The 56,994-nt window shown below is 58.3% G+C and carries 52 protein-coding genes (1 of these 52 cut by a window edge); 22 read left to right on the top strand and 30 right to left on the bottom strand.

What is annotated here, in order from left to right; genetic code table 11:
* Together B3797_RS15615 and panD are read left to right on the top strand one after the other, a co-directional pair.
* Positions 1–146: pantoate--beta-alanine ligase (locus B3797_RS15615; protein WP_311791547.1), on the top strand; the 146-nt coding region annotated here is incomplete at its 5' end.
* 40 nt (positions 147–186) lie between these two features.
* Positions 187–567, top strand: a complete 381-nt coding sequence (gene panD / locus B3797_RS15610) for an aspartate 1-decarboxylase (RefSeq protein ID WP_033793535.1) — start codon at positions 187–189, stop codon at positions 565–567.
* 205 nt (positions 568–772) lie between these two features.
* Here panD and B3797_RS15605 read toward each other — a convergent pair whose 3' ends face one another.
* From B3797_RS15605 to hpt, 3 genes are all read right to left on the bottom strand, one after another.
* Positions 773–1,543, bottom strand: coding sequence for an ABC transporter permease (locus B3797_RS15605; RefSeq protein WP_311783059.1), 771 nt, complete (start codon positions 1,541–1,543; stop codon positions 773–775).
* Positions 1,540–2,463, bottom strand: coding sequence for an ABC transporter ATP-binding protein (locus tag B3797_RS15600; RefSeq protein WP_311783060.1), 924 nt, complete (start codon positions 2,461–2,463; stop codon positions 1,540–1,542). The genes B3797_RS15605 and B3797_RS15600 overlap by 4 nt, the downstream gene beginning before the upstream one ends.
* Positions 2,464–2,686: 223 nt before the next feature.
* A complete protein-coding gene (gene hpt / locus B3797_RS15595; RefSeq protein ID WP_120455789.1) occupies positions 2,687–3,223 on the bottom strand; it encodes a hypoxanthine phosphoribosyltransferase in 537 nt (178 codons plus the stop codon).
* Between the two features lie 271 nt (positions 3,224–3,494).
* Here hpt and B3797_RS15590 point away from each other — a divergent pair, with 271 nt between their 5' ends.
* The gene (locus tag B3797_RS15590; protein WP_311791545.1) at positions 3,495–4,778 is read left to right on the top strand and encodes a cystathionine gamma-synthase family protein; all 1,284 of its coding nucleotides are present in this window, start codon (positions 3,495–3,497) and stop codon (positions 4,776–4,778) included.
* Here the strand turns inward: B3797_RS15590 and cueO are convergent, their stop codons facing one another.
* Positions 4,779–6,395, bottom strand: a complete 1,617-nt coding sequence (gene cueO, locus B3797_RS15585; protein WP_311791544.1) for a multicopper oxidase CueO — start codon at positions 6,393–6,395, stop codon at positions 4,779–4,781.
* 180 nt (positions 6,396–6,575) lie between these two features.
* Here cueO and B3797_RS15580 point away from each other — a divergent pair, with 180 nt between their 5' ends.
* The 3 genes from B3797_RS15580 to speD all read left to right on the top strand — a co-directional run bounded on the left by B3797_RS15580 (position 6,576) and on the right by speD (position 8,721).
* Complete coding sequence (locus B3797_RS15580; protein ID WP_081138496.1) at positions 6,576–6,923, top strand: YacC family pilotin-like protein; 348 nt, start codon at positions 6,576–6,578, stop codon at positions 6,921–6,923.
* A 104-nt stretch (positions 6,924–7,027) separates the two neighbouring features.
* Positions 7,028–7,897, top strand: coding sequence for a polyamine aminopropyltransferase (gene speE / locus B3797_RS15575; protein WP_311791543.1), 870 nt, complete (start codon positions 7,028–7,030; stop codon positions 7,895–7,897).
* 14 nt (positions 7,898–7,911) lie between these two features.
* The gene (speD, locus tag B3797_RS15570) at positions 7,912–8,721 is read left to right on the top strand and encodes an adenosylmethionine decarboxylase (RefSeq protein WP_126688998.1); all 810 of its coding nucleotides are present in this window, start codon (positions 7,912–7,914) and stop codon (positions 8,719–8,721) included.
* A gap of 42 nt (positions 8,722–8,763) precedes the next feature.
* On the opposite strand, the gene B3797_RS15565 is transcribed toward speD, so the two are convergent.
* Genes B3797_RS15565 through dtnK form a run of 3 tightly spaced genes read right to left on the bottom strand, consistent with a single transcriptional unit; the run spans position 8,764 to position 11,764 of the window.
* Positions 8,764–9,525 (bottom strand): DeoR/GlpR family DNA-binding transcription regulator, encoded by a 762-nt coding sequence (locus B3797_RS15565; RefSeq protein WP_120455779.1) that lies wholly within the window; start codon positions 9,523–9,525, stop codon positions 8,764–8,766.
* A 6-nt stretch (positions 9,526–9,531) separates the two neighbouring features.
* A complete protein-coding gene (locus B3797_RS15560) occupies positions 9,532–10,512 on the bottom strand; it encodes a D-threonate 4-phosphate dehydrogenase (RefSeq protein WP_311783064.1) in 981 nt (326 codons plus the stop codon).
* On the bottom strand, positions 10,505–11,764 hold the full coding sequence (gene dtnK, locus B3797_RS15555; protein WP_311791542.1) for a D-threonate kinase: 1,260 nt from the start codon (positions 11,762–11,764) through the stop codon (positions 10,505–10,507). The genes B3797_RS15560 and dtnK overlap by 8 nt, the downstream gene beginning before the upstream one ends.
* A gap of 189 nt (positions 11,765–11,953) precedes the next feature.
* On the opposite strand from dtnK, the gene B3797_RS15550 reads away from it, so the two are divergent.
* Genes B3797_RS15550 through B3797_RS15535 form a run of 4 tightly spaced genes read left to right on the top strand, consistent with a single transcriptional unit; the run spans position 11,954 to position 16,371 of the window.
* Positions 11,954–13,102: an iron-containing alcohol dehydrogenase gene (locus B3797_RS15550; protein ID WP_311791541.1), complete on the top strand. Its 1,149-nt coding sequence runs from the start codon at positions 11,954–11,956 to the stop codon at positions 13,100–13,102.
* Positions 13,103–13,112: 10 nt separating this feature from the next.
* The gene (locus tag B3797_RS15545; protein WP_311791540.1) at positions 13,113–13,997 is read left to right on the top strand and encodes a dihydrodipicolinate synthase family protein; all 885 of its coding nucleotides are present in this window, start codon (positions 13,113–13,115) and stop codon (positions 13,995–13,997) included.
* 58 nt (positions 13,998–14,055) lie between these two features.
* Positions 14,056–15,009: a phosphoglycerate dehydrogenase gene (locus tag B3797_RS15540; protein ID WP_311791539.1), complete on the top strand. Its 954-nt coding sequence runs from the start codon at positions 14,056–14,058 to the stop codon at positions 15,007–15,009.
* 42 nt (positions 15,010–15,051) lie between these two features.
* Complete coding sequence (locus B3797_RS15535) at positions 15,052–16,371, top strand: MFS transporter (protein ID WP_311783069.1); 1,320 nt, start codon at positions 15,052–15,054, stop codon at positions 16,369–16,371.
* A gap of 59 nt (positions 16,372–16,430) precedes the next feature.
* Here the strand turns inward: B3797_RS15535 and bla are convergent, their stop codons facing one another.
* Positions 16,431–17,300 carry a class A beta-lactamase gene (gene bla / locus B3797_RS15530; protein WP_311791538.1) on the bottom strand — a complete coding sequence of 290 codons (870 nt, stop codon included), beginning with the start codon at positions 17,298–17,300 and terminating at the stop codon, positions 16,431–16,433.
* A 180-nt stretch (positions 17,301–17,480) separates the two neighbouring features.
* Between bla and B3797_RS15525 the strand changes: the two genes are divergently transcribed.
* Together B3797_RS15525 and B3797_RS15520 are read left to right on the top strand one after the other, a co-directional pair.
* Positions 17,481–17,735: a type II toxin-antitoxin system Phd/YefM family antitoxin gene (locus tag B3797_RS15525; RefSeq protein WP_311791537.1), complete on the top strand. Its 255-nt coding sequence runs from the start codon at positions 17,481–17,483 to the stop codon at positions 17,733–17,735.
* The gene (locus tag B3797_RS15520) at positions 17,732–18,160 is read left to right on the top strand and encodes a type II toxin-antitoxin system VapC family toxin (RefSeq protein ID WP_311791536.1); all 429 of its coding nucleotides are present in this window, start codon (positions 17,732–17,734) and stop codon (positions 18,158–18,160) included. Before B3797_RS15525 ends, B3797_RS15520 begins: the two co-directional genes overlap by 4 nt.
* Position 18,161: 1 nt before the next feature.
* Here B3797_RS15520 and yacL read toward each other — a convergent pair whose 3' ends face one another.
* From yacL to pdhR, 6 genes are all read right to left on the bottom strand, one after another.
* Positions 18,162–18,524 (bottom strand): protein YacL, encoded by a 363-nt coding sequence (yacL, locus tag B3797_RS15515; RefSeq protein ID WP_311783073.1) that lies wholly within the window; start codon positions 18,522–18,524, stop codon positions 18,162–18,164.
* A gap of 152 nt (positions 18,525–18,676) precedes the next feature.
* Positions 18,677–21,274: a bifunctional aconitate hydratase 2/2-methylisocitrate dehydratase gene (gene acnB, locus B3797_RS15510; RefSeq protein WP_311783074.1), complete on the bottom strand. Its 2,598-nt coding sequence runs from the start codon at positions 21,272–21,274 to the stop codon at positions 18,677–18,679.
* A gap of 435 nt (positions 21,275–21,709) precedes the next feature.
* On the bottom strand, positions 21,710–23,134 hold the full coding sequence (gene lpdA / locus B3797_RS15505) for a dihydrolipoyl dehydrogenase (protein ID WP_120455910.1): 1,425 nt from the start codon (positions 23,132–23,134) through the stop codon (positions 21,710–21,712).
* A gap of 298 nt (positions 23,135–23,432) precedes the next feature.
* Entirely contained in the window at positions 23,433–25,328 is a 1,896-nt protein-coding gene (gene aceF, locus B3797_RS15500; RefSeq protein WP_311791535.1) for a pyruvate dehydrogenase complex dihydrolipoyllysine-residue acetyltransferase, read from the bottom strand.
* A gap of 14 nt (positions 25,329–25,342) precedes the next feature.
* Positions 25,343–28,009, bottom strand: a complete 2,667-nt coding sequence (gene aceE / locus B3797_RS15495; protein WP_311783076.1) for a pyruvate dehydrogenase (acetyl-transferring), homodimeric type — start codon at positions 28,007–28,009, stop codon at positions 25,343–25,345.
* A 131-nt stretch (positions 28,010–28,140) separates the two neighbouring features.
* Complete coding sequence (gene pdhR, locus B3797_RS15490) at positions 28,141–28,905, bottom strand: pyruvate dehydrogenase complex transcriptional repressor PdhR (protein WP_120455757.1); 765 nt, start codon at positions 28,903–28,905, stop codon at positions 28,141–28,143.
* Between the two features lie 514 nt (positions 28,906–29,419).
* On the opposite strand from pdhR, the gene aroP reads away from it, so the two are divergent.
* The 3 genes from aroP (at position 29,420) to B3797_RS15475 (ending at position 33,318) form a co-directional block, all read left to right on the top strand.
* Entirely contained in the window at positions 29,420–30,778 is a 1,359-nt protein-coding gene (aroP, locus tag B3797_RS15485; protein WP_311783077.1) for an aromatic amino acid transporter AroP, read from the top strand.
* 171 nt (positions 30,779–30,949) lie between these two features.
* Positions 30,950–32,362: a glycoside-pentoside-hexuronide (GPH):cation symporter gene (locus tag B3797_RS15480; protein WP_120455753.1), complete on the top strand. Its 1,413-nt coding sequence runs from the start codon at positions 30,950–30,952 to the stop codon at positions 32,360–32,362.
* The gene (locus B3797_RS15475; protein WP_311783079.1) at positions 32,359–33,318 is read left to right on the top strand and encodes a family 43 glycosylhydrolase; all 960 of its coding nucleotides are present in this window, start codon (positions 32,359–32,361) and stop codon (positions 33,316–33,318) included. Before B3797_RS15480 ends, B3797_RS15475 begins: the two co-directional genes overlap by 4 nt.
* Here the strand turns inward: B3797_RS15475 and ampE are convergent.
* Positions 33,300–34,154: a beta-lactamase regulator AmpE gene (gene ampE, locus B3797_RS15470; RefSeq protein WP_311783080.1), complete on the bottom strand. Its 855-nt coding sequence runs from the start codon at positions 34,152–34,154 to the stop codon at positions 33,300–33,302. The two genes, B3797_RS15475 and ampE, sit on opposite strands and share 19 nt — an antisense overlap.
* A 16-nt stretch (positions 34,155–34,170) precedes the next feature.
* Entirely contained in the window at positions 34,171–34,722 is a 552-nt protein-coding gene (gene ampD, locus B3797_RS15465) for a 1,6-anhydro-N-acetylmuramyl-L-alanine amidase AmpD (RefSeq protein ID WP_311791534.1), read from the bottom strand.
* 195 nt (positions 34,723–34,917) lie between these two features.
* Between ampD and nadC the strand changes: the two genes are divergently transcribed.
* The 4 genes from nadC to hofC all read left to right on the top strand — a co-directional run bounded on the left by nadC (position 34,918) and on the right by hofC (position 39,014).
* Positions 34,918–35,814, top strand: coding sequence for a carboxylating nicotinate-nucleotide diphosphorylase (gene nadC, locus B3797_RS15460; protein ID WP_311783082.1), 897 nt, complete (start codon positions 34,918–34,920; stop codon positions 35,812–35,814).
* Positions 35,815–35,994: 180 nt separating this feature from the next.
* The gene (gene ppdD, locus B3797_RS15455) at positions 35,995–36,450 is read left to right on the top strand and encodes a prepilin peptidase-dependent pilin (RefSeq protein ID WP_311791533.1); all 456 of its coding nucleotides are present in this window, start codon (positions 35,995–35,997) and stop codon (positions 36,448–36,450) included.
* On the top strand, positions 36,437–37,828 hold the full coding sequence (gene gspE / locus B3797_RS15450) for a type II secretion system protein GspE (RefSeq protein WP_311791532.1): 1,392 nt from the start codon (positions 36,437–36,439) through the stop codon (positions 37,826–37,828). Before ppdD ends, gspE begins: the two co-directional genes overlap by 14 nt.
* Positions 37,815–39,014, top strand: coding sequence for a protein transport protein HofC (gene hofC / locus B3797_RS15445; RefSeq protein ID WP_311791531.1), 1,200 nt, complete (start codon positions 37,815–37,817; stop codon positions 39,012–39,014). The genes gspE and hofC overlap by 14 nt, the downstream gene beginning before the upstream one ends.
* Before the next feature lie 32 nt (positions 39,015–39,046).
* Here the strand turns inward: hofC and B3797_RS15440 are convergent, their stop codons facing one another.
* The gene (locus B3797_RS15440) at positions 39,047–40,087 is read right to left on the bottom strand and encodes a GMP reductase (protein ID WP_311791530.1); all 1,041 of its coding nucleotides are present in this window, start codon (positions 40,085–40,087) and stop codon (positions 39,047–39,049) included.
* 217 nt (positions 40,088–40,304) lie between these two features.
* On the opposite strand from B3797_RS15440, the gene coaE reads away from it, so the two are divergent.
* Genes coaE through yacG form a run of 3 tightly spaced genes read left to right on the top strand, consistent with a single transcriptional unit; the run spans position 40,305 to position 41,867 of the window.
* A complete protein-coding gene (gene coaE / locus B3797_RS15435; protein WP_311791529.1) occupies positions 40,305–40,913 on the top strand; it encodes a dephospho-CoA kinase in 609 nt (202 codons plus the stop codon).
* A 4-nt stretch (positions 40,914–40,917) separates the two neighbouring features.
* A complete protein-coding gene (gene zapD, locus B3797_RS15430; RefSeq protein ID WP_311783087.1) occupies positions 40,918–41,661 on the top strand; it encodes a cell division protein ZapD in 744 nt (247 codons plus the stop codon).
* 8 nt (positions 41,662–41,669) lie between these two features.
* The gene (gene yacG / locus B3797_RS15425; protein WP_311783088.1) at positions 41,670–41,867 is read left to right on the top strand and encodes a DNA gyrase inhibitor YacG; all 198 of its coding nucleotides are present in this window, start codon (positions 41,670–41,672) and stop codon (positions 41,865–41,867) included.
* A 23-nt stretch (positions 41,868–41,890) separates the two neighbouring features.
* Here yacG and mutT read toward each other — a convergent pair whose 3' ends face one another.
* The 13 genes from mutT to mraY form a co-directional block, all read right to left on the bottom strand.
* On the bottom strand, positions 41,891–42,286 hold the full coding sequence (gene mutT, locus B3797_RS15420; protein WP_311783089.1) for an 8-oxo-dGTP diphosphatase MutT: 396 nt from the start codon (positions 42,284–42,286) through the stop codon (positions 41,891–41,893).
* Between the two features lie 119 nt (positions 42,287–42,405).
* Positions 42,406–45,111 (bottom strand): preprotein translocase subunit SecA, encoded by a 2,706-nt coding sequence (gene secA, locus B3797_RS15415; RefSeq protein WP_311783090.1) that lies wholly within the window; start codon positions 45,109–45,111, stop codon positions 42,406–42,408.
* A gap of 70 nt (positions 45,112–45,181) precedes the next feature.
* Entirely contained in the window at positions 45,182–45,688 is a 507-nt protein-coding gene (gene secM, locus B3797_RS15410; protein ID WP_311791528.1) for a secA translation cis-regulator SecM, read from the bottom strand.
* A 300-nt stretch (positions 45,689–45,988) separates the two neighbouring features.
* Positions 45,989–46,906 (bottom strand): UDP-3-O-acyl-N-acetylglucosamine deacetylase, encoded by a 918-nt coding sequence (gene lpxC / locus B3797_RS15405; RefSeq protein WP_120455727.1) that lies wholly within the window; start codon positions 46,904–46,906, stop codon positions 45,989–45,991.
* A gap of 101 nt (positions 46,907–47,007) precedes the next feature.
* Complete coding sequence (gene ftsZ / locus B3797_RS15400; RefSeq protein WP_120455726.1) at positions 47,008–48,162, bottom strand: cell division protein FtsZ; 1,155 nt, start codon at positions 48,160–48,162, stop codon at positions 47,008–47,010.
* 69 nt (positions 48,163–48,231) lie between these two features.
* Complete coding sequence (ftsA, locus tag B3797_RS15395) at positions 48,232–49,488, bottom strand: cell division protein FtsA (RefSeq protein WP_033749492.1); 1,257 nt, start codon at positions 49,486–49,488, stop codon at positions 48,232–48,234.
* Positions 49,485–50,321 (bottom strand): cell division protein FtsQ, encoded by an 837-nt coding sequence (gene ftsQ / locus B3797_RS15390; protein WP_120455724.1) that lies wholly within the window; start codon positions 50,319–50,321, stop codon positions 49,485–49,487. The genes ftsA and ftsQ overlap by 4 nt, the downstream gene beginning before the upstream one ends.
* A 1-nt stretch (position 50,322) precedes the next feature.
* A complete protein-coding gene (locus B3797_RS15385; RefSeq protein WP_311783092.1) occupies positions 50,323–51,243 on the bottom strand; it encodes a D-alanine--D-alanine ligase in 921 nt (306 codons plus the stop codon).
* Positions 51,236–52,711, bottom strand: a complete 1,476-nt coding sequence (gene murC, locus B3797_RS15380; RefSeq protein WP_311783093.1) for a UDP-N-acetylmuramate--L-alanine ligase — start codon at positions 52,709–52,711, stop codon at positions 51,236–51,238. Before murC ends, B3797_RS15385 begins: the two co-directional genes overlap by 8 nt.
* A gap of 69 nt (positions 52,712–52,780) precedes the next feature.
* Positions 52,781–53,839 (bottom strand): undecaprenyldiphospho-muramoylpentapeptide beta-N-acetylglucosaminyltransferase, encoded by a 1,059-nt coding sequence (gene murG, locus B3797_RS15375; RefSeq protein ID WP_311791527.1) that lies wholly within the window; start codon positions 53,837–53,839, stop codon positions 52,781–52,783.
* Positions 53,836–55,062 (bottom strand): cell division protein FtsW, encoded by a 1,227-nt coding sequence (gene ftsW, locus B3797_RS15370; RefSeq protein ID WP_311783095.1) that lies wholly within the window; start codon positions 55,060–55,062, stop codon positions 53,836–53,838. Before ftsW ends, murG begins: the two co-directional genes overlap by 4 nt.
* The gene (murD, locus tag B3797_RS15365) at positions 55,062–56,378 is read right to left on the bottom strand and encodes a UDP-N-acetylmuramoyl-L-alanine--D-glutamate ligase (RefSeq protein WP_120455716.1); all 1,317 of its coding nucleotides are present in this window, start codon (positions 56,376–56,378) and stop codon (positions 55,062–55,064) included. Before murD ends, ftsW begins: the two co-directional genes overlap by 1 nt.
* 2 nt (positions 56,379–56,380) lie before the next feature.
* Positions 56,381–56,994, bottom strand: partial view of a phospho-N-acetylmuramoyl-pentapeptide-transferase gene (mraY, locus tag B3797_RS15360; protein WP_033749483.1) — the 3' portion only. Its footprint extends 469 nt past the window's final position; the window shows 614 of its 1,083 coding nt (coding positions 470–1,083); its start codon lies off the right edge, out of view — the gene reads right to left on this strand; its stop codon occupies positions 56,381–56,383.

Below are 56,994 nucleotides of genomic sequence, written 5' to 3'. Positions count from 1 at the left end.
GGTTGCGCCCGGACGGGCTTGCGATTTGCGACGCCGACACGCTGGAGCCGCTGACGGTAGAGAGCCGACGCGCGGTGATCCTGATGGCGGCATGGCTGGGCAAAGCGCGTCTTATTGATAATCAACAGGTCGACCTTACGCAGTAAGCGAGGTCGTTTTCAGGCAGAACAATAAGGTGTTTCGGTTATGATTCGTACCGTTTTACAGGGCAAGCTGCACCGCGTGAAAGTGACCCAGGCGGATTTGCACTATGAAGGTTCCTGCGCCATCGATCAGGATTTCCTCGACGCGTCTGGCATCCTGCAATATGAAGCCATTGATATCTATAACGTCACCAACGGGCAGCGTTTTTCCACCTACGCTATCGCCGCCGAACGCGGTTCGAAAATTATTTCGGTGAACGGCGCGGCAGCGCGCTGCGCCTGCGAAGGCGATATCCTGATTATCTGTTCTTACGTGCAGGTTGAGGATGCGGAAGCGCGCCAGTGGCAACCGAAAGTTGCCTATTTCGAAGGCGATAATGAGATGAAGCGTCTGGCGAAAGCGCTGCCGGTGCAGGTTGCCTGAGGTTAACGCGCGCAGCGGAAAGCGCGTTGGAGGATGGCGCCTGCGCGGGCGACATAACCCGCTATTCCAGACGGCTCGATGCTGAAGCCTGGGTAACAGGAGCCGAGCGAGCAAAGATGCCTTGAGCGACTTTGCGATCGATCCTGTTACCCGCGCCCTCTCTCAGCGCTAAACGGAAGCAGCCATCTGGCTGCTTCTTTGCTTATCAGGTGCGCAGGCCGCGTCCGCGCTGGATCAGCCTGTAAACCAGAATATAAAACACCAGGATAAAGGCGATCAGCACCGACAGGGTAAACACCAGCGGCACATCATTAATGCCGAGGAAGCCGAAGCGGAAACCGCTGATCATATAGACCACAGGGTTGAGCTTCGATACCGCCTGCCAGAAGGGCGGCAGCAGCGTCAGCGAATAGAACACCCCGCCCAGATAGGTCAGCGGCGTCAGCACGAAAGTCGGGATCAGGCTGATATCGTCAAAGGTACGCGCAAACACCGCATTCAGCAGACCAGCCAGCGAAAAAAGAATCGCCGTCAGCAGCAGCGTCAGCGCCACCATTGGCCAGGAGTGGACGTGGAACGGCACGAAGAAGAGCGAAATCGCCGTGACCAGTACCCCAACGCAGAGACCGCGCGCCACGCCGCCGCCGACATAACCGGCGATGATAATATGCGTCGGCACCGGCGCCACCAGCAGCTCTTCAATATTGCGCTGAAACTTGGCGCTGAAGAACGACGAGGCGACGTTAGCGTAGGCGTTGGTGATCACCGCCATCATAATCAGACCCGGCACGATAAACTGCATATAGCTGAAGCCATGCATATCGCCGATGCGTGAACCGATCAGGTTGCCGAAAATAATAAAATAGAGCGTCATGGTGATCACCGGCGGCACCAGCGTCTGGATCCAGATGCGTGCGAAACGGTTGATCTCCTTGGCCCAGATACTCTTCAGCGCCACCCAGTACAAATGTGTCATGCTTTCACTCCTTTGCCCTGCACCAGGCTGACAAACAGTTCTTCCAGACGGTTCGCTTTATTACGCATGCTCAGTACCTGCACGCCCTGCGCGCTGAGCTGGCCGAAAACGCTGTTCAGGCCCTGCTCGCGCATCACTTCGACTTCCAGCGTCGAGGCATCCACAAGGCGATACTGAAACCCTTCCAGCGTCGGCGGCGCGCTGCCCGGCGCGAGATCGAGAATAAAGGTTTCCGACTGCAACTTGGCCAGCAGCCCCTTCATTGAGGTGTTCTCTACCAGCTCGCCGCTCTGGATAATGCCGATGTTGCGACACAGCATTTCCGCTTCTTCAAGATAGTGCGTCGTCAGAATGATAGTGGTGCCCTTTTCATTCAGCTCCTTGAGGAAGGTCCACATAGAGCGACGAAGCTCAATATCCACACCCGCCGTCGGTTCGTCGAGGATCAGCAGTTTCGGCTCGTGCATCAGCGCGCGTGCGATCATCAGACGACGCTTCATCCCGCCGGAGAGCATCCGCGCACGCTCGTTGCGTTTACCCCAGAGATCGAGCTGGGTCAGATACTTCTCCGCGCGCTGCTGCGCCTCGCGGCGCTCAACGCCGTAATAGCCCGCCTGGTTGACCACAATCTGCATCACGGTCTCAAAGGGGTTGAAGTTAAACTCCTGCGGCACCAGGCCGAGCTGGCGTTTGGCGTTGACGACATCTTTCTCAAGGTCGTAACCGAACACGCGCACGCTGCCGCCTGATTTGTTTACCAGCGAACTGATAATGCCGATGGTGGTGGATTTACCTGCGCCGTTTGGCCCCAGCAGCGCATAAAAATCGCCGGCTTCGACGTTAAGATCTATGCCTTTCAGCGCCTGTACGCCGCCGGAATAGGTCTTGGTCAGCCGGGAAAGTTCCAGTGCATAAGTCATTCCGAATCCATATCCTGTTTTAATGTCGGTGTGTCGCGATGGACATAGCGAGTCGCTGGCTGACGCGATGTCGCCGCAACGTTGCTACTTATGATGAGCCACCCTGAGCGTAAAATCTTCCTGGATGGACACTTTTTTGCGGAGGTGAAGGCTGAACTCCTGAACCGGAGCACAGCCTACACCAGGCCGACGCAGTCAGCCTTGGAAGATTGTGCGGTCAGGCTCAGGATTCGAGCGGTACCACTTTGCCGATATAGGGCAGATGACGATAGCGCTGGGCGTAGTCGATGCCGAAGCCGACCACGAACTCGTCAGGAATGGCGAAGCCGACATATTCTACCTTCACGTCGACTTCACGACGCTCGGGCTTATCCAGCAGCGTGCAGATGGCGAGGGATTTCGGCTCGCGCAGACGCAGGATCTCGCGCACCTTGCTCAGCGTATTGCCGGAGTCGATGATATCCTCCACAATCAGCACATCTTTGCCGCGAATATCTTCATCGAGATCCTTCAGGATTTTCACGTCACGCGAGCTGGACATGCCGCTGCCGTAGCTGGAGGCGGTCATAAAATCGACTTCATGGGGCACCTCGACGGCGCGGCAGAGATCGGCCATAAACATAAAGGAGCCGCGCAGCAGCCCGACCAGCACCATCTCGCTGCCGCTGTCGCGATAGCGCTCGGAAATCTCTTTACCCAGTTCGGCAATGCGCGTTGCGATCGCCTCTTCGGAAATCATCACTTCAACAGTATGTTTCAAAACCTGTACTTCTCGTTGATTTTAAAGGGATCGTCCATCCTCAGCAGCGGATGAACAGAGAGAACCCGCTCAGACCTGAGCAGGTAGCGATTCGCAGGAGAGTATCACAGCTTGTCAGACGCGGCGAGATGCAGCGCCGCACCGCTGGCGGCTTCCTGATGAGCGGAAGCTATAAACTTAGAACTTTCCGGCCTTTAACAGAACAAATCGCTACATGATAGCCTGTGGTCAACATATCGTTATCTTACCTCTGCGCTGAGCAGGAGATCCCATGTCTGACCACTCCAGTAAAAAAACCCATATCGGCGAGCGCAAGCTGCATCCGGAAACCCAGATGCTCAACTACGGCTACGATCCGCGTCTGTCGGAAGGCGCGGTCAAACCGCCGGTATTCCTGACGTCGACTTTTGTTTTTAACAGCGCCGAAGAGGGACGCGATTTCTTTGATTACGTGGCGGGACGGCGCGAGCCGCCGGCAGGCAAAAGCGGCGGTCTGGTCTATTCGCGCTTTAATCATCCCAACAGTGAAATCGTTGAAGATCGTCTGGCGATCTATGAAGAGGCGGAGAGCTGCGCCCTCTTCTCATCCGGCATGTCGGCCATCTCCACTACCCTGCTGACCTTTGCGCGTCCCGGTGACGTAATCCTCCACTCGCAGCCGCTTTACGGCGGCACAGAGACGCTGCTGAGCAAAACCCTGCACAACCTCAATATTGAGCCGGTGGGCTTCAGCGACGGCACCGATGAAGAAAAAGTGCGCGCCGCCGCGCAGCAGGCGCTGAGCCTGGGGCGCGTAGCGCTGATCCTGATTGAGACGCCTGCTAACCCCACCAACAGCCTGGTCGATATTGCGCTGATTGCCCGTATCGCCGATGAGATCGGCCAGCAGCAGGGATCGCGTCCGGTTGTCGCCTGCGACAATACGCTACTCGGTCCGCTGTTTCAGCGCCCGCTGAATTTTGGCGCCGATCTGTCGCTCTATTCGCTGACCAAATATGTCGGCGGCCACTCCGATCTGATCGCCGGGGCGGCAATGGGCAGCAAAGCACTGATTACCCAAATACGTGCGCTGCGCAGCGCCATTGGTACCCAGCTCGATCCGCACTCCAGCTGGATGATCGGCCGTTCGCTGGAGACGCTGTCGCTGCGCATGGAGAAAGCCTGGCAGAACGCCGAGGCGGTGGCGGCCTTTTTACGCGGCCATGAAAAGGTGGCGAAGCTACAGTGGCTGCCCTATCTCGATGAGAACAGCGCCGAAGGGCGCACCTTCCGCCAGCAGTGCAGCGGCGCTGGTTCGACCTTCTCGTTTGATATTGTCGGCGGGCAGCCCGCTGCGTTCCGCTTTCTTAACGCGCTGGCGCTGTTTAAGCAGGCGGTGAGTCTCGGCGGCACCGAGTCGCTTGCCAGCCATCCCGGCAGCACCACGCACTCTGGCGTGCCGGAGGCGGTCAGGCAGCGTATCGGCATCAGCGACGCTACCATTCGCCTCTCGATTGGCATCGAGAACGCCGGCGATCTGGTGGAAGATATTCGTCTGGCGCTGGAGAAAGCCTGATCAGCCGACGGTGAAGCCCAGCATCATGCCGGTATCCTCATGCTCCAGCAGATGACAGTGCGCCATATAGGCGTGTTCGGCGGCGGCGCGGTGGTCAAAGCGCACCAGCACTTCGCTGCGCCAGCCGTTGACATTGACCATATCCTTCCAGCCCTGGCGGTGCGGCGCAGGCGGCTTGCCGTTTTCTGAAAGAATGCGGAACTGCGTGCCGTGAATATGGAAGGGATGCAGCATCTTGTCCCCTTCGCCGGAGATGGTCCACTTCTCCAGCTGGCCGGGCGTAACGTTGAACATCGGCTTCGTCATATTAAAGGCCTGGCCGTTGATCTTATTGCCGTTATGGAAGTCGTAGCCCGCTTTAGCGCTATGCGACTCGGGCATCGACATATCATGACCGCCCATCGCCGACATATCATGATCGCCCATCGCCATCTTGTCGTGGCTGCCGCTCTCCGATGACATGGCGTGATGCCCGCCCATATTGCCCATCGCTTTATCGCCGTAGCGCTGCATCAGCGCCGCCATGCCCTGCTGATCGAGCTGCGGATCCATCATCAGCTGCAGCCAGCGCGCGTTAGCGCCTTCCGCGGAGGGAACCGGCGGCAGCTGCACCAGCGTGTCGGGCAGCGTGGCGCTCGCCATCACGCGCAGCGGCAGGATCTGCACCAGCGGTAGCGGCTGATCGAACGGCGCCAGCGTCATGCCCATCTGCTCTACCGGCAGCGTCACGATATCGAAGCTTTTGCCGTCGGAGGTATCGACCATCACCTCGAAGCGTTCGCCCGGCAGCAACGGCAGCGACGCCACTTTCACCGGCTCCGCCAGCAGTCCGCCGTCGCTGCCGATAACATAGAGCGGCCGGTTATCGCTGGCGGCGATATGCAGAGAGCGCGCATTGCAGCCGTTTAGCAGACGCAGACGCAACCAGCCGCGCGGCACCGCCTGCTGCGGATACTGTACGCCGTTAGTCAGCATCATATCGCCGAACCAGCCGACCGCGGCGCTCATGATATCGAGCTGGTAGTCGATGCGGCTGCCGTCCTGAGTGAGCCGCTTGTCCTGGAAGATCAGCGGCACATCGTCCGAGCCCCATTGCGTCGGCAACCGCAGCTTGTCGGTCTCATCGTCCTGCAGCAGGATCAACCCAGCCAGGCCTTGCGCCACCTGATGGCCGGTTTTGCCATGCAGATGTGGATGGAACCAGCAGGTCGCGGCGGGCTGATCGGGCGTAAAGCTGACCTGCCGCGTCGCGCCGGGTTCGATACGCGCCATCGGCCCGCCGTCGACGTCGCCGGGGATCGCCAGCCCATGCCAGTGCAGCGTCGTCGCTTCCGGCAGCTGGTTATTGATATTAACCGTCGCCGTTTTGCCGCGCCGCAGCACAATGGCCGGCCCCAGCAAGCTGCCGTTGTAGCCCCATGTCGCCACATTCTTGCCCTGCCACTGGCTGGTGCCGGTCATGGCGGTGATCTGGATCTGGCCGCGCGGATCGGGTTCCAGCCTTGAAGGAACCGGCAGCAGCGGGCGACTGGCCGCCATCAGGGAGCGGCTCCAGATCGGCAGCGCCCCGGCTGCGCTCAGCGCTGCGGTCAGTTTAAGAAAATGGCGACGATGCATAGCTTATTCATCCGTGTGATAAGGGAACCACAGCCTAAACCCTTCCCCTGCGGGAGGGTCAAGTCTTGATAGCGGAAACGCCTGAAAAAAGTGCTGGGGCGGGCTTTCCGCGGCAAAATAATCGGAATCCTGCCAGTCACTGTGCTATCGTCACATGATGATTAATGAATGAGAACCACTATGAAGAAAAGCATCAGGATCCTGTTACTGGCAGGACTCTTTGGCTTCTCCTCCACCAGTTTTGCCCTGAGCGAATCCGAAGCAGAAGATCTGGCCGATCTTACCGCCGTATTTGTTTATCTGAAAAACGATTGCGGCTATCAGGATCTGCCTGATGCGCAAATCCGCAAGGCTCTGGTGTTTTTCGCCCAGCAGAACCGCTGGGATTTAAGCAATTACGCCACTTACAATATGAAAGCGCTTGGCGAAGCGAGCTATAAAGATCTGAGCGGCATCGCCATCACCAACGACAAGAAGTGCAAGTCGCTGGCGCGCGACTCTCTTAGCCTGCTCGCCTACGTTAAATAAGCCGCAGCCCGCCTTCTGCCGATCATTTGACCGTGCATGCACGGTCACTCCTGGTTATCATGTGCCGCTCTTTTCATGGCGAAGTCATCAGAGAGGAGCCCACCATGGCGCAAAAAGAGATGTGGTATGAAACCCTTCATGCCGGTTTCGGACAATATTTCACGGTCGACAAAACGCTTTACCGGGAAAAGACCGCGCATCAGGACTTAATTATCTTCGAAAACGCGCAGATGGGCCGCGTAATGGCGCTGGACGGCGTGGTGCAGACCACCGAGCGCGACGAATTCATCTATCACGAAATGATGACGCATGTGCCGCTGCTGGCACACGGCGCGGCGAAGCGCGTGCTGATTATCGGCGGCGGCGACGGCGCGATGCTGCGCGAGGTGTCGCGTCACGCCCAGCTGGAAAGCATTACCATGGTCGAGATTGACGCCGGCGTGGTGACCTTCTGCCAGCAATATCTGCCTGAACATAGCCAGGGCGCTTATAACGATCCGCGTCTCAACCTGGTGATCGACGACGGCGTAAACTTCGTTAACCAGACTCAGGAAAAGTTCGACGTGATCATTTCCGACTGCACCGATCCTGTCGGTCCGGGCGAGAGTCTGTTCACCTCGGAATTTTACGCTGGCTGCAAAAACGCACTGAATCCTGGCGGCATTTTCGTGGCGCAGAACGGTGTCTGTTTTCTGCAGCAAGAGGAAGCGGTCAACAGCCATCGCAAACTCAGCCACTATTTCTCCGACGTCAGTTTTTACCAGGCGGCGATCCCCACCTATTACGGCGGGATCATGACCTTCGCCTGGGCAAGCGATAACCCGGCGCTGCGTCAGCTTAATGTCGCCACGCTTCAAGCGCGTTTCGCTGCGGCTGGCCTGGCGTGCCGCTACTACAATCCGGCTATCCACGCTGGTAGTTTCGCGCTGCCGCAATATCTGCTTAACGCCCTGTCCGCTGAACAGCCTGTATAAGGAGGTGAACCAAATTGCAAAAGCTTAAACTGCATGGCTTCAACAACCTGACCAAAAGCCTGAGTTTTTGTATTTACGATATTTGTTATGCGAATACTGAAGCCGAGCGCGATGGCTATATCGCCTATATCGACGAGCAGTACAACGCCAACCGTCTGACCGAAATCCTGACGGAAACCTGTGCGATCATCGGGGCGAACGTGCTGAATATTGCGCGCCAGGACTATGAGCCGCAGGGCGCCAGCGTCACCATTCTGGTGAGCGAAGAGCCGATCGATCCTAAAGATATCGACAACTCGGAACATCCCGGCCCGCTGCCGAACTCCGTCGTCGCGCACCTGGATAAAAGCCATATCTGCGTGCACACCTACCCGGAAAGCCACCCTGAAGGGGGACTCTGCACCTTCCGCGCCGATATTGAAGTCTCAACCTGCGGCGTGATTTCCCCGCTGAAGGCGCTGAACTACCTGATCCACCAGCTGGAATCCGATATCGTCACCGTCGACTACCGCGTGCGCGGTTTTACCCGCGATGTGAACGGCGTGAAGCACTTTATCGACCATGAAATTAATTCGATCCAGAACTTTATGTCGGAAGATATGAAGGCGATGTATGACATGGTGGACGTGAACGTTTATCAGGAAAATATCTTTCACACCAAGATGCTGCTGAAAGAGTTCGACCTTAAACACTATCTGTTTAATACCCGTCCTGAAGATCTCAGCCCGGCGGAACATAAGCGTATTACTGACCTGCTGTGGAAGGAGATGCGCGAGATTTACTACGGCCGCAATATTCCGGCTGTGGGGTTGAAGACGTTTTAGTCGTATGCGCGCTGTGAGCAGCAGCGCGCGCTCTGCCTACCTCTACTCCGTCAGCGCCAGCGCAATGCCGCGCTCGCGCAGCGTGCGACATACGTCGTCGTCTAAGCGGCTGTCAGTTACCACATCGGTCAGATCGTCTATCGCCGCGGCGCAGAACAGCGACCAGGAGCCATATTTGCTGCTGTCCGCCAGCAGGATGCGGCGGCGCGCATTCGCCAGCAGATCCCGCTTCAGCCCCGCCTTCTCTTCCGTCGGCGTAGTAATGCCGCGCTCAAGGCTCCAGGAGTTACAGCTGACGAAAGCGATGTCGGGATTGATGCTGCGCAGCAGACGACGCCCGTGTTCACCGACGCATGACTGGCTGGAGTCGTCGATACGGCCGCCGATAATGGTCACTTCAATCTGTTTGAATTCAGAGAGAAACAGCGCGATATGCAGATCGGCCGTGATGACGCGCAGCGGCAAATGCGTCAGCTGCCGCGCCAGCTCCAGCATGGTGGTGCCAGCGTCCAGCACCACCGCATCGCCCGACTGCACAAACGTAGCGGCGTGATGGGCAATTGCCTGCTTCTCCGCCAGGTTACGCTGCATCTTCTCCAGCGTAGTGGGCTGCGCCGGAATAAAACGGTTCAGCGTGACGCCGCCGTGGCTGCGGCTAATCACCCCTTCTTTATCCAGCTTAATCAAATCACGTCGAATGGTTGCTGGCGAGGCGGAGATTGCGCTCACCAGCTGATCAACAGTCACCAGATTATGGCTTTTCAGATAGTCCATAATCTGGTCAAGGCGACTTTGTCCCTTCATATTTCCCTATGCCAGCTGCATCGCGAGTTTAATGGAGATCGCCATGCTCTCAGACTTCGCTTTACCTGTCCATGCGATATCAAAAGCGGTGCCGTGGTCCGCGGAAGTGCGGATAAACGGCAGACCGGCCGTGATATTAACGCCGTCATAAAAGCCAAGCAGTTTCAACGGGATATGTCCCTGATCGTGATACATCGCCACCACGATGTCATACTGTCCTTCCTGACACTGCAGGAAAACCGTATCGGGCGGACAGGGACCAAAAACCTCAATGCCCTGCGCCTTCATCGCCTTCACCGCAGGCGCGACGGTGGTGATCTCCTCGTCGCCGAACAGGCCGTTCTCTCCGGCATGCGGATTGACGCCCGCCACTGCGATGCGCGGCTTTTCAAAGCCGACGCGGCGCAAAAAGGTATCCGCCATGCCGATCACCGTTTCAATACGCGTACGGTTCAGCGTGTCGAGGAACTTGCGCAGCGCGATATGGGTGGTGACGTGAATGACCTTCAGCTTATCGGTATAGAGCACCATCGCGTAATCTTTGGTGTCGGTGAGATGCGCCAGCAGTTCGGTATGGCCGGGATAGAGATGGCCTGCCGAGTGCAGCGCCTCTTTATTCAGCGGCGCGGTGGCGATAGCCTGTACCTCGCCCGCCAGCGCCAGCTCGGTGGCGCGCTTTACGCAGCGCCAGGCAAGATCGCCCGCCTGCTTCTGCACCACGCCTGGCTTCAGCGCATCCGGCTCGGCCAGCGGCTCGTCAATAACGTTGACGATGCCTGGCGCGAAGTGCGCCTCTTTTACGCTATCCAGCACGCGCAGCTCCACCTGCGGCGTAATATTCAGGGCAAGAATGCGACGCAGCGTTGCCGCGCATCCCACCACCACCGCCGGCGCGCCGTTAAGGTCCCCTTCCGCCAGCGCTTTGATGATGATCTCCGGGCTGATGCCCGCCGGATCGCCCATGGTCACCGCAATAATTTTACTCACTCGACATCTCCTCAATAAAACGAATGGCTGCTACCAGGGTGTTTTCGTCGCCAAAACCGCCCGCTTTGGTCATCACCGGCAGGGTAAATTCACTGTTAAGCAGGACGCCGTGAGGCACACAGCCCGCCACGATGCCCTGAATCTGAAAACCGCTGGCGCCCAGCGCCTGCGCCACCGCAATCGCCACGTCGCCGCCGGAAAGATAGAGCCCGGCGGGCCGCTGCGTGCGGCAGAGCGTCAGGGTCAGCTCGCCTAAAAAGTGGCAAATCGCCTCGCCAAGCTGCTGGCGCGTTAGCTGATGCTGCTGACAGAGCGCGTCAATCTCGTGGCGCTGATCGGCGCGCTGGCAGGTCCGAATCACCGTATGCCGACCCGCGCGCAGCGCGGCAAGCGCCTGCGCCACCCACTGCGGGCTTTCCGGCCAGCGAGGTTGCGCAAACAGCTGACGGATATCGATATCCACCAGCGCAATATCGCGCTGTGCCGCCAGCCGGGCGATCTGCTGCTGCGCGCTGGCGCTCATCGAGCCGATCACCGCCAGAACCGGCGCGGCGGCGCGTGCGGCAAGCTGCGCGCCAAGCGCGTCGCTCAGTCCGGCGGCGCCAACCAGCAGCGGCGTTTCATCCAGCTGCGCTGCGGCGGCCAGGATGCGCGCAATATCGCTCTCCTGCTCCGCATCGATCACCACAGCCCCCTGCTGTTCGGCCAGCAGCGCAGCAAAGCGATCGCTGCGCAGCGTGGCGAGATCGATCTCGCTGCCGTCGATCCCCAGCTGCGTTAATACGTGGGCGCTGACCACCGGCGTTTTTGGATCGCTGGCGTATTCAGTCTCGGTCAGCGGCACGCCGTTTACCTGCACCTCTCCGTTGCGCGTAACGCGTCCCAGCCGAGGCACTGCGGGCACAATCAGCGCCCGGTTTTTACCGCTGGCGGCCAGCGCGGCGCGCACTTCAGCGCCGACATTGCCGCGCAGCGTGGAATCGATCTTTTTAAACAACCAGCCCTGCGTAATAAAGGCCTGGTGTCGATGCACTACAGCCTCAGTGCGTGCCGCTGCCTCCTGTGCGCTGATGGCGCGACTGTCGGTGCTGATCACCCAGACGTCGGCGGCGGCGGCATCCAGCGGCGTCTCGCTGCTGAACAGCACATGGACGCGTGCGCCCGCCTGCGCCAGGCCGCTGCCCGCGTCGTTAGCGCCGGTGAAATCGTCGGCGATAACCAGCACCGGCGTTTTCCATGACCTTTGCGTCATCTTCTCTCCTGATTCGGCTGCATGCCGCTCTGTATGATTATATTCAATCACGATTGATTATATGTGAGCAAGATCAAATTAATTGAAATCGATATGCCCTATAAATTGAGGCACAGTAAGTGACAGATATCGCACTGTAATGAGCAAAACCAATCATTCAGTCCGGCTTCGCAGTAATAAGGGTGTGAAATGACGATCAACAGCACAGTAATTAGCGGCTATCAGGCGCTGAACGACATTAGCTATTTGCTGAAAGGAAAAGCCAGCGCGCTGCTGGTCACTGACAAGAACATTGAAACCATTCCGGCTGTGCAGGCGCTAATCGCCCAGCTGAAACAGCATATCGCCAGCGTGAGCGTGATCAACAGCGTGCCGCCGGAGCCGAGCCAGCACGATGTCGCGGCGATTCTGACGGCGCTGCCCATGCGTGAGGTGGATCTGGTGATCGGCGTCGGCGGCGGCAGCGTGCTGGATGTCGCCAAGCTGCTGTCGGTGCTGTGCGTGGTTAACGCGCCATCTCTGGAGGCGCTGCTGGCGGGCGAAAAGCCGACCACGCGCACCACCTCACTGTTAATCCCGACCACCGCAGGCACCGGTTCAGAAGCGACGCCGAATGCAATCCTGGCGATCCCGGAGCGCGAAACGAAAGTCGGTATTATCTCGCCGGTAATGCTGCCCGATTTCGTGGCGCTGGTGCCGGAACTGACCACCAGCATGCCGGCGCATATCGCCTCTTCAACCGGTATCGACGCCCTTTGTCATCTTATCGAATGCTTCACCGCCACGGTTTCGAACCCGGTAAGCGACAACTACGCGCTGATTGGTATGAAAAAGCTGTTCGCCAGCCTCGAAACCGCCGTTGCAGAGCCGCATAACCTGCGCGCGCGCCTGGATATGCTCTGGGCCTCTTATTACGGCGGCGCGGCGATCGCCCATGCGGGTACGCACCTGGTGCACGCCATGTCCTATCCGCTGGGTGGCAAATATCACCTGCCACACGGCGTTGCCAACGCCATTCTGCTGGCGCCCTGCATGGCTTTTGTGCGTCCTGCCGCCGTGAGCAAATTCGCGCAGGCCTACGATCTGCTGCCCGATGCCAATCCGGCGCTGGATGACGAGGCCAAATCGCACGCGCTGGTGGACTATTTCACCGCGCTGGTTAAACGTCTGAAGCTGCCAGCCAGCCTTGAAGAGCTTGGCATCGGCCCGGATCACCTGCCCTACTTAGTGGAGGCCGCGCTCGACGTTCAACGTCTGATGAAGAACGTGCCCGCTGCCGTCAGCGCCAGCGACGTCCGTGACGTCTACCTGACGCTGTTCCCGTCACACCAGGAATAAAGAGGATTGTATGAGTCAGAAAATAACCGGCGTATTGACCGCTATCGTCACCTGCTTTGATCGGGAAGGCGCCCTGAATCCCACCGCCCAGCGCGAGCAGATTAAGCGTCAGCTGGCGGCAGGCAACGGCATCTTCTGCGGCGGCACCAACGGCGAGTTCTTTGTGCTGAACGAGCAGGAAAAAATCGCGGTCACGGAGACCTGCGTCGATGAGGTTAACGGCCGCGCGCCGGTGGTGGCGCATATCGGCGAAATCTCGACGCGCGAAACCATCCGCCTCGGCAAACAGATTGCAAAGCTGGGCGTGGATGCGGTATCGGCGATCACCCCTTACTTCGTGCCGCTCAGGCAGGAAGAGCTGATTTATCACTATCAGACAGTGGCTGACGCGCTCGACGTGCCGCTGTTCCTCTATAACATCCCGGCGCGCACCGGCAATACGCTGCAGCCCGAAACCGTACGCACCCTGGCGTCGCATCCCAATATTATCGGCATTAAAGATTCGGCGGGCAGCTATGAAAGCCTGAGCGGCTTTATTAAAGCAGCGGAAGGCATTGATAACTTTAACGTCCTCAACGGCCCGGACTCGCTGATCCATCAGGGCTTCGTTGATGGCTGCTCCGCCTGTATCTCCGGCCTGGCCAACGCCGCGCCGAAAGAGATCAATGCGATATGGGCGCGCTTCAGCGCAGGCGACATTGACGGTTCGCGCGCGGCGCAGGAAAACGTGACCGGCCTGCGTACCGACCTCTACAGCATCGGCTTCTCACCGGCCGCGGTGAAGAAAGCGGTCGCTCTGCTTGGCTACGATGTTGGCGAAAGCCGCTATGCGGTGCGTTTCAGCGCCGACGAAGAGCAAAAAATCCGTCAGGTCGTCAACCAGTACCTGAAGTAAGGCCGTCAGGGCGGCCATTGCTGCCCTTGCCTGTATCACTTAAGCACCGGGAAACGTGATGAAAGTAATCTGCACCTCGCCGTCGTTCGCCAGATATGACACGACGCCGATTGAAACCCTGAAACAGCACGGCTTTGAACTGATATCCCTGCCCGCCGACGCGCCGCCGGAAGCACTGGCTCCGCATCTGCCGGATACCGTGGCAATGATTGTCGCCTTCACCGAGGTGAACGAAGCGCTGCTTAACCAGGCACCAGGGTTAAAAATTGTCTGCAAGCACGGCGTCGGCGTCGACAATATCGATCTTGACGCCACGCGCGCGCGTGGAATTTATGTCACTAACGTGCCGGACGCCAACAAGCATGCCGTCGCCGATTTCGCCTTTGCGCTGATCCTCAACAGTGCGCGTCAGGTGACGCAGGCAGCGACAGAAACGCGCGCGGGCGGCTGGCCACGCATTTTCGCCACCGACGTTTACGGCAAAACGCTGGGCATTATCGGGCTGGGCAACATCGGCAAGCAGGTGGCGCTGCGCGCGAAAGGCTTCAACATGCGCGTCATCGCCTTTGATTTCTACCCTGACGAGACCTTTGCCGCCGAACAGGGCGTTACTTTTGTTAGCCTCGATCGGCTGACGGAGGAGAGCGATTTCATCACGCTGCATACGCCGCTGACCAACGAGACGCGCGATCTGTTCGACGCCGCGCGCCTGCGCCGCATGAAGAAAAGCGCCTTTCTGATCAATGTCTCGCGTGGCGGCGTAGTGAATGAAGCGGATCTGTTCCATGCGCTACAGGACCAGACGATCGCCGGAGCGGCGGCTGATGTGTTTGTGCAGGAGCCGCTGACGACGCACCCGCTCTTTAGCCTGCCCAGTTTTATCCCGACCTCGCATATCGCCGGTTATACCGACGGCGCTATCAGCGCCATTGGCGAACGCTGCGTGGCGCAGATTGTGCAGTGCGTCAGACAGGGCGAGCGGCCGGTAAACGTAATGAACGGGCTGGCGTAAGCGCCGCCTTGATCTGCAACCCGATTCGAGTGGAAAACAACAATGAACCCTACGACGCGCTCGACCAGGATCCGCTGGTGGATCGCTGGCCTGATGTGGCTGGCGGTCGCTATTAACTATATTGACCGAACCGTTCTTTCTGCCGCCGCACCGCACCTGATCACCGAACTAGAGATCGATCCAGAAATGATGGGCCTGATTATGGCCGCCTTCTTCTGGTCTTATGCGCTGCTGCAAATTCCTGCGGGCTGGTTCGCCGACCGCTTCGGCCAGAAAAAAGGCCTCGGCATCGCGGTCGGCTGGTGGTCGATCGCCACCATGGCGATGGGACTGGCGACCGGCTTCAAGTCGCTGCTGGCGCTGCGTCTGGCGCTGGGCGTCGGCGAAGCGGCCGCCTACCCCAGCAATGCGGGTATCGCCGCGCGCTGGTTCCCGGATCGCGAGCGCGCCACCGTGTCGGGCCTGTTCGACAGCGCCTCGAAGTTCGGCGGCGCAGTGGCGATGCCGCTCATTGTCTGGATGATCGCCATGGTGGACTGGCGCATCACCTTCCTGGCGATCGGCGCGATCGGCCTGTTCTGGGTGATCGCCTGGTATTTTGTTTATGCCGAGAATCCGGAAGATCATAAAAAGATCGATCAAAGTGAAGTTCGCCTGATCCGCGACGGTCAGGCGCAAAATCATGGCGAAAAAGGGGTGCGTCCGATGAGGTGGTACCGACTGCTGCGCTACCGCAATATCTGGGCGATGTGCATCGGCTTTTTCACCATTAACTACACCTCTTACTTTTTTATTACCTGGCTGCCGACCTATCTGGTGAAAGATAAGGGTATGGATTTCCTGAAGATGGGCTTTGTCGCCGCGCTGCCGTTGATCTGCGGTATGCTGATTGAGGTGCTGGCGGGCTGGGCGTCCGATCGTATGGTGCATAAAAAGGTGCTGTCGCTGACCGCCACGCGCAAACTGTTCCTTACCATCGGTCTGCTGATGGCGCTGTGTATCGGCTTCGCGCCCTTTACCGACTCGGTGTTTATGACCGTGCTGCTGCTCTGTATCGCCAAGTCAGGCACCACCGTGGCCGCCTCGCAGGTCTGGGCGCTGCCGGGCGACGTCGCGCCGAAGAACAGCGTCTCTATCGTCGCCGGTTTGCAGAATACGGTGTCGAATATGGGCGGCGCGGTCGGCCCCATTATTACTGGCGCGATTGTCGGCGCGACCGGCAACTTTACCTGGGCGCTGGTCTTTTCCGCCGTGCTGGTGGTGATAGGGATCCTCAACTACCTGTTCCTGATGGGCAAGGTTGAGCCTATCGTCGATGAAGAGAAGGCTCATCAGCCTCGGGCTGTCACCAGCGGCGTCTGAGGGTGGCCTGCAAAAAAGGCTCTGACGGTGTTCAGAGCCTTTTCTCGTTTTGCATCAAACTAGCGCGCCGCGGCGAAAATCGCTTTGCCGATACGGGCGATAGCCGCATTGCTCTGCGCGAGCGTCGCCTCTGTTTGCGTCACATAGATAGCGATAATCAGCGGCTTGCCGTTTTCCGGCCAGACCACGCTGATAATCGACCGCGAGCCGTACTCCCCCGCCCCGGTTTTGTCGGCAATTGACCAGCCTGCCGGTAAAACCGAACGTAACAATGCCCCTGCGACCCGATCGTCGCGCATCCATTGCACCAGCTGTGCGCGTGAGGCGGGTTTCAGCGCCTCCCCCAGCGTTAGCTTTTGCAGCGTCTCACTGACGGCGACCGGCGTCGTGGTATCACGCATATCGCCGGGTATGGCGCTGTTTAGCTCTGGCTCAAAGCGGTCCAGCCGCGTCACCTTGTCACCAAGATCAGCGAAAAAGCGGTTAACCGCCGCCTGACCGCCTAGCTTTCTCGCAATCAGATTCGCCGCCGTATTATCGCTGTAGGCGATGGCCGCATGGCAGAGCTGCTGCCAGCTCATGGTGGCGGGCGCGACAGATTTTTCAGTCACCGGTGACCAGGTGACCAGCGCAGCGCGGTCGAACTGCGTACGTTCCGAGAGCTTCAGCTTGCCCTTATCCTGCTGGCTAAGCAGCGCACCGCACAGTAGCGCTTTATGCGTACTGTTGAGCGGGAAGCGCTCATCGCCGCGATAGCGCGCGACGCTTCCTGTGGCGGTATCGATTACGGCAATGCCGATACGCGCCTTCAGCGCCTGCTCCTCCTGCTTCGCGACGGCCGCCAGCGCGGCGTCGTTATTTATCGAGGCGTGAGCGGCCACTGCGCTAAGCAGCAGGGAAACAGCGGTAAGTTTTGTCAGAGAAAACATGAGGGTCGTCCTTAATTTTTTGTCCGTTCAGAGCTTGCCCTGTTGCGCGCCGCTACGCAAAGAGTAAAGCGGGAAGTCGTTAGCTGTATCCATTGACGTTATAGTCATGCTGCCTGACAGTTGAAAAAACGCGCAATCCCGCTAAAATGTAGCAACATCACTACATTCAGGAGGCGTGCGATGAAAATTTTTACGCTGTCGAGCAGAGAGTTTAACCAGCAGGTTTCGAACGCGAAAAAAGCAGCAGAGGAAGGTCCGGTCTACATTACCGACCGCGGTAAGCCCGCTCATGTTTTGCTCACGTTTGAGGCGTATAAAAAACTGACCGGTACACGCCGCAATATTCAGGACGCGCTGGCGATGCCGGATGTCGCGACCATCGAATTTGAGCCGGAACGCGGCAATACAGAGTTCAGGGACGTCGATTTCTCATGAGATATTTGCTCGATACCAATGTCATTTCGGAACTGCGTAAGGCGCGCACGCGCGCCATCGATCCCGGCGTTTCGGCATGGACCGAAACCGTTGATGCCGGTGATATGTTTCTCTCGGTGATCACCATTATGGAGATAGAGAAAGGCATCGCGCAGGTGGCGCGCCGCGATCGCGCTCAGGCAGCCCGTTTGCGAGAGTGGTTTGAAATGGCGGTTTTAACTGAGTTCAGCGACCGCATTCTGCCCTTTGACGCTGAAGCGGCGCGCTACTGCGCTCGGCTGCATGTGCCAGATCGGCGTTCAGCGAACGATGCCATCATCGCTGCCATCGCCTGGCAACACGATATGGTGCTGGTAACGCGCAACGTGAAAGACTTTACCGGTATGGGCGCGCAGCTGGCTAATCCCTGGGAATGGGCGCGCTGACTCAGCGTCCCTGTAAAAACTGACGGTAGGCATTTATGACGGCCAGAAAGTCTTCAACGCCGCAGAACGACAGGCTCTCTTCATCGTAGTAATTCATCCCCTCTTCCAGCCCGTCATCCTCTAATGCGAGATGGTTGGCGCGGATCATGACCTCTTCGTCATCCATCCACAGCGTATATTCATGGCCGATGCGCTGCCACTGGCGCTCGCTGCCCTTGATAGCGCGCATGGCGGCTTCTACTTCATCCAGCAGCGCCAGATTTTCTTTGACCTCGTCGTTGAACCAGTGGCCCACCGCCTCGTGATCCATCGACATGCGTACTTTCACCTGCCCGGTGAGATCGCGTAAAAATTCGTATTCCATGGGCTAACCCTTTGGTTAATGACGCGAGTAATCCGCACTAAAATAGAGTGTGCGCATCATCAACGCTAAAGTGAGATCGGGGCGACATTATTGCGGGGAAAAGGCAAAAGAAAAAGGGGCGATTATCGCCCCTTTGTATTTTAGTGAGTCACTCAGACCGCAGTCTGGAAAATCACATTGTCCGCTTTATCGGTGTACTGATTAAGCTGGTCAAAGTTGAGATAGCGGTAGGTGTCGCTGGCGGTTTTATCCACCTGCGCCATAAACTGCTGATACTCATCTGGCGTCGGCAGTTTACCAAGCAGCGAAGAGACCGCAGCCAGTTCAGCCGATGCCAGGTAGACGTTCGCGCCAGTACCAAGACGGTTCGGGAAGTTACGGGTTGAGGTGGAGACCACCGTCGCGCCGTCCTGCACGCGCGCCTGGTTACCCATGCAGAGCGAGCAGCCCGGGATCTCAATACGCGCGCCGCTTTTGCCGAAGACGCTGTAATAGCCCTCTTCAGTCAGCTGAGCCGCATCCATTTTAGTCGGCGGCGCAACCCACAGACGGGTCGGCAGCTGGCCTTTATGGCTGTCGAGCAGTTTACCTGCCGCACGGAAGTGACCGATGTTGGTCATGCACGAACCGATAAAGACTTCGTCGATCTTCTCGCCCTGTACGTCAGAGAGCAGACGCGCGTCGTCCGGATCGTTCGGCGCGCACAGAATCGGCTCTTTGATATCAGCCAGGTCGATCTCGATTACCGCAGCGTATTCGGCGTCGGCGTCCGCTTCCAGCAGCTGCGGATCCGCCAGCCATTTTTCCATACCCTGAATACGACGCTCCAGCGTGCGGCGATCGCCGTAGCCTTCTGCGATCATCCACTTCAGCAGCACGATGTTGGAGTTGAGGTATTCGATAATCGGCGCTTTATCCAGCTTGATCGTACAGCCCGCCGCCGAGCGCTCAGCCGAGGCATCGGTAAGCTCAAACGCCTGCTCAACTTTCAGATCCGGCAGACCTTCGATTTCCAGGATACGGCCAGAGAAGATGTTCTTTTTGCCTTTCTTCTCAACGGTCAGCAGACCCTGTTTGATCGCGTACAGCGGGATCGCATGCACCAGATCGCGCAGCGTGATGCCCGGCTGCATTTTGCCTTTAAAGCGTACCAGCACTGATTCCGGCATATCGAGTGGCATTACGCCGGTCGCGGCGGCGAAGGCCACCAGGCCAGAACCTGCCGGGAACGAGATGCCGATCGGGAAGCGGGTATGCGAGTCGCCGCCGGTGCCGACGGTGTCAGGCAGCAGCATGCGGTTCAGCCAGGAGTGGATCACGCCGTCACCCGGGCGCAGCGATACGCCGCCGCGGTTCATAATGAAGTCCGGCAGCGTATGGTGCGTATTGACGTCGACCGGCTTCGGATAGGCGGCGGTGTGGCAAAATGACTGCATCACCAGATCGGCGGAGAAGCCAAGGCACGCCAGATCTTTCAGCTCGTCGCGCGTCATTGGGCCGGTGGTGTCCTGAGAACCTACCGAGGTCATCTTCGGTTCGCAGTAGGCGCCTGGACGGACGCCGTCGACGCCGCAGGCACGACCAACCATTTTCTGCGCCAGCGAGTAGCCACGCGTGCTTTCAGCAACGTCTTTCGCCTGGCGGAACACGTCGCTGTGCGGCAGACCCAGTGATTCACGCGCTTTGCTGGTCAGGCCGCGACCGATAATCAGCGGAATACGGCCGCCCGCGCGCACTTCGTCGATCAGCACGTCGGTTTTCAGCGTAAAGCTGGCAAGCAGCTCGCCGGTTTCGTGGTTGCGTACTTCGCCTTTATAGGGATAGACGTCAATCACGTCGCCCATATTCAGCTCGCCAACGTCCACTTCGATCGGCAGCGCGCCCGCATCTTCCATGGTGTTGAAGAAAATCGGCGCGATTTTGCTGCCCAGCACCAGACCGCCGCCTTTTTTGTTCGGGACGTTCGGGATATCGTCGCCCATGAACCACAGTACGGAGTTGGTCGCTGATTTACGAGAAGAGCCGGTGCCAACGACGTCGCCGACATAAGCCAGCGGATAGCCTTTAGCCTGCAGCGCTTCAATCTGCTTGATCGGGCCGACGTTGCCAGGCTCATCCGGGTTGATGCCTTCACGGGCGTTTTTCAGCATCGCCAGCGCGTGCAGTGGAATATCCGGACGTGACCATGCATCCGGCGCCGGAGAGAGATCGTCGGTATTGGTTTCGCCGGTCACTTTGAACACGGTGACGGTAATTTTTTCTGCCAGCTCAGGGCGTGACAAATACCACTCGGCATCCGCCCAGGATTGCATTACCTGCTGCGCATGGGGATTGCCCGCTTTCGCTTTCTCTTCAACGTCGTAAAAGCTGTCAAACATCAGCAGCGTGTGCGACAGCGCTTTCGCGGCAATCGGTGCCAGCTTCGCGTCATCCAGCGCGTCAATCAGCGGATGGATGTTGTAACCGCCTTGCATGGTGCCCAGCAGTTCAATCGCTTTTTCGGGGGATACCAGAGGAGAGGTCGTTTCGCCTTTAGCCACCGCGGCAAGGAAACCCGCTTTAACGTAGGCGGCTTCATCAACGCCGGGTGGGACACGGTTGACCAACAGATCGGTCAGGAATTCTTCTTCACCCGCTGGCGGGTTTTTCAGCAGTTCAACCAGCGCGGCCATCTGGGAAGCATCTAACGGCTTAGGTACGATCCCCTGGGCTGCACGCTCAGCAACGTGCTTACGGTATTCTACTAGCACGACGTTCTCCTCGCTCACATTGTATGGGTTTCCGGTGCACCCTGGTGACAAAGCATTCCATGAGTAGGGTAAGGTGCCCGGTTCCGCGTGGGGCAGCATAGCAGGGTTTAGGCTGTTTGTTAATCTGTTTACAAAAACACAACATAATTAACAGGGTAAAAAAGTGCGGTTTTTGAGTTTTTGGGCTAGCTGGCGGGGAACGGCGCAGCGTCAGAGGTTGTTTGCAAAATGTGCTTTCTTCAGGCGGCTATCTGGCGAAGCGGCATGGCGGCGTAAAGAAGAGAGGCATAACTTTTACACTGACTTTTTCGATAATGGTAACCCTCTGGGTTATGAATAAAGGCGTCTGTCACCTCTGATTTACTCATGAATTCACCGCGCATCGGGCGCAAAAAAAAGCCCCCTTGCGGGAGCTTCTTTTATCAGCGGAGAAAATTACTTTTTCTTCGCTTTCGGGTTCGGCAGGTCGGTGATGCTGCCTTCGAAGATCTCTGCCGCCAGGCCAACCGACTCGTGCAGCGTCGGGTGCGCGTGGATAGTCAGCGCGATATCTTCTGCATCGCAACCCATCTCGATCGCCAGACCGATTTCGCCCAGCAGCTCGCCGCCGTTGGTGCCGACAACCGCGCCGCCGATAACGCGATGCGTCTCTTTGTCGAAAATCAGCTTGGTCATGCCGTCTGCGCAGTCAGACGCGATAGCGCGGCCTGAGGCTGCCCACGGGAAGGTAGAGACTTCGTAGCTGATGCCCTTCTCTTTCGCTTCTTTCTCAGTCAGGCCGACCCATGCAACTTCCGGCTCGGTGTAAGCGATAGACGGGATCACTTTCGGATCGAAGTAGTGCTTCATGCCAGCGATAACTTCGGCCGCTACGTGGCCTTCGTGCACGCCTTTATGCGCCAGCATCGGCTGACCGACGATATCGCCGATAGCATAGATGTGCGGAACGTTGGTGCGCATCTGCTTGTCGACGCGGATAAAGCCGCGATCGTCCACTTCCACGCCCGCTTTACCTGCATCCAGACCTTTACCGTTCGGCACACGACCGATCGCTACCAGCACCGCGTCGTAACGCTGCGGTTCGGCCGGCGCTTTCTTGCCTTCCATCGTAACGTAGATGCCGTCTTCTTTTGCTTCAACCGCAGTAACTTTGGTTTCCAGCATCAGGTTGAACTGCTTAGCGATGCGCTTGGTGAACACTTTCACCACGTCTTTGTCGGCCGCCGGGATAACCTGGTCGAACATCTCAACCACGTCAATCTGCGAACCCAGCGCATGGTAAACGGTACCCATCTCGAGACCGATAATACCGCCGCCCATAACCAGCATACGCTCCGGCACTTCTTTCAGCTCCAGCGCATCAGTAGAGTCCCATACGCGCGGGTCGTCATGCGGAATAAACGGCAGCGTGATCGGACGAGAACCGGCCGCGATAATAGCGTTGTCGAAGTTGATGGTGGTCGCGCCGCCTTCTCCTTCCACAACCAGAGTATTTGCACCGGTGAATTTGCCCAGGCCGTTAACGACTTTGACTTTACGGCCTTTCGCCATGCCAGCAAGACCGCCGGTCAGCTGGTTAATGACTTTCTCTTTCCAGGTGCGGACTTTGTTGATGTCCGTAGAGGGCTGACCAAACACAATGCCGTGTTCTTCCAGGGCTTTCGCCTCTTCGATCACTTTAGCAACGTGCAGCAGCGCTTTTGACGGGATACAGCCCACGTTCAGACAGACACCGCCCAGGGTGCTGTAACGCTCTACCAGTACGGTTTCCAGACCTAAATCAGCGCAACGGAAGGCTGCAGAGTAACCTGCAGGACCAGCCCCAAGTACCACGACCTGGGTTTTAATCTCTGTACTCATCATGACCTCTTAGTTGTGATCCGGCGGGTCAGACGTAGAGCGTTTTTCATCAGGCTGGGAGGCCACTTGCATCCGGGCAGTGCGCGACGCCTTGCGTATCTTAAGTACGCTGCGGGTTCTGCGCGCTGGGCGTCAACAACTGACTGCGCCAGGTACGCCTGACGAAACAGGCTCACGATGTCCTTTGCTCCACCGGGACATTTTTCACCGCAAGAGTTTACAGAATTGTTAACAAACTGCAAACCGCGATGCCACGAATCTTTACAACAAGGCCGGCGATTGCCGGCCTTGATTGTACTTACATCACCAGACGGCGGATGTCGGACAACATATTGCCGATGATGGTGATGAAACGCGCACCATCAGCGCCGTCAATCACGCGGTGATCGAAGGAAAGCGAGATCGGCATCATCAGACGCGGCACAAACTCTTTACCGTTCCAGACCGGCTCCATCGCCGATTTAGACACGCCGAGGATAGCCACTTCCGGCGCGTTGACGATCGGCGCGAAGTGCGTGGTGCCAAGACCGCCAAGGCTGGAGATGGTGAAGCATCCGCCCTGCATGTCGCTCGCGGTCAGCTTGCCGTCGCGCGCTTTCTTCGAGGTCGCCATCAGCTCGCGAGAGAGCTCGGTGATGCCTTTCTTGTTCACGTCTTTAAAGACCGGAACCACCAGGCCGTTCGGCGTATCGACCGCCACACCGATGTTGATGTACTTTTTCAGCGTCAGGCGCTGCGCGTCTTCAGACAGCGAGCTGTTGAAGCGCGGCATCTGTTCCAGCGCGGCAGCGACCGCTTTCATGATAAACACCACCGGGGTGTATTTCACATCCAGCTTACGCTTCTCGGCTTCCGCGTTCTGCTGTTTACGGAACGCTTCCAGATCGGTGATATCAGTTTTATCGAAGTGCGTAACGTGCGGAATAACCACCCAGTTACGGCTCAGGTTAGCGCCAGAGATTTTCTGGATGCGGCCCAGTTCCACTTCTTCAACTTCGCCGAACTTGCTGAAGTCAACTTTCGGCCACGGCAGCAGGCCTGGCAGGCTTCCGCCGCTGGCAGCGGCAGCCGGAGCGGCCTCAGCGCGTTTCACCGCGTCTTTCACGTAGCTCTGAACGTCTTCTTTCAGGATGCGGCCTTTACGACCGGTGCCTTTCACCTTCGCCAGGTTCACGCCGAATTCGCGCGCCAGACGACGGATAACCGGGGTCGCATGCACGTAGGCGTCGTTTTCGGCGAAATCGCTTTTCGCGTCAGCTTTAGGCGCGGCCGGTGCGGCAGGCGCAGCGGCTTTCGCCGGAGCCTGTGCGGGCGCAGCTTCCTGCTTCGGCGCTTCGGCTTTCGCTGCGCCTTCCACTTCGAAGATCATGATCAGTGAGCCGGTGCTCACTTTATCGCCGGTTGAGACTTTCAGCTCTTTGACGGTGCCGGCGAACGGCGCAGGCACTTCCATTGAGGCCTTGTCGCCTTCAACAACGATCAGCGACTGCTCGGCTTCCACTTTATCGCCGACCTTCACCAGCACTTCGGTGACTTCCACTTCGTCGCCGCCGATATCCGGCACGTTGACCTCTTTCGCGCCAGCGGTAGCCGCAGGAGCGGAGGTCGCCGCTTCTTTCACTTCCGGCTTCGCCGCCGCTGCCGGCGCCGCGCCTTCTGCTTCGAAGACCATGATCAGCGAGCCGGTGCTGACTTTCGCGCCGGTTTCGATTTTGATCTCTTTCACGGTACCCGCGAACGGCGCAGGCACTTCCATCGAGGCTTTATCGCCTTCAACGACAATCAGCGACTGTTCGGCTTCAACTTTGTCGCCCACTTTCACCAGGATCTCGGTGACTTCCACTTCGTCGCCGCCGATATCGGGCACATTGACATCTTTTGCTGCGGTGGAGGCGGCAGCCGGCGCCGGAGCGGCTTCGGCTTTCTTCTCTTCCGCCGCTGGCGCCGCGTCTGCCGCCGCGCCTTCTGCGTCAAAAATCATAATCAGCGAGCCGGTTTCGACTTTGTCGCCGGTCGCGATTTTGATCTCTTTCACCACGCCCGCCTGCGGCGAGGGAACTTCCATAGAGGCTTTGTCGCCTTCTACGGTGATCAGCGACTGCTCGGCTTCCACCTTGTCGCCAACCTTCACCAGGATCTCGGTGACTTCAACTTCATCAGACCCGATATCCGGTACCTTAATTTCAGTAGCCATTACTCTCTTACCTCTTAAGCCAGACGCGGGTTAACTTTATCGGCATCGATGTCGAACTTAGCGATCGCGTCCGCCACCACTTTCTTGTCGATTTCGCCACGTTTAGCCAGCTCGCCCAGCGCAGCTACCACCACGTAGGAGGCGTCCACTTCAAAGTGGTGACGCAGGTTTTCGCGGCTGTCAGAACGGCCAAAGCCGTCGGTGCCCAGCACGCGGTAATCGCTGGCCGGAATGTAGCTGCGAACCTGTTCAGCGAACAGCTTCATGTAATCGGTCGATGCCACCGCCGGCGCGTCGTTCATCACCTGAGCGATGTAAGGCACGCGCGCTTCCTCGGTCGGATGCAGCATGTTCCAGCGTTCGCAGTCCTGGCCGTCGCGCGCCAGTTCGGTGAACGAGGTCACGCTGTAGACGTCGGAACCGATGCCGTACTCTTTCGCCAGGATCTGCGCCGCGTCACGCACGTGACGCAGGATAGAGCCTGAACCCAGCAGCTGCACTTTGCCTTTGCTGCCTTCCACGGTTTCCAGCTTGTAGATACCCTTACGGATACCCTCTTCGGCGCCTTCCGGCATCGCTGGCATGTGGTAGTTTTCGTTCAGCGTGGTGATGTAATAGTAAACGTTCTCCTGCGCTTCGCCGTACATACGTACCAGGCCGTCATGCATGATGACCGCTACTTCGTACGCATACGCCGGATCGTAAGAGATACAGTTCGGGATAGTCAGCGCCTGAATGTGGCTGTGACCATCTTCGTGCTGCAGACCTTCGCCGTTCAGCGTGGTACGACCGGAGGTGCCGCCGATCAGGAAGCCGCGCGCCTGCTGGTCGCCCGCCAGCCACATCAGATCGCCGATACGCTGGAAACCGAACATGGAGTAGTAGATATAGAACGGGATCATCGGCAGGTTGTTGGTGCTGTAAGAGGTCGCCGCTGCCAGCCAGGATGAACCTGCGCCCAGCTCGTTGATCCCTTCCTGCAGAATCTGGCCTTTCTCATCTTCTTTGTAGTAAGCAACCTGCTCGCGGTCCTGCGGCGTGTACTGCTGGCCGTTCGGGCTGTAGATACCAATCTGACGGAACAGACCTTCCATACCGAAGGTACGGGCCTCGTCCGCCAGGATCGGCACCAGACGATCTTTGATCGACTTGTTCTTCAGCATCACGTTCAGGGCGCGCACGAAGGCGATGGTGGTTGAGATCTCTTTGCTCTGCTCTTCCAGCAGCGCCTTGAACTCTTCCAGCTTCGGCATGTCCAGTTTTTCAGTGAACTCCGCCTGACGGGACGGCAGGTAGCCACCCAGCTTCTCGCGCTGGCCATGCAGGTAGTTGTACTCTTCAGAACCTTTCTCAAAGGTCACGTACGGCAGCTCTTCGATCTTGTCGTCGGCAACCGGCACGTTGAAGCGATCGCGGATGTAGCGAACGCCATCCATGTTCATCTTCTTGACCTGGTGCGCGATGTTTTTACCTTCAGCGGTATCGCCCATACCATAGCCTTTGATGGTATGCGCCAGAATCAGCGTCGGTTGACCTTTGGTCTCCTGCGCTTTCTTCAGTGCCGCGTAGATTTTCTTCGGATCGTGGCCGCCGCGGTTCAGGGCGAAGATCTCTTCGTCTGACCAGTCTTTAACCAGCGCTGCCGTCTCCGGGTATTTACCGAAGAAGTGTTCGCGCACGTAGGCGCCGTCGCGGGATTTAAAGGTCTGATAGTCGCCGTCAACGGTTTCGTTCATCAGCTGGATCAGTTTACCGCTGGTGTCTTTCTGCAGCAGCTCATCCCAGCGGCCGCCCCAGATGACTTTGATCACGTTCCAGCCAGCGCCTGCAAAGATGCCTTCCAGTTCGTTGATGATCTTGCCGTTGCCGGTAACCGGGCCGTCCAGACGCTGCAGGTTACAGTTGATGATGAACACCAGGTTGTCCAGCTTCTCGCGGGTCGCGATGGTGATCGCGCCTTTAGATTCCGGCTCGTCCATCTCGCCGTCACCGAGGAAGGCGTAAACGGTCTGGTTAGAGGTATCTTTCAGGCCGCGGTGTTCCAGATACTTCAGGAACTTCGCCTGATAAATGGCATTCAACGGCCCCAGACCCATAGACACGGTCGGGAACTGCCAGAAGTCCGGCATCAGTTTCGGGTGCGGGTAAGATGACAGACCGTTGCCGTGCACTTCCTGACGGAAGTTATTCATCTGCTCTTCGGTCAGACGGCCTTCAAGGAACGCGCGCGAGTAGATACCCGGCGAGATATGGCCCTGGAAGTAAACCAGATCGCCGCCGTCCTTGTCGTTGCGCGCGCGGAAGAAGTGGTTAAAGCACACTTCATAAATGGTCGCAGAAGACTGGAATGATGAGAGGTGGCCGCCCAGCTCCAGATCTTTCTTCGAGGCGCGCAGCACCGCTACGATGGCGTTCCAGCGAATTGCGGAACGGATACGACGCTCCAGAGACGTGTTACCCGGATACTCCGGCTCGTCTTCAACGGCAATAGAGTTGATATAGTTGCTGACGGCGTTACCGCCTGCCGCCACTTTTACGCCGCCTTTGCGGGCTGCACTCAGCACCTGATCGATCAGATACTGCGCACGCTCAACACCTTCTTCACGGATGACCGATTCGATCGCCTGTAGCCAGTCACGAGTTTCGATCGGATCCACGTCATTCTGTAAACGTTCTGACATGGGGGGTATTCCTTATCTGTGTCTAATACGTTGAATTGTCTGGAGCCTGTCTCCATGTGTTCTGCTTGCTTTGTTTGCCAGAGCACAAGGAGACAGGCCCGTCGTTGATGTCGCGCGTTCTTTGTCGCGCGTTATTCCTTACGTTGCTGTAAACGACGCAGGGAGCGTTCACGACGAGTCTGCTCCCGACTTCTGTCCAGCAAGATTTCCTCTATGAACGCCAGGTGACGATGCGAAGCCTCGCGTGCCTGTTCTGGCTCGCGAGCCACAATCGCCTCGAAAATACTGGCGCGGTGACCGCTCACTTTCGCCAGCATTTCCCGGCGCGAGTAGAGCAATTCAAAATTCTGTCGAACGTTTTGTTCCAGCATAGGGCCCATCGACCGCAGCAAATGCAAAAGCACCACATTATGGGCGGCTTCTGTGACAGCGATCTGATACTGCATCACCGCATCCGCTTCCGCGTCGAGGTCGCCGCTCTCCTGAGCCTGCTGAATCTGTACGTGGCAGTGACGGATACGCTCGATATCCTCTTCGGTGCCGCGCAGCGCCGCATAGTAGGCGGCGATCCCTTCCAGCGCATGGCGCGTTTCCAGTAAATCGAACTGAGATTCTGGATGTTTAGTGATCAGGCTGACGAGCGGATCGCTCAGGCTTTGCCAGAGATTCTGCTGGACGAAGGTGCCGCCGCCCTGACGGCGCAGCAGCAGACCTTTCGCTTCCAGACGCTGTATGGCTTCGCGAAGGGATGGACGTGAGACATCGAATTGTTTGGCGAGTTCGCGCTCGGGCAGCAGCTTCTCGCCAGGACGCAGCGTCCCTTCCATAATCAGAGATTCCAGCTGCTGCTCAATGGCATCAGAGAGCTTGGGTTGGCGAATCTTACTGTAAGCCATCTTCCCTTCTTATCAAGCCGTCGTCCGGAGTAAATTGGTAATACCAATTCCAAAAAGTTGGCCGTAAAGTAACAAAGTATTCACCTTGTGTCTATATGACGCCAGTCACAATCCTTGTCAGTCAACGGGCTACGCAGGGTTAAGTTGCCGTCAGAAAACCAGAAACGGCATCGCGCGAAAAAAGTGAGATGCGGTGATTTTTACCAAACCTTACACAGCGTTAACGACAATCTTCCACCTCGACATAAGACAACCTTATTCGCCTTTAACGCGCATTCGTGGCAGAACAGGCGCAGGCGGCAATGTGATGGCGACGAGGATTTTCAGTTAACTCTCAGCACGAAAAGAGAAAGCAGGTGCAAAGCGCACCGCATATCACTATTCTTGTCGCCAGGGTAGCATCCGCTTACAGAGAAGGCGCCTGATACCGTAAAGAAAACAGTACGTTATTGTAACCACTTCCTGACAGCCATCGCGCGCTGCAAAAGAAGAATTAAAACAACACGAGGTTTGTATGGAACAACAGCACAGCGATACGCTGAAGCGCGGGCTAAAGAACCGTCATATTCAGCTGATCGCGCTGGGCGGGGCGGTGGGCACCGGCCTGTTTCTGGGCAGCGCATCGGTCATTCAGGCTGCCGGCCCCGGCGTTATTCTGGGCTACGCCATTGCCGGTTTTATCGCCTTTCTGATTATGCGCCAGCTGGGAGAGATGGTAGTCGAGGAGCCGGTTGCCGGCAGCTTCAGCCACTTCGCCTACAAATACTGGGGCAACTTCGCCGGCTTCGCGTCAGGCTGGAATTACTGGGTGCTCTATGTGCTGGTAGCCATGGCCGAGCTGACCGCCGTCGGCAAATATATTCAGTTCTGGTGGCCGGATGTGCCGACCTGGATTACCGCCGCGGTATTCTTTGTGCTGATCAACGCCATTAACCTGACCAATGTAAAAGTCTACGGCGAAATGGAGTTCTGGTTCTCTATCATAAAAGTGGTCGCGGTTATCGGCATGATCCTCTTTGGCGGCTGGCTGCTGTTCAGCGGCACAGGCGGCCCGCAGGCCAGCGTCAGTAACCTCTGGGCGCAGGGCGGTTTTCTGCCACACGGCTTCAGTGGCCTGGTGATGATGATGGCGATAATTATGTTCTCCTTCGGCGGCCTGGAGCTGGTGGGTATTACCGCCGCGGAAGCTGATAATCCGGAGCAGAGCATTCCTAAAGCCACCAATCAGGTTATCTACCGCATCCTGATCTTCTATATCGGTTCGCTGGCGGTGCTGCTGTCACTGATGCCCTGGACGCGCGTGACCGCAGACACCAGTCCTTTTGTACTGATTTTCCACGATCTGGGCGACGCGCTGGTGGCGAACGCGCTGAACGTAGTGATCCTGACCGCGGCGCTGTCGGTCTATAACAGCTGCGTCTACTGCAACAGCCGCATGCTGTTCGGTCTGGCGCAACAGGGCAACGCGCCGAAAGCGCTGCTGAAGGTAGACCGCCGCGGCGTGCCGGTGGCCACGATTCTGGTCTCTGCCGTGGCGACCGCACTCTGCGTGTTAATCAACTATCTGATGCCGGGCGAAGCCTTTGGCCTGCTGATGTCGCTGGTGGTCTCCGCGCTGGTGATCAACTGGGCAATGATTAGCATGGCGCATCTGAAGTTCCGCCGTAAGAAAGATCAGCAGGGCGTCACCACGCGCTTTAAAGCCCTGCTCTATCCCTTCGGCAACTGGCTCTGCCTGGCGTTTATGGCGGCTATCCTGGTGATTATGCTGATGACTCCCGGCATGGCGATCTCCGTCTGGCTGATCCCGGTCTGGCTGGTTATCCTCGCCGTTGGTTACGCCGTTAAAAACAGGACGCAGCAGCGCGCCTGATGTATCTTAATCCCGCCGATTCAGGTCGGCGGGCTATTTTCCCTCTCGATCCAGCTCACATTTTTCCCGCCGCGCCTGTTTTGTCCATCTTACTGACTATTTGCTCCCAGCCATCCTGCTGATTCAGCAACGATACTTCTCTGCTCATACCAAATGCGCAGGATAATAACCATGAAGGATTCCGCCCTCTCTTTTCGCGAAAAGTTGGGTTACGGCATGGGCGATGCGGGCTGCAATATGATTGGCGGCGCCATCATGCTGTTTCTTAATTACTTCTATACCGATGTCTTTGGCCTGGCGCCTGCGCTGGTGGGTACGCTGTTGCTCTCGGTGCGCGTGCTTGATGCCGTTACCGACCCGATTATGGGCGCTATCGCCGATCGTACCCAGAGCCGCTGGGGCCGTTTTCGCCCCTGGCTGCTGTGGGTCTCAGTGCCCTACGTGCTGTTCAGCGTGCTGATGTTCACCACGCCGGACTGGAGCTACGAAAACAAAGTCATCTGGGCCTTCGTTACTTACTTTTTCATGTCTCTGACCTACACCGCCATCAATATCCCCTACTGCTCGCTGGGCGGCGTTATCACTAACGATCCTGGTGAACGCGTCTCCTGCCAGTCTTACCGCTTTGTTATGGTTGGCATCGCGACGCTGATCCTCTCGCTGTCGCTGTTGCCCATGGCGGAGTGGTTCGGCGGCGATGACAAGGCGCGCGGCTATCAGCTGGCGATGAGCGTCCTGGCGCTGATTGGGCTGGGGATGTTTCTGTTCTGCTTCGCCACGGTGCGCGAGCGTATTCGCCCGGCGGTGCCGACCCATGACGATTTGAAAAACGATCTGCGCGACGTCTGGAAAAACGACCAGTGGGTGCGCATCCTGCTGCTTACCTTTTGCAACGTCTGCCCCGGCTTTATCCGTATGGCCGCCACCATGTACTACGTTACCTGGGTAATGGGCCAGTCAACTCACTTCGCTACGCTGTTTATCAGCCTCGGCGTGGTGGGCATGATGTTCGGCAGCACGCTGGCGAAGCTCCTTACTGACCGCTGGTGTAAGCTGAAAGTCTTTTTCTGGACCAATATCGCGCTGGCGTTCTTCTCCTGCGGCTTTTACTGGATCGATCCGCACGCCACCGTCGCGATAGTTATCGCCTACTTCCTGCTGAACGTGCTGCATCAAATACCGTCGCCGCTGCACTGGTCGCTGATGGCTGACGTCGATGATTACGGCGAGTGGAAAACCGGCAAGCGCATCACCGGCATCAGCTTCTCCGGGAACCTGTTTTTCCTTAAGGTCGGGCTGGCGGTGGCGGGCGCGATGGTCGGCTTTCTTCTCTCGATTTACGGCTACGACGCAGGCGCGAAACAGCAGTCTTCGCAGGCGGTAAACGGCATTATGCTGCTGTTCACCGTTATTCCCGGCGTGGGCTATCTGATTACCGCAGGCGTTGTCCGCCTGCTGAAGGTCGACCGCGCGCTCATGCGCACTATCCAGGACGATCTTGCGCTGCGTCGCGCTAACTTCCGTGAACTACATGAGCTGCGTCAGCGCGACGGCGCCGTCACCCAACCAGGAGAAGTGAAATGACCCTACAGTGGCCGAATCCCTTTATTGAACAGCGGGCCGACCCTTTTATCCTGCGCCATGAGCAGCACTACTACTTTATCGCCTCTGTGCCCGCCTATGATCGGCTGGAACTGCGTCGCGCCAGCACGCTGCTGGGATTGCGCGACGCCGAACCGGTTGTGGTCTGGCGCAAGCCGGAAAGCGGTCCATGCAGCGAGCTAATCTGGGCGCCGGAGCTGCACCGCATCGACGACCAGTGGGTGATCTATTTCGCCGCCGCGCCGACGCGCGATATTAAAGAGGGCCTGTTTCAGCACCGCATGTATGCGCTGGTGAGCGACGACGCCGATCCGCTGAGCGGACGCTGGCAGGCGCCGCGTCGGGTCTTTAGCCAGTTCGATACCTTTGCGCTGGACGCCACGCACTTCGTGCATCAGGGCAAAAACTGGTATCTGTGGGCGCAGAAGGATCCGGCGATTCCCGGCAACTCTAACCTCTATCTGGCGGAGCTGCTTAATCCCTGGACGCTGACAGGCGCGCCAACGATGCTGAGCCGACCTGAATATGAGTGGGAGTGCGCGGGATTCAGCGTTAATGAGGGGCCGGCGGTGATTAAGCATGGCGACCGGCTCTTCGTCACCTACTCTGCGAGCGCGACGGATGAAAACTACTGCATGGGGCTACTGTCGATCGACAGCGAGCAGGATTTGCTTAACCCCGCCAACTGGCATAAGTCGGCGCGGCCGGTTTTCACCTCAAACTGGGATAACCATCAGTATGGACCGGGCCATAACTGTTTCACTCAGGATGAGAACGGCGAGGATGTGCTGGTCTATCACGCACGCAACTATACGGAAATCGAAGGGGATCCGCTGTGGGACCCCAATCGTCATACGCGGCTGAAGAATTTTCACTGGCGCGACGACGGCACACCCGACTTCGGCGTGCCGCCTGCGGATCAGACCAGCGTGCCGTAGATGGTCAGCAACGCCACCACGACCACCAGCACCAGCGAAATGCGTTTCGCCAGGGCAACAGCGATGCGTGGCGTTTCGACTTTATCCATGTGCGGATCGCGCTCCAGCGAAAACTGCGCCAGGCTGGTCAGCACCTGATATTGCGAACGGTGGAAATCGGTCAGCGTGGCGAACCAGGCGGGCAACGCCTTCTCGCCGTGTCCCAGCAGCGCATAGGTGACGCCAGCCAGCCGCGCCGGGATCCAGTCGATAACGTGCAGCAGGCCATCAATGCCTGACTGCGCGCGCTCAAGGGGCGACTTATGCTTCGCCAGCCAGCTCTGCCATGCGCGCAGGAAAGCGTATCCCACCAGCAGCACCGGCCCATAGGGGCCGCCCGCCACAAACCAGAACATCGGCGCCAGATAGAAGCGGAAATTAATCCAGATCAGGGCGTTTTGCAGCTCGCGCAGAAACTCACGCTCGCTGCACTCCACCGGCACGCCGTGGATCATCGTCAGTTCGGCGGCCATCGTCTGATGGGCCGCGACATCGTCGTGGCTCGCCGCCTTCAGATAGGCGTGATAGTGCAGGCGTGCCGAGCCAGCGCCGATGCAGAGCAGGCCGATCAGGATCCAGAAAAGCAGTTGCGCGACGCCGAACAGCAGCCCTTTTACACACCAGATCGCCAGCGCCGTTAACGCCATCGCCAGCAGCGTCATACCCAGCGTGCGCAGCAGCGAAAAATGACGGCGACGGCGGAAGAGAGGCTCCAGCCGATGGTCGAGCTGCCAGTGCTCGCCCAGCTTAAACAGGCGTTCCCAACCTAAAACCAGTAACAAGGAAAACAACGTCATACCCACTCCGGGAGAATCAAAAAGAAGTCTGCGCCAACAGTCGCTGATACTGTGCCCAGTCAAAAGCAGGCCCCGGATCGGTCTTACGCGTCGGGGCAATATCGCTGTGTCCGGTAATGCGCGAGGGCGTTAAGGGATAGTGCTGTAGCAGTAGTCGCGTCACTGCGGCCAGCGCCTGGTACTGCGCATCGGTGTAAGGCAGATCGTCGGTACCTTCCAGTTCGATGCCAATAGAAAAATCGTTGCAGTTTTCGCGGCCCTGATAGCAGGAAACCCCGGCATGCCAGGCGCGATTTTCGAAAGAAACATACTGCACGATTTCCCCGTCGCGACGAATCAGACAATGCGCGGCGACTTGCAGATGGGCGATATCGGCAAAATAGGGATGAGCGTCGGGCGGCAAGGTGCCGGTAAACAGCCGATCGATCCACGGCCCGCCGAATTCGCCCGGCGGCAGGCTGATATTGTGGATGACCAACAGCGAGGGTGCCTCGTCGTTGGGACGTTGATTAAAATGTGGCGACGGCACCTGACGGATGTCGGTCAGCCAGCCCTGTTCCAGTTTCATGCCGGTTTTTCCTTAGCAGAGTCGGGCTGAGAATAGCATGATTTCCACTGATTTTTGGCAGCCTAAAGGTGCTGCGCTACGGCGGCGCGCTTTCGTTAAGTATACTAAACAAAACTCAGACTTCGGCTGGTGAATTGTGCCTTTTCGATCTATTGTGGCTGCCTCTGTGTTCAGGTCATCAGGAGCGAATTCGTTATGCCAACCCGTCGTTATAGTGTCGATAGCCGCCGACAGGCGCTGATCGCCCGTATTGAACAGGACATTCCCGCCACGGTCGCGCGCGCTTTGCAGGAGGATCTGGGCGGCGAGATCGATGCTGACCGTGATATCACCGCTCAGCTGCTTCCCGAAGAGAGCCAGGCGCAAGCCCAGGTGATCACGCGGGAAGCGGGTGTTTTCTGTGGTAAACGCTGGGTGGAAGAGGTGTTTAATCAGCTTGGTGGTCATGTGACGCTGGGCTGGCAGGTCGAAGATGGCGACAGCGTAACGCCTGATCAGCTGCTGTTTACCCTGAGCGGCCCTTCTCGTCGCCTGTTGACTGCTGAACGCACCGCTCTTAATTTCGTGCAAACGCTGTCAGGCGTGGCAACCGAAACACGCCGTTATGTGCAACTGCTTGCGGGCAGCGACACGCAGCTGCTGGATACGCGCAAAACCCTGCCGGGACTGCGTACGGCGCTGAAATATGCTGTGCTGTGCGGCGGCGGCGCAAATCACCGTCTCGGCCTTTCTGACGCATTCCTGATTAAAGAGAACCATATTATCGCCAGCGGTTCGATTCAGCAGGCGGTAGAAAAAGCGTTCTGGATGCATCCGGACGTGCCGGTAGAGGTGGAAGTGGAATCGCTGGATGAGCTGGAACAGGCGCTTGCGGCGGGTGCTGACATTATCATGCTGGATAATTTCACCCTCGACGAGATGCGAGAAGCCGTCGCGCGTACGCAGGGGCGCGCACAGCTTGAGGTTTCAGGCAACGTCACGGAAACGACGCTGCCGCAAATCGCGCAGACCGGCGTCGACTATGTCTCTGTCGGCGCGCTCACCAAACATGTCCGTGCGCTGGATCTCTCGATGCGCTTCACTTCCCTGTAAACCGATAATGCCGTGGCGTCGCTCACGGCGTTTTTGCGCGCCCGCTTCCGCTTCGTTGTTCACACCGCTGCAACTCCGTCGCTTTATTGCGTTCCCTTTCCCGGCTTGAAAATCCGCGGCTGGGTTTAACGCCTGCGCTTTTCTATTCTGCCGCCTCTTATCTACTCAGGAGGCGATGTAATGACTCATCAACAGGGTTTTACCCTGGTCGAGCTGATGATTGTGGTGGGGATCGTGGCGATCCTCAGCGCTATCGGCTTACCAGCCTATCAAAACTACCTGCAACGCGCGGCGCTCACCGACATGCTGCAAACGATGATGCCCTACAAAACGGCTGTTGAGCTGTGCGCTATGGAGCGAGGCGGCCCTGCGCAGTGCCAGGCGGGCGAAAAAGGCATACCGGCGGCAAAAGGCTCGCGTTACGTTTCGACGCTCAGCGTCGTAAACGGCACCATTACCTTAACCGGCCAGGAGAGCCTGACTGGCCTGAGCGTTGAGATGACGCCGGTATGGGACAGTGTGGAAGGCAGCCTGAGGTGGCAACGCAGCTGTACCAGCACCAGCGACAGCCAGCGCGATAACTGTCTGGAACAGTTCCGCTTCGATGACAAAGGAGCCAGCGATGGTAATGGTTGATTCCGCTATTCGCGCGCTGTGCCAGCGCTATCGCGCCGTCTTACTGCATCATGATGCGACGCTGCTGCGCGTCGCCGTTGCGGAACAGGTGCCGGAGGGCTTAAGCGAGGCGCTCTCCTTCGCCAGCCAGTGTCAGGTTGAAATTGAGTGCTGGCCTCTGGCGCGCCTTGAGCTTCAGCAGCACAGCAGCGCCGCTGCGGATGCGCCGCGCGATGCCCTGCCGGAGTCGGCGATCGAGGCCGTTAACCAGATGCTGCAACAGGCGCTGCGGCGACGGGCGTCCGATATTCATATTGAACCGCAGCGGGACGGCGTGCGGATACGGCTGCGCATAGACGGCGTGCTGCAGCCGCTGACGCCCTTATGCGAAGCACCGCCCGCCGCGCTGCTCGCCAGGCTGAAAATCCTGGGCGGTCTGGATATTGCCGAGCGACGACTGCCGCAGGATGGACAGTTTACTCTGACGCTGGAGGGCAAACCCGCCGCTTTTCGCCTGGCGACGCTGCCGGTGCAGTACGGTGAAAAAGCGGTTATTCGTCTGCTGCAAAGCGAGGATAGTGCCCTGGCGCTGGATAAGCTCGGCCTGCCCGCCGCGCAGCGGCGTCTGCTGGATGCCGCGCTGGCGCAGCCTCAGGGGCTGATTCTGGTGACCGGCCCCACCGGCAGCGGCAAAACCTTTACGCTCTACAGCTGCCTGAGCACGCTGAACCGACCAGAAATGAACGTCAGCAGCGTGGAGGACCCGGTCGAAATTCCGCTGGTCGGGATTAACCAGACGCAGATCAACCCGAAATGCGGCCTCGATTTTAATCGGGTGCTGCGTGCCCTGCTGCGCCAGGACCCGGACGTCATTATGGTGGGTGAGATACGCGATGCGGAAACGGCAGAAATTGCGGTCAAAGCGGCACAGACCGGCCACCTTGTCTTATCGACGCTGCATACCAACTCAACGGCGGAAACCCTGACGCGGCTGCGGCAGATGGGCATTCCTGGCTATCTGCTTGGCCCGGCGCTACGGCTGATTGTGGCGCAGCGGCTGGTGCGTCGGCTCTGCCCCCACTGTCGACAGCCAGCACAGGCGATAGCGCACTTCCCACCCGACATCTGGCCCGGCACGCTGCAAACCTGGCGCGCGCCCGGCTGCGACCACTGTTTTTCCGGCTATTTCGGACGGCTGGCGCTGTTTGAAATATTGCCGGTCGGCAATAAACTGCAAAATGCCATCGCCGCTGAGATGCCGCTCGACAACGTGCTGGCGCTGGCAAAAAAGCAGGGTATGCGCACCCTGTTCAGCACTGGCCTGGAGGCGGTCAGCCGCGGCGAAACCTCGCTGGAGGAGATGCAGCGCGTTACCGGTCTGGAAGATGTCCCGGCTTAGCCTCTACCGCTGGCAGGCGCTCAACAGCCAGCAGCAGCTGCATGAGGGTCAGAGCCTGGCGGCTGATGAAGAGTGCCTGCTGCGCCAGCTGGCCGAACAGGATCTGCTACCGGTTAGCTGGCAGCGTCGTAAAGTATGGCGGGCACGCGACTGGAAGTGGCAACACAAAACAGACCTTGTCAGGCAGCTGGCAACCTTGCTTAAAGCGGGCCTGCCGCTGGCGCAAGGCCTGGAGCTGCTGTCGCAAGGCCATCCTCACGCTGGCTGGCGGTTACTATTGCATGCGCTGCGGCTGCGCGTCTTAAGCGGCGTCCCCTTCTCTCAGGCGTTAAGCCAGTGGCCGCAAATTTTTCCGCCCCTGTTCGCCGCCATAATGCAGGTGGGCGAACTGACCGGCCAGCTTGACGTCTGCTGCGCGCAGCTGGCCGATCAGCAGGCGCGTCAGCAACATCTGAGGAATAAAGTCATCAAGGCGCTGCGCTATCCACTCTTTATTTTAATGGTGGCGGTCGCGGTAAGCGGCGGCATGCTGCTGTTTGTACTGCCGGAGTTCGTCTCGGTCTACGCCTCGTTCAACGCGCCGCTCCCCGCCTTTACGGCGGCGGTGATGGCGCTCTCAGTGGGCCTGCAGCGCTGGGGCGGCTGGCTCGCGGTCGCGCTGCTGTTAGCCGCAGCGGGCTGGCGAGCGCTACGACAATGCTCGCCAGCATGGCAGCTGTGGGAGCAGCGCCTGATGCTGCGCCTGCCGCTTTTCTCAAATCTGTGGCGCGGCAGCCAGCTGAGCCAGATTTACGCCATCCTGCAGCTGACGCAACAGGCAGGCATTACGCTGTTGCAGGGCTTACAGGCGGCTGAAGCGACCCTGACGACGCGGTTATGGCGCGACGCCGTCGTTGAGCTTCAGCAGCATATTACGCGGGGAGAGCCGCTGCATCAGGCGATGCAGGCGCATCCGCTGTTTACGCCGCTCTGTATGCAGCTGGTGCTGGTCGGGGAAGAGGCTGGCGCGCTGGATACCATGCTGGCGCGGCTGGCGGAGTGGCATGAAGCTCGAACGCTGGCGCTTGCCGATGCGCTCGCCGCCTCGCTGGAGCCAGTAATGATGGTGATTGTCGGCGCTATTGTCGGCACGCTGGTGATCGCGATGTATCTGCCGGTATTTGGACTGGGAAATGTGATGCATTAGGGTGCGCGCGGCACCCTGATGCATAGACACCGTTAGCGGTTGAAAACGCGGTTTTCCTGCTCGGCGACGCGAATAAAGGTGGTTCGCTTGGTCAGCTCCTTGAGCCGCTCCGCGCCGACGTAGGTACAGGCTGAGCGCAAACCGCCGAGAATATCGCGCGCCGTTTCGGCAACCGGGCCACGCAGCGGCAGCTTCACCGTTTTGCCTTCTGCTGCGCGATACTGCGCGACGCCGCCAACGTGACGCTTCATCGCCGATTCAGAGCTCATGCCGTAGAACAGCATAAACTGCTCGCCGTTCTCGTCGATCACCGTTCCCTCGCACTCATCATGCGCGGCAAGCATGCCGCCCAGCATCACGAAATCGGCACCACCGCCGAACGCCTTGGCGATATCGCCCGGCACCGCGCAGCCGCCGTCGCTGACAATCTGACCCCCCAGGCCGTGTGCCGCGTCTGCGCATTCGATAACGGCGGAGAGCTGAGGATAGCCGACGCCGGTTTTGACGCGCGTCGTGCACACTGAGCCTGGACCAATGCCCACCTTAACGATATCCGCGCCGGAAAGGATAAGCTCCTCTACCATCTCGCCGGTGACCACATTGCCTGCGCAAATGGTGCGATCCGGGAAGATTTCGCGCGCGCGCTGCAGGAAGGTGACAAAGTGCTCGGAATAGCCGTTAGCCACGTCAATACAGATGAATTTAAGATCGGCGGAGAGCGCCAGAATGGCGGTCAGCTTTTGCAAATCGGCATCGGAAGTGCCCGTCGATACCATAACGTGGTTCAACACCGCAACAGACGAGCGCTGAATAAAGGCGCGCCACTCTTCGACGCTGTAGTGCTTGTGTACAGCCGTAAGAATACCAAAGCTCGCCAGCGCTTCCGCCATGCTGAAAGTACCAACGGTGTCCATGTTTGCCGCGATTACGGGCACGCCGCTCCAGCTCAGCCCGGAATGCTTAAAGGTAAATTGACGTTCCAGTTCGACTTCAGAGCGGCTTTTCAGCGTGGAGCGTTTAGGACGGATCAGTACATCTTTAAAACCCAGCTTTAAATCTTCTTCAATACGCATAAAAAATGTCCTGGTAAGTGGCAACGAACCGCAGTTCGGGTAGCGCGCACGGCTCCAGTGGCATAATCATACGCGCCATACGCCTGCCGACAAGACTGCGAATTTCACTTTATTTAAGCTACAATCCCATAAATTTAGCTGAGAATTTTCATTGTGATCGCGCACACAGTTCTGCGCTTCGGCTTGCCCGGCTGTGTTGCGCGCCTGAGAGAGTGATATGCCTTATACCGTGGCGCTGACCGGTGGAATCGGCAGTGGAAAGAGCACCATCGCCAATGCTTTTGCGGCGCTTGGCGTACCCATTATCGACGCGGATGTTATTGCGCGCGAAGTCGTCGAGCCGGGATCGGCGGCGCTACAGAAAATTGCAGAGCGCCACGGCAACGGCATCCTGACGGAAGAAGGCACGCTGAATCGCGCCCGGCTGAGAGACATTATTTTCCGGTCGCCCGATGAAAAAACCTGGCTAAATAATCTGCTTCATCCCCTGATTAACGCCCGCACGCAGCAGCTGAAAGCGCTGACCACAGCGCCTTATGTGCTGTGGGTCGTGCCGCTGCTGGTCGAGAACGGCCTGCAGCGCCAGGCGGATCGCGTACTGGTCGTCGACGTCGATGAAGCAACACAGCTCATGCGCACCATCCAGCGCGACGGCATCGACCGACAGCAGGCGCAAAATATTCTGTCCGCTCAGGCGACGCGCAGCGCGCGCCTCGCCGTAGCCGACGACGTCATTAATAACAGCGGCACGCCCGATGAGGCGCTGCCGCAGGTTGCCGCCCTGCACCAGCGTTATCTGGCGCTGGCGGCAATGCAACAGGATTAACGCCATGAGTACAGTCGTTCTGTTTGAACATCCACTGAATGAAAAAATGCGCACCTGGCTGCGCGTGGAATTCCTGATCCAGCAGCTGCAGGAAACCGTGCCGATAACCCGAGCCGCCTCTGCCTTGACCTTTTTCCGCATCATCGGCGAGCTGCTGGATATTTTCGAGCGCGGCGATATGCGCACTGAACTCCTGAAAGAGCTGGAGCGTCAGCAGCAAAAACTGCGTGCCTGGGCTGATGTACCCGGCGTTGATATGGCCGTGGTCGATGCGCTGCGCGACCAGCTACGCGCGCAGTCAGTTCAGCTCAACAGCGCGCCACGTATGGGGCAGCAGCTGCGTGAGGATCGGCTTATCGGGCTGGTGCGTCAACGGCTTAGCATTCCCGGCGGATGCTGTAGTTTCGATCTGCCAGGGCTGCATATCTGGCTGCATCAGCCTCAGGAGATGCGCGACAGCCACGTCGCCGCCTGGCTGGAGACGCTGGAGCCGCTGCATCAAAGCCTGGCGATGATTCTGGATCTTATTCGTCAGTCGGGGGCATTCCGCCATCAGACCAGCCTGAACGGTTTTTATCAGGACAATGCGGAAGGCGCGGAACTGCTGCGCCTGCAGCTACAGCTGGAAGATGCGCTTTACCCCCAGGTTTCCGGCCACAAAAGTCGTTACGCCATCCGTTTCCTGCCGCTGGACAGCGAACGCGGCGAAGTGCCCGCACGACTCAACTTTGAACTGGCCTGTTGTTAGAGGTAGCTATGCAAAATGAAGTAATTACCGTTCAGTGTCCGCACTGCGGTAGAGATGTAATCTGGGATGAACTCAGCCCGTGGCGCCCGTTCTGTAGCAAGCGCTGTCAGCTGATTGATTTAGGCGAATGGGCGGACGAAGAGAAGCGCATTCCCAGCGAGGGCGATCTGAACGACAGCGAGGACTGGAGCGAAGAGCAGCACTGAGAGCAGGGGCCCGACCCCTGCTGTTAAAGCTCGCCGGCGACCAGACGTGCAATCAGCGCATGGTTAGCTGGCGGGAACTCTTCTGCCACCAGCGCGCTTTGCGCCACCCAGCGCTGCGGCTGCCCTTCACGTCCCCACGGCTCGCCGTTCCAGCCTTCCACCAGAAAGAAGTTCAGCGTAACGCGCAGATCTTCGTAGGTATGATCCGCTGCGCCAATCGCCGTCGCCTGCGTCACGTCAATGCCTGTCTCTTCCAGCAGCTCGCGCTTCAGCGCCTCTTCAGCGCTCTCCCCCGCCTCGATTTTGCCGCCGGGGAACTCCCACATATTCGCCATATGCGATGAGGCCGGGCGCTGAGCCAGAAAGATCTGTTTATCGGCGTTACGGATGATGCCAACGGCAACCTGCAGGTGCTTCATAAAGTTTTTCCACGTCAGGTGAGTCAATGTGCGCTGATTCTAAAGCATGGGCGGCGTAATGTTAATCACGCTCCGCAGGCAAGAAAAAAGGAGCCGAAGCTCCTTTTTCTTAGTGCCTGTCAGGCCAGTCGGCCATGACACTGCTTATATTTTTTACCGGAGCCGCATGGGCAGGGATCGTTGCGTCCGACTTTACGCTCGCCGCTCTGCGCCGCCAGCGACGCCGCTGCGGCAGCTTCATCATCGACATGGCTGAGCTGCTGCTGCTGCGCCAGGCGTTCAGCTTCTTCGCGACGTTGCTGCTCCATCGCTTCGACTTCTTCCGGCATACGAACCTGCACCTTGCTCAGGGTGCTGACCACTTCATACTTCAGCGACTCCAGCATCGCCGCGAACATAGCGAAAGATTCGCGTTTGTACTCCTGCTTCGGATCTTTCTGCGCGTAGCCGCGCAGATGGATGCCCTGACGCAGGTAGTCCATCGCCGCCAGATGCTCTTTCCACAGCGAGTCCAGCGTCTGCAGCATCACGCCTTTTTCGAAGTTGCGCATCATCTCAACGCCGACAACCTCTTCCTTACTGGCGTAGCTCTCGCGGGCGCGCGTCATGATGCGCTCGCGCAGCGTCTCTTCATGCAGATCCGGCTCTTTATCCAGCCACTCGGCGATCGGCAGATCGAGATCGAAGTCGTTACGCAGGCGCTCTTCGAGGCCCGGCACGTCCCACATCTCCTCCAGCGACTGCGGCGGAATGTAGCTGTCGATGGTGGTTTTGAACACATCCTCGCGAATGCTGTTAATGGTTTCGCTAACGTCGGAAACGTCCAGCAGCTCGTTACGCTGGCTGTAGATAGCACGACGCTGATCGTTCGCCACGTCGTCATACTCCAGCAGCTGCTTACGAATATCGAAGTTGCGGCTTTCCACTTTACGCTGCGCGTTGGCGATAGCTTTTGTTACCCACGGGTGCTCAATCGCTTCGCCAGGCTTCATACCCAGTTTACGCATCATATTAGAGACGCGATCCGAGGCGAAAATACGCATCAGCGCATCTTCCATCGACAGGTAGAAACGGGAAGAACCGGCGTCGCCCTGACGACCGGCGCGGCCGCGCAGCTGGTTGTCGATACGGCGCGATTCATGACGCTCGGTGCCGATAATATGCAGACCGCCTGAAGCCAGTACCGCATCATGGCGTTGCTGCCAGGCGGCTTTGATCGCTTCAATCTGCGCTTCGGTAGGCTCTTCCAGCTCAGCGACTTCCGCATGCCAGCTGCCGCCCAGCATAATGTCGGTACCACGACCCGCCATGTTGGTCGCGATGGTGACCGCGCCCGGCTGACCAGCCTGCGCCACGATGTCCGCTTCACGGGCGTGGAATTTGGCGTTCAGCACGTTGTGCTTGATGCCCGCGCGCGTCAGCTCGTTAGAGACCACTTCCGATTTTTCGATGGAAATCGTACCCACCAGCACCGGCTGGCCATTTGCGGTACGCTCACGAATATCTTCGATGATCGCGTCGATCTTCTCTTTTTCGGTCATATAGACCAGATCAGGCAGATCTTTACGCACCATCGGGCGGTTGGTTGGCACCACAATGGTGTCGAGTTTATAGATAGAGCTGAACTCAAAGGCCTCGGTGTCCGCCGTACCGGTCATACCGGCCAGCTTCTCATAGAGACGGAAGTAGTTCTGAAAGGTGATGGAAGCCAGCGTCTGGTTCTCGTTCTGGATTTCCACGCCTTCTTTAGCTTCAATCGCCTGATGCAGACCGTCAGACCAGCGGCGGCCCTGCATAGTACGGCCGGTGTGCTCGTCGACGATAACCACTTCGCCATCTTTTACGATGTAATCGACGTCGCGCGTAAACAGCGCATGCGCGCGTAAGGCCGCCGTAACGTGATGCATCAGCATAATGTTAGTCGGTGAGTAGAGCGATTCGCCCTCGGCCATAATGTTCTGGCTAACCAGCAGCTCTTCGACTTTGACCAGGCCGCGCTCGGTCATGTGCGCCTGGCGCGCTTTCTCATCGACCCAGAAATCGCCTTCACCCTGGAAGTTATCGGAATCTTCTTTCTCCTGGCGTACCAGGCTAGGGATGATTTTGTTGACCTTGATATAGAGTTCAGAGCTGTCTTCAGCCGGGCCGGAAATAATCAGCGGCGTACGCGCTTCATCGATCAAAATGGAGTCAACTTCATCCACCAGCGCGTAGTTCAGCTTGCGCTGTACGCGCTCTTCCGGGCTGAACGCCATGTTGTCGCGCAGATAGTCGAAGCCATATTCGTTGTTGGTGCCGTAGGTGATATCTGCCGCGTAGGCTTCACGCTTCGCCACAGAAGGCATGCCAGGCAGGTTAATGCCGACGCTCAGGCCAAGGAACTCAAACAGCGGGCGGTTGTTTTCCGCATCGCGCTGCGCCAGATAGTCGTTGACGGTCACGACATGCACGCCTTTGCCGCTCAGCGCATTGAGATAGGCAGGCAGCGTCGCGGTCAGCGTTTTACCTTCACCGGTACGCATCTCAGCAATACAGCGATCGTTCAGCACCATGCCGCCAATCAGCTGCACGTCAAAGTGGCGCATGCCGAAGACACGCTTACTCGCCTCACGTACCGTTGCGAAAGCTTCCGGGATCAGGCTTTCCAGCGACTCGCCCTTTTTCAGACGCTCACGGAATTCATTGGTTTTCGCTTTCAGCTCATCGTCTGAAAGTTTCTCGAAATCCGGCTCCATCTTGTTGATGACGTCTACCACTTTGCGCATACGGCGCAGAGTACGATCGTTGCTGCTGCCAAATACTTTCGTTAACAGTTTGATTAACATATTAAAAACTTCTCAATTCAGCCGCTTTACACGGGCTGCGATAATGAAAAAGGGTATTTAAATAACGGTTTCAGACAAGCAGCGTAGACGGTCCGGCGCGAATTGCATGCGTTTTGCTACGCCAGTCGGCCAGCGAAGTGACAGGTGCGAGGGCATCACGCGGCGCCTGCGCGACCTGCTGCGACGGCTGACGCAGAGAAGTGTGCGTGGTCAGCAACGCCTGGAGCGAATCGATAAGCGCCAGCTTATGCGCAGCCAGCGGGACAGTATCTGGTGTTTCCGCCTGTGGCGTTAAGGTAAACGAAAGGTGGCGGATAACGGTGCGGATGGCGTGCTGATGCCAGTAATCGATAGTAAAGCTGGGACGTCGCGCCGTTTCCTGCAGCCGGATCAGATGATCGAAGCGCGCGGCGTTACCGACGAACAGGCTACTGGAAGAGGATTCAGATGAGGTGTTAAGTTCGGCACTCTGCGCGCAGACAGGCAAACCAAAGCTGGCCGCCACCATCCCCAACAGGAGATGAGGCCAGAAATAGCGTCTGCCTAAGTGTCGCCAGCGTAGAAAAATTCCGATCACAGCTCTTCCATTGCGCATCAACGATCGCGTCGTTGTTGGGGGTTTGCCGCTCGTCTTTGAACAGCGGCGCTCAGCTTTTCAGAGCGCCTGATAGTACCATTAATGTGGGGCGACCACATCAGTGTTTAAAGTCGCTCTGGAAGAAAAGACGCCTGATTGTTCAGCGTTTCATCAGCATTGCAGCATTTACTGCGAGACTTGCCGGAAATCCAGGAGGAGCAAAAAAGGAAATAAAAAAGGCTGGCGCCGCTGACCGGAGAGGGGTGTCAGCATAACCAGCCTTTCAAGGTTCTGGGGTAATTAAGCCAGAACCAGATTTGGTGCCTTGAATGCCAGCGGCAGTTCCGCTTCGTCTTCGAAGGTAGCCCATTCCCAGGCTTCCTGTTTCGCCAGGACGGCCTGCAGCAGCTTGTTGTTCAGTGCGTGGCCTGATTTGAACGCGGTAAACGCGCCGATAATATTATGGCCGCACATAAACAGGTCGCCGATTGCATCAAGCATTTTGTGACGAACGAATTCGTCTTCAAAACGCAGGCCTTCTTCGTTCAGCACGCGGAAATCGTCGAGGCCAATAGCGCAATCCAGACTACCGCCCAGGCACAGGCCTTTGGATTGCAGGTACTCGATTTCACGCATAAAGCCGAAGGTACGGGCGCGGCTGATCTGACGAACAAAAGAGTCGGCAGAGAAGTTCAGCTGATAGCGCTGAGAGCTAGAGTCGATCGCCGGATGGTTGAAGTCGATAGTAAAATCGAGAGAAAAACCGTTGTACGGCTTAATCTCAGCCCACTTATCGCCATCTTCCACGCGAACAGTCTGCTTAACGCGCACAAATTTCTTCGCGCTGTTCAGCTGCTCAATGCCCGCATCCATCAGCAGATAGATAAAGGGCGCGGCGCTACCGTCCATGATCGGGATCTCTGGCGCATCCACTTCAACAATAATGTTGTCGATGCCCAGACCGGCCAGCGCGGCGTTCAGATGCTCAACCGTTGAAATACGCACGCCTTCATCATTCACCAGGCAGGTACTCAGCATGGTGTCGCGCACATATTTTGCATCAGCCGGGAAATCAACCGGTGGATTCAAGTCAGTGCGACGATAGATGACCCCGGTATTAGCCGACGCAGGGCGTAAAGTCAGCGTGACTTTCTTGCCGGTATGCAAACCGACGCCAGTCGCCTGAACAATACGTTTTAATGTCCTTTGTTTGATCATCGTATTATCTCGCAATATTACCCATCCGACCGCTAGTATACTTTACCAGCGGGCGAACACTTTAGCACAAAGAGCGGAGAATCCCAATTCTCAGGTTATTCTTAGTCGGCCTGCTTACGCAGAAACGCTGGAATATCAAGGTAATCGGGCTCTTTGTTTGACTGCGCGCTCTGGTCGTTGACCACTTTCGCTGCCGGTTTTTGCTCCTGCGGCAGCGGCGACATGCCGTGCTGCTGATAGCGATGATCCATAACCGGCTGGCTGGCAGGCTTGTTGGTCACCAGCGTGATTTCAGGACGCTTGTCCATACCGATGCCGGTCGCTACCACGGTCACGCGCAGCTCGTCGTTCATCTCTGGATCCAGCGAGGTACCGATAACCACGGTCGCGTTGTCGGAGGCGAAGGCGCGGATGGTGTTACCCACGGTTTCGAACTCATCCAGACGCAGGTCGAAGCCCGCCGTAATGTTGACCAGTACGCCGCGCGCGCCAGAAAGATCGATATCTTCCAGCAGCGGGCTGGAGATCGCCATTTCTGCCGCTTCTTCCGCACGGTCTTCACCGCAAGCGACGCCGGAGCCCATCATGGCGTAGCCCATTTCGGACATAACGGTGCGCACGTCTGCGAAGTCGACGTTCATCAGGCCCGGACGCGTAATCAGCTCGGCGATGCCCTGTACCGCGCCTTTCAGCACGTCGTTTGCCGCACCGAAGGCGTCAAGCAGAGAGATACCGCGACCCAGCACTTTCAGCAGCTTGTCGTTCGGGATAGTGATCAGCGAATCGACATGCTTCGACAGTTCAGCGATGCCCTGCTCGGCAAAAGCCATACGCTTTTTGCCTTCGAAGTTAAACGGCTTGGTCACGACCGCAACGGTCAGAATGCCCAGGTCTTTGGCCACTTCCGCTACCACCGGCGCAGCGCCGGTACCGGTACCGCCGCCCATACCGGCAGCGATAAACACCATGTCTGCTCCCTCCAGCGCAGAACGCAGTGCTTCGCGATCTTCTTCAGCCGAGGTACGACCAACTTCCGGATTCGCCCCAGCACCCAGACCTTTGGTGATATTGGTGCCGATCTGGATCGTCTGGCCAACCGCTGTTTTACGCAACGCCTGGGCGTCGGTGTTCACAGCGAAGAATTCTACACCTTCGATACGCTCGCGTACCATGTGCTCTACGGCGTTGCCGCCGCCGCCGCCGACGCCGATGACTTTAATCACCGCGTCATTGGTTAATTCCATCGGTTCAAACATGATTTCTCTCCGTTATGTGCCTGTCGCCTGGAGACCATAAACAGTGCCTGCATGGTCTCCTTTCTAAAATTAAAATTCTTTCTTCAACCAGCTATTGATGCGCTTGAACCAGTTGCCCACCGATGCGCGTTTTTCCGTCTCTGCATCGCCGTTCATATGGGACTCTTTGCCATAGTGCAGCAGTCCCACTGCGGTTGAGTAATAAGGTTCCTGCGCGTAATCCGTCAATCCTGTGATATTGAGCGGCTGTCCAATGCGCACCTGCGTATGAAAAACGCGTTGCGCGCAGGCGGCCAGCCCTTCAATTTGCGCAGCACCGCCGGTCAGCACGATCCCAGCTGCCAGATGATGCTTAACGCCCTGCTGACGCAGTTGTTCCTGTAGCTGCAAAATCTCGTCGTTGACCAGATTCAGCAATTCGGTGTATCGCGGCTCGATCACTTCAGCCAGCGTCTGCCGTTGCAGACTGCGCGGCGGTCGTCCGCCAACGCTCGGCACTTCGACGTTTTCGTCTTTGCCGACAATCGAACCCAGCGCGCAGCCGTGGCGAACCTTAATCGCCTCTGCGTCTGTCGGCGGCGTGCCGAAAGCATAGGCGATATCGCTGGTGACCACGTTACCCGCATAAGGGATCACTTTAGTGTGACGCAGCGCGCCGCCTGTATAAACAGCGATATCCATTGTACCGCCACCGACGTCGACAACACAGACGCCAAGTTCACGTTCGTCTTCCGTCAACACGGCAAAACTGGACGCCAGTCCGGCAAAAATCAGTTGGTCAACTTTCAGGCCACAACGTTCAACGGCTTTGACGATATTTTTCGCCATATCGTTGTGACATGTGATCAGGTGCACTTTCGCCTGCATGCGCACGCCCGAAAGACCGACCGGATTTTTAATGCCTTCCTGATAATCGATAGCGTATTCCTGAGGAATAACATGCAGGATGCGGTGCTCATCGCGCACGCGCACTGACTTCGCAGTGTGTACGACATTCTCCACATCATCCTGAGTCACTTCCTCTTCGGAAATCGGAACCATCCCGATTTCGTTCTGACAGCTGATATGTTTGCCCGATAAAGCAAGATAGACGGAAGAGATCTGGCAATCCGCCATCAGCTCGGCCTGATCGATGGCGCGCTGTACGCATTTCACCACCGACTCAAGGTCGTTTACGCCGCCTTTATCCATACCGCGAGACGGGCAGCTGCCCACCCCGATAATGTTGACCATGCCATCGGGCAGAATTTCCCCAACCAGGGCGGCGACCTTCGCGGTGCCAATTTCGAGTCCAACTACCAGTTTTCTGTCCGTTGCCTTGATCATTGTTTAGCCTGTGCCTGGTTCTGTTGCTGATTACTGTCCTGGAGCTCTACGGGCTCCGGCGTCCAGCCCACGGCTGCACCCGAGTCGTACCGCAAATCCACATAGCTGATACGCTTGTGCTCGTTCTGCCCTTGCTGCTGCAACGCCGGATAGAGCTCAATAAATCGGTTGAGACGTTTCATGGGTTCGCCGCGTCCCAGCTCGATGCGCACATCGTCGCTGGTGACCAGCTGCCATGACCGCCGCGCCGTCATCGACGCTACCTTCAGGGTAAATTTGTTGGCCTTCAGCACGTCGCTCATGCTGTGGTAACCCGCCAACACCTCTTTTTCACTGCCTTCCGGTCCGTACAGCATCGGCATCGTTTCTTTGCCGATGTGGCTGGCCGGCACGCTGAAGGAGACGCCGTCCGCATCCACCATATGTAGATCGTTCCAGCGCGCCACCGGCACATACTCCACCAGATGGATCTTCAGCTCATCAGGCCACTGCTTGCGCACGCTGACCTGCTTAATCCACGGCAACCGCTCAATCTGCTGCTGCAGGATGTTGACGTCCTGCGACATAAAGGTGCCCGGCGCGCCCAGCGACAAAATCGCCTGGCGAATATCATCGTGCGTGGTGTAGTGGGTTTCGCCCGTCACCACCAGCTTTGAGAGCGGCAGTCGCGACGCGTCGTTCATCCACTTCAGCACGACCAGCCCGCCGAAAATCATAATGCCAATGACCATCAGCAAAAAAACGATGCCGAAAAGTCTGGCCCCGTTGCTGCGCCCCGTGCGCACGCGCTCCTGAGGCTCGCGGTTCCGTGCGTTAAGTGCCGCCTGTGACATATCAGTCGGCCAGCTCCAGAATACGCGCCACCAGCCGGGAGAAGCTCATTCCCGCCTCTCTGGCCGCCATCGGCACCAGGCTGTGGCTGGTCATTCCCGGCGAGGTATTTACCTCCAGCAGCTGGAAATTGCCTTCGCCGTCCGCCATAACATCGACTCGCCCCCAGCCGCTACAGCCCAGCGCGCGCCATGCGTCCCAGACCAGTTTCTGCAGCTCCGCCTCCCGCTCTGCGCTCAATCCTGCCGGGCAGAAGTATTGAGTATCGTCAGAAATGTATTTTGCTTCATAGTCATAGAACTCGCTGGCGGTCTGAATGCGTATTGCAGGCAGGATTTGATCGCCAATAATGCCGACGGTGTACTCAGCGCCGCTGAGAAAAGCCTCGATTAATACGTTATCGTCATGGCGAAAGGCTTCATCCAGCGCCGCAGGCAGCGCTTCCAGCGCATTGACGCGGCTGATGCCGACGCTTGAGCCTTCGCTGCTCGGCTTGACGAACAGCGGCAGGCCGAGCGCCTCAACGGCGTCGCGCGTTTCCGCGGTCAGACCCGCCTGATACTGCTCGCGCGTCAGCCAGACAAAACGGCCTGACGGCAAACCGCGACCCTGCCAGAGTAACTTGGTGCGCAGCTTATCCATGGTAATGGCTGACGCCATTACGCCACTGCCGGTATAGGGCAGCTGCAAAAATTCCAGTACCGCCTGCAGGGTGCCGTCTTCGCCTCCGCGACCATGCAGCGCGATAAAGGCAGCGTCGAAGCCCTGCTCTTTCAGCGTCAGCACCGAGACTTCGCGCGTGTCTACCGCGTGCGCGTTGATGCCCGCTTCGCGCAGACCCGCCAGCACTGCCTTGCCCGACATCAGCGAAACTTCGCGCTCCGCCGAGGTGCCGCCCATCAGGACGGCGACTTTATCAGCCATGACGCTCCTCCGCTTTACGCTCCGGCTGCAGCTTGCACTCCGCCAGCTTGCGCGCCACTTTGCCTACGTTACCGGCGCCCTGCACCAGAATCAGATCTTTGCCCGACAGCAGCGGCGCCAGCATTTCCGGCAGCGCGTCATGATCCGGCACCAGTACCGGATCGACCTTGCCGCGGCCGCGAATAGAGCGGCACAGCGCCCGGCTGTCCGCGCCTGGAATCGGCGTTTCGCCCGCTGAATAGACATCCAGCATCAGCAGCACGTCGACCTGCGACAGCACATTGGCGAAATCGTCAAACAGGTCACGGGTACGCGTATAGCGGTGCGGCTGAAAGACCATTACCAGCTTTTTATCTGGCCAGCCGGCGCGCGCCGCCTTAATCGTGGCGTCAACTTCCGTCGGATGGTGGCCGTAATCATCTACCAGCATCGCGCTGCCCGGGTTGCCATTCACCGGCTCCGTCGGGAATTCACCCAGCAGGTCGAAGCGACGGCCTGTGCCCTGGAAACTTTCCAGCGCGGCGAGAATGGCGTCGTCTTCAATGCCCTCTTCGCTCGCTACCGCAACCGCCGCCGCCGCGTTGAGCGCGTTATGGCGGCCAGGGGCGTTCAGCGTCACCTGCAGGCGCGGCTTGTCATGACGCACCAGCGTAAAATGCCCCTGCGCGCCGCGCTGCTCATAGTGCTCAATGCGCACGTCAGCGTCGTCGCTAAAACCGTAGGTGGTGATGTGTCGTCCGACGCGAGGGATCAGATCGCGGATCACCACATCATCAATGCACATGACCGCGCGGCCGTAAAACGGCAGGTTGTGCAGGAAATTAATAAATGTCTGCTTCAGGTTCTCGAAGTCGCCCTGATAGGTGTCCATATGGTCAGCTTCGATATTGGTTACCACCGCCACCATCGGCTGCAGATGCAGGAAAGAGGCGTCGCTCTCGTCCGCTTCCGCAATCAGGTAACGGCTGCTGCCGAGCCGCGCGTGCGTGCCCGCGGCCTTAACCAGCCCGCCGTTGACGAAGGTCGGATCCAGCCCGCCTTCGGCATAGATACTGGATACCATCGCCGTGGTCGTGGTTTTGCCGTGCGTTCCGGCAATGGCGATGCCGTGTCGAAAACGCATCAGCTCCGCCAGCATCTCGGCGCGGCGGATGACGGGGATACGCTGTTCGCGCGCCGCGACCAGTTCCGGGTTGTCCTGCGCCACCGCGCTGGAGACCACCACCACGCTGGCGTCGGTGACGTTTTCCGGGCGATGGTTGAAATAAATGATGGCGCCCAGCGCCGCCAGATGCTGCGTCACCGCGTTCGGCGCCAGATCGGAGCCGCTAATATGGTAACCCTCATTCGCCAACACTTCGGCAATACCGCCCATGCCGGCACCGCCGATGCCGACAAAGTGAATGTGCCGGACGCGACGCATCTCGGGCACAATGGAGCGCAGTTTTGCCAGTTGTTGTGTATTCATCGTTCTCAGTTACCTGTCATCTTTATCTGTGCCTGTTGCGGCACCGGCCAGCTACGCTGACCCGATTTATCACTTCGCGGCGCGCGCCACTTCTTGCGCAACCCGTTCGGTTGCATCGGGGATCGCCACCTGACGGGCTTTTTCCGCCATATTTAACAGCGTGGGACGATCCCAGTGGCGCAGCGTCTCCGCCACGGCATCCGCGGTAAACTGCGGCTGCTCAAAAATTTTGGCCGCGCCCGCTTTTTCCAGCGGCAGCGCATTCCAGTACTGCTGACGATCTTTATGCTGAAAGGGCACGAAAATCGCTGGTAAACCCGCAGCGGCGATTTCGCTGACGGTCAGCGCGCCGGAGCGGCAAACCACCACATCCGCCCAGGCGTAGGCGGCCGCCATATCATCAATAAATTCCGTAACCTTATGCTGCGTCTGGCCAACCTGCTGATAGGCCTTAAGCACATCCTGCAGCGCCCCTTTACCGGTCTGATGCCACAGCGTGATCGTGTCGCCCAGCGCGGCCGCGACCTGCGGCAGCGTCTGATTCAGCACGCGCGCGCCCTGGCTGCCGCCGACCACCAGCACGCGGACCGGGCCGCTGCGGTTAGCCAGACGTTGCTCCGGCAGCGGCAGCGCCAGTACATCGGTACGTACCGGATTGCCTACGACCTCCGCATGCGGAAAAGCGCCGGGAAAAGCCTGCATCACTTTGCTGGCGATCTTCGCCAGCCACTTGTTGGTCAGTCCGGCAATGCCGTTCTGCTCATGCAGCACCACCGGGATGCCGCAGCTCCAGGCGGCGAGGCCGCCAGGCCCCGAGACGTAACCGCCCATGCCCAGCACCACATCCGGCTTCCACGCCTGCATAATGGCGCGCGCCTGACGCCAGGCGTTGAAAATACGCATCGGCGCCAGCAGCAGCGCTTTCAGCCCCTTGCCGCGCAGGCCGCTGATGCGGATAAACTCAATCTCAATACCGTGTTTCGGCACCAGATCCGCTTCCATTCTGTCGGCCGTACCGAGCCAGCGAACCTGCCACCCCTGTTCCATCAGATGATGGGCGACGGCCAGACCGGGGAAGACATGCCCACCGGTTCCGCCCGCCATCACCATCAAACGCTTCCCACTCATCGGGCACCTCGGGTAAACGCCTGCGCTTTGGTCAGGCGCGTTTCATAATCAATACGCAGCAAAAACACGATCGCGGTCGACATAATCAGCAGGCTGGAACCGCCGTAGCTGATTAACGGCAGCGTCAGACCTTTCGTCGGCAGCATGCCCGCTGCCGCGCCGACGTTTACCAGCGCCTGGAAGCTGAACCACACGCCGATCGAGCAGGCCAGAAAGCCGGAAAAACGCTGATCGATCTCCAGCGCGCGGCGGCCAATCGACATCGCACGAAAAGCGACGAAGAATACCATCAACAACGCTAAAACCACACCGATATAACCCAGCTCCTCGCCGATGATGGAGAAGATAAAGTCGGTATGCGCTTCCGGCAGATATTCCAGCTTTTGCACCGAATTGCCGAGCCCCTGTCCCCAGAACTCGCCGCGGCCAAATGCCATCAGCGACTGCGTCAGCTGATAACCGCTGCCGAAGGGATCTTCCCAGGGGTTCCAGAAGGAAGTCACGCGACGCATACGGTAAGGCTCGGCGATAATCAGCAGCACCACGGCGAAAATACCGGAGCCGATAATCGCCAGGAACTGCCACAGCTTCGCGCCCGCCAGAAAGAGCATCGCCAGCGTGGTGACGAACAGCACGACCACGGTGCCGAGGTCAGGCTGCGCCAGCAGCAGCACCGCCAGCACCACCATCACGCCCATCGGTTTGCAGAAGCCCCAGAAGTTATTTCGCACCTCCTCGACCTTACGCACCAGATAGCTGGCGAGATAGCAGAACAGCGACAGCTTCGACAGCTCCGCGGGCTGAATACGCAGCGGCCCCAGGGCGATCCAGCGCGACGCGCCGTTCACCGAGCTGCCCACGACCAGCACGATAAGCAGCATCACTACCGAAGCCAGCAGCATGGCGTTGCTGTAGCGCTGCCAGAAATCCATCGGCACGCGCAGCGTGACCAGCGCGATGCCGAGACCCAGCGCAATATAGAACGCGTCGCGCTTGGCGAAGTAAAAGGGATCGTCGTTCAGACGCTGACCGACCGGCATAGAAGCCGAGGTCACCATCACGAAGCCCACAATCGCCAGCCCGAAGGTTAGCCACAGCAGCGTGCGGTCATAAAGCACCAGCGCGGAGTCGTCGCTTTCGCGCGCGCCCATCACCCAGTCTTTCAGTCGGCTGCCGATAAAAGCAAAAAGTCCGATTATCAGTCCGGCGCCAGGAATACGCATCAGCCTAACTCCTTCGCCAGCTGCGCGAAGCGGTCGCCACGCTGCTCGAAATTACGGAACTGATCGAGGCTGGCGCAGGCTGGCGAGAGCAACACCATATCGCCAGGCTGTAGCTGCGGCGCGATCTGCTCCATTGCCTGCTGCATCGTCTCGGTGCGTACGGCGCTGTCAGGCCGCAGCGCAGCCAGCGCGTCGCCATCGCGGCCGAAGCAGTAGAGATGAACCTTCTCGTCCTGCACGTAGCGCGCCAGCGGGGAAAAATCGGCCGATTTGCCGTCGCCGCCCAGCAGCAGCCAGAGTCGGCCTTTAACCTGCAGACCGTTAAGCGCCGCCTCGGTGCTGCCGACGTTGGTGGCTTTAGAGTCGTTGATCCAGCGCACGCCCTTAGCCTCATGCACCAGCTGAAAGCGATGCGCCAGCCCGCTAAAGCTGGTCAGCGCCGCCAGGCTGGAAGCGCGAGGCAGGCCTACGGCATCCGCCAGCGCCAGCGCCGCCAGCGCATTGGTATAGTTGTGCTGCCCCACCAGTTTCATCTCATCGGTGTTGAGCACTTTTTCGCCCTTCACGCGCAGCCAGGTCGCGCCCTGCTGGCGATTAAGGTGATAATCACCGAAGTCGATGCCGAAACTGACGCAGCGCGCATCGGCGCCGCGCACCGGCATCGTCATCGCATCGTCGGCGTTGACTACGCATACTCGCGCATTTTCATAGATACGCAGCTTCGCGGCGCGGTACTGCTGCATGCCGAGCGGATAGCGATCCATATGATCTTCGGTGACGTTAAGAATGGTCGCCGCCGCGGCCTTCAGGCTAAACGTGGTTTCCAGCTGAAAGCTGGAAAGCTCCAGCACGTAGAGCTGTGCGGGTGACTTCAGCAGCGACAGCGCCGGCAGGCCGATATTGCCGCCAACGCCAACCTGCCAGCCGGCGGCCCGCGCCATTTCGCCAACCAGCGTGGTGACGGTGCTTTTGCCGTTGGAACCGGTGATCGCGACGATCGGCGCCTGCGCTTCGCGGCAGAAAAGCTCAATATCGCCGACGATCTCAACGCCCGCATCTGCCGCCTCGCTGAGCGCCGGATGCGCCAGCGCGATGCCTGGACTGGCGACGATAAGATCCGCCGCCAGCAACCAGTCGCTGTTCAACCCGCCGGTATAGCGCTCTACCTGCTCAGGCAGCTTGTCGAGTCCCGGCGGCGACACACGGGTATCCATCACGCGCGGCGTTACGCCTTGCGCTAAAAAGAAATCAACACAGGAGAGCCCGGTCAGGCCCAGCCCGATAATGACGACTTTTCTGCCCCGATAGTCAGCCATAATTAACGTACCTTCAGCGTGGCCAGGCCAATAAGCACCAGCATCAGCGAGATGATCCAGAAGCGCACGATCACGCGCGGTTCCGGCCAGCCTTTCAGTTCATAGTGATGATGAATCGGCGCCATGCGGAAAATGCGCTGTCCGCGTAGCTTGAACGATCCTACCTGCAGGATCACAGAGAGCGTCTCTACCACAAACACGCCGCCCATAATCACCAGCAAAAACTCCTGACGCAGCAGCACAGCCAGCGTGCCGAGCGCGCCGCCCAGCGCCAGCGAACCCACGTCGCCCATAAAGACCTGCGCCGGATAGGTGTTGAACCACAGGAAGCCCAGCCCTGCCCCGACGATAGCGGTACAGACGATCACCAGCTCGCCCGCATGGCGTAAATAGGGAATATGGAGATACTCAGCGAACTTAACGTTGCCGGTTGCCCAGGCCACCAGCGCGAACCCTGCCGCGACGAATACGGTCGGCATAATCGCCAGACCGTCCAGGCCGTCGGTCAGGTTAACGGCGTTGCCGGTGCCGACGATAACGAAGTAGGCGAGCACTACGTAGAACAGGCCAAGCTGCGGCATGATATCTTTGAAGAAAGGCACCACCAGCTGCGTGG

This window comes from Pantoea sp. UBA5923, assembly GCF_002431095.1.
Taxonomy (GTDB): Bacteria; Pseudomonadota; Gammaproteobacteria; order Enterobacterales; family Enterobacteriaceae; genus Pantoea; species Pantoea piersonii.
The sequence above is the reverse complement of the archived record's forward strand: the minus strand, read 5'-3'. Positions and strand labels throughout refer to the sequence as shown.

What these genes read in the sequence shown, in the direction of transcription:
- ppdD (WP_311791533.1), top strand. Translation starts at nt 35,995, where the DNA reads ATGACTCATCAACAGGGTTTTACCCTGGTCGAGCTGATGATTGTGGTG.
- ftsA (WP_033749492.1), bottom strand. Translation starts at nt 49,488, where the DNA reads ATGATCAAGGCAACGGACAGAAAACTGGTAGTTGGACTCGAAATTGGC.
- B3797_RS15550 (WP_311791541.1), top strand. Translation starts at nt 11,954, where the DNA reads ATGACGATCAACAGCACAGTAATTAGCGGCTATCAGGCGCTGAACGAC.
- murD (WP_120455716.1), bottom strand. Translation starts at nt 56,378, where the DNA reads ATGGCTGACTATCGGGGCAGAAAAGTCGTCATTATCGGGCTGGGCCTG.
- ampE (WP_311783080.1), bottom strand. Translation starts at nt 34,154, where the DNA reads ATGACGTTGTTTTCCTTGTTACTGGTTTTAGGTTGGGAACGCCTGTTT.
- aroP (WP_311783077.1), top strand. Translation starts at nt 29,420, where the DNA reads ATGGAACAACAGCACAGCGATACGCTGAAGCGCGGGCTAAAGAACCGT.
- gspE (WP_311791532.1), top strand. Translation starts at nt 36,437, where the DNA reads ATGGTAATGGTTGATTCCGCTATTCGCGCGCTGTGCCAGCGCTATCGC.
- ftsW (WP_311783095.1), bottom strand. Translation starts at nt 55,062, where the DNA reads ATGCGTATTCCTGGCGCCGGACTGATAATCGGACTTTTTGCTTTTATC.
- ftsZ (WP_120455726.1), bottom strand. Translation starts at nt 48,162, where the DNA reads ATGTTTGAACCGATGGAATTAACCAATGACGCGGTGATTAAAGTCATC.
- B3797_RS15600 (WP_311783060.1), bottom strand. Translation starts at nt 2,463, where the DNA reads ATGACTTATGCACTGGAACTTTCCCGGCTGACCAAGACCTATTCCGGC.
- B3797_RS15480 (WP_120455753.1), top strand. Translation starts at nt 30,950, where the DNA reads ATGAAGGATTCCGCCCTCTCTTTTCGCGAAAAGTTGGGTTACGGCATG.
- lpxC (WP_120455727.1), bottom strand. Translation starts at nt 46,906, where the DNA reads ATGATCAAACAAAGGACATTAAAACGTATTGTTCAGGCGACTGGCGTC.
- hofC (WP_311791531.1), top strand. Translation starts at nt 37,815, where the DNA reads ATGTCCCGGCTTAGCCTCTACCGCTGGCAGGCGCTCAACAGCCAGCAG.
- B3797_RS15565 (WP_120455779.1), bottom strand. Translation starts at nt 9,525, where the DNA reads ATGAAGGGACAAAGTCGCCTTGACCAGATTATGGACTATCTGAAAAGC.
- speE (WP_311791543.1), top strand. Translation starts at nt 7,028, where the DNA reads ATGGCGCAAAAAGAGATGTGGTATGAAACCCTTCATGCCGGTTTCGGA.
- lpdA (WP_120455910.1), bottom strand. Translation starts at nt 23,134, where the DNA reads ATGAGTACAGAGATTAAAACCCAGGTCGTGGTACTTGGGGCTGGTCCT.
- B3797_RS15520 (WP_311791536.1), top strand. Translation starts at nt 17,732, where the DNA reads ATGAGATATTTGCTCGATACCAATGTCATTTCGGAACTGCGTAAGGCG.
- pdhR (WP_120455757.1), bottom strand. Translation starts at nt 28,905, where the DNA reads ATGGCTTACAGTAAGATTCGCCAACCCAAGCTCTCTGATGCCATTGAG.
- bla (WP_311791538.1), bottom strand. Translation starts at nt 17,300, where the DNA reads ATGTTTTCTCTGACAAAACTTACCGCTGTTTCCCTGCTGCTTAGCGCA.
- zapD (WP_311783087.1), top strand. Translation starts at nt 40,918, where the DNA reads ATGAGTACAGTCGTTCTGTTTGAACATCCACTGAATGAAAAAATGCGC.
- B3797_RS15545 (WP_311791540.1), top strand. Translation starts at nt 13,113, where the DNA reads ATGAGTCAGAAAATAACCGGCGTATTGACCGCTATCGTCACCTGCTTT.
- B3797_RS15525 (WP_311791537.1), top strand. Translation starts at nt 17,481, where the DNA reads ATGAAAATTTTTACGCTGTCGAGCAGAGAGTTTAACCAGCAGGTTTCG.
- yacL (WP_311783073.1), bottom strand. Translation starts at nt 18,524, where the DNA reads ATGGAATACGAATTTTTACGCGATCTCACCGGGCAGGTGAAAGTACGC.
- B3797_RS15590 (WP_311791545.1), top strand. Translation starts at nt 3,495, where the DNA reads ATGTCTGACCACTCCAGTAAAAAAACCCATATCGGCGAGCGCAAGCTG.
- B3797_RS15605 (WP_311783059.1), bottom strand. Translation starts at nt 1,543, where the DNA reads ATGACACATTTGTACTGGGTGGCGCTGAAGAGTATCTGGGCCAAGGAG.
- coaE (WP_311791529.1), top strand. Translation starts at nt 40,305, where the DNA reads ATGCCTTATACCGTGGCGCTGACCGGTGGAATCGGCAGTGGAAAGAGC.
- aceF (WP_311791535.1), bottom strand. Translation starts at nt 25,328, where the DNA reads ATGGCTACTGAAATTAAGGTACCGGATATCGGGTCTGATGAAGTTGAA.
- ftsQ (WP_120455724.1), bottom strand. Translation starts at nt 50,321, where the DNA reads ATGTCACAGGCGGCACTTAACGCACGGAACCGCGAGCCTCAGGAGCGC.
- B3797_RS15580 (WP_081138496.1), top strand. Translation starts at nt 6,576, where the DNA reads ATGAAGAAAAGCATCAGGATCCTGTTACTGGCAGGACTCTTTGGCTTC.
- secA (WP_311783090.1), bottom strand. Translation starts at nt 45,111, where the DNA reads ATGTTAATCAAACTGTTAACGAAAGTATTTGGCAGCAGCAACGATCGT.
- B3797_RS15535 (WP_311783069.1), top strand. Translation starts at nt 15,052, where the DNA reads ATGAACCCTACGACGCGCTCGACCAGGATCCGCTGGTGGATCGCTGGC.
- murC (WP_311783093.1), bottom strand. Translation starts at nt 52,711, where the DNA reads ATGAATACACAACAACTGGCAAAACTGCGCTCCATTGTGCCCGAGATG.
- murG (WP_311791527.1), bottom strand. Translation starts at nt 53,839, where the DNA reads ATGAGTGGGAAGCGTTTGATGGTGATGGCGGGCGGAACCGGTGGGCAT.
- dtnK (WP_311791542.1), bottom strand. Translation starts at nt 11,764, where the DNA reads ATGACGCAAAGGTCATGGAAAACGCCGGTGCTGGTTATCGCCGACGAT.
- B3797_RS15385 (WP_311783092.1), bottom strand. Translation starts at nt 51,243, where the DNA reads ATGGCTGATAAAGTCGCCGTCCTGATGGGCGGCACCTCGGCGGAGCGC.
- nadC (WP_311783082.1), top strand. Translation starts at nt 34,918, where the DNA reads ATGCCAACCCGTCGTTATAGTGTCGATAGCCGCCGACAGGCGCTGATC.
- B3797_RS15540 (WP_311791539.1), top strand. Translation starts at nt 14,056, where the DNA reads ATGAAAGTAATCTGCACCTCGCCGTCGTTCGCCAGATATGACACGACG.
- ampD (WP_311791534.1), bottom strand. Translation starts at nt 34,722, where the DNA reads ATGAAACTGGAACAGGGCTGGCTGACCGACATCCGTCAGGTGCCGTCG.
- mutT (WP_311783089.1), bottom strand. Translation starts at nt 42,286, where the DNA reads ATGAAGCACCTGCAGGTTGCCGTTGGCATCATCCGTAACGCCGATAAA.
- panD (WP_033793535.1), top strand. Translation starts at nt 187, where the DNA reads ATGATTCGTACCGTTTTACAGGGCAAGCTGCACCGCGTGAAAGTGACC.
- aceE (WP_311783076.1), bottom strand. Translation starts at nt 28,009, where the DNA reads ATGTCAGAACGTTTACAGAATGACGTGGATCCGATCGAAACTCGTGAC.
- cueO (WP_311791544.1), bottom strand. Translation starts at nt 6,395, where the DNA reads ATGCATCGTCGCCATTTTCTTAAACTGACCGCAGCGCTGAGCGCAGCC.
- B3797_RS15440 (WP_311791530.1), bottom strand. Translation starts at nt 40,087, where the DNA reads ATGCGTATTGAAGAAGATTTAAAGCTGGGTTTTAAAGATGTACTGATC.
- yacG (WP_311783088.1), top strand. Translation starts at nt 41,670, where the DNA reads ATGCAAAATGAAGTAATTACCGTTCAGTGTCCGCACTGCGGTAGAGAT.
- B3797_RS15475 (WP_311783079.1), top strand. Translation starts at nt 32,359, where the DNA reads ATGACCCTACAGTGGCCGAATCCCTTTATTGAACAGCGGGCCGACCCT.